General features: G+C 54.2%; 45 protein-coding genes (1 of these 45 cut by a window edge). 17 read left to right on the forward strand and 28 right to left on the reverse strand.

Annotation, left to right across the window (positions count from 1 at the left end):
* Positions 1-669: BapA prefix-like domain-containing protein (locus DFO57_RS22905; RefSeq protein WP_233255866.1), on the reverse strand; the 669-nt coding region annotated here is incomplete at its 3' end.
* A 694-nt stretch (positions 670-1,363) separates the two neighbouring features.
* On the opposite strand from DFO57_RS22905, the gene DFO57_RS14030 reads away from it, so the two are divergent.
* Genes DFO57_RS14030 through rcsB form a run of 3 tightly spaced genes read left to right on the forward strand, consistent with a single transcriptional unit; the run spans position 1,364 to position 5,850 of the window.
* A complete protein-coding gene (locus tag DFO57_RS14030; protein ID WP_014594154.1) occupies positions 1,364-2,518 on the forward strand; it encodes an MFS transporter in 1,155 nt (384 codons plus the stop codon).
* A gap of 19 nt (positions 2,519-2,537) precedes the next feature.
* On the forward strand, positions 2,538-5,198 hold the full coding sequence (rcsD, locus tag DFO57_RS14035; protein WP_110015441.1) for a phosphotransferase RcsD: 2,661 nt from the start codon (positions 2,538-2,540) through the stop codon (positions 5,196-5,198).
* Position 5,199: 1 nt separating this feature from the next.
* Positions 5,200-5,850: a response regulator transcription factor RcsB gene (gene rcsB, locus DFO57_RS14040; RefSeq protein WP_014605387.1), complete on the forward strand. Its 651-nt coding sequence runs from the start codon at positions 5,200-5,202 to the stop codon at positions 5,848-5,850.
* A 39-nt stretch (positions 5,851-5,889) separates the two neighbouring features.
* On the opposite strand, the gene rcsC is transcribed toward rcsB, so the two are convergent.
* Positions 5,890-8,739 (reverse strand): two-component system sensor histidine kinase RcsC, encoded by a 2,850-nt coding sequence (gene rcsC / locus DFO57_RS14045; RefSeq protein ID WP_014605386.1) that lies wholly within the window; start codon positions 8,737-8,739, stop codon positions 5,890-5,892.
* A 217-nt stretch (positions 8,740-8,956) separates the two neighbouring features.
* A complete protein-coding gene (gene gyrA, locus DFO57_RS14050; protein ID WP_019105996.1) occupies positions 8,957-11,599 on the reverse strand; it encodes a DNA topoisomerase (ATP-hydrolyzing) subunit A in 2,643 nt (880 codons plus the stop codon).
* 176 nt (positions 11,600-11,775) lie between these two features.
* Between gyrA and ubiG the strand changes: the two genes are divergently transcribed.
* The 4 genes from ubiG to yfaE all read left to right on the forward strand — a co-directional run bounded on the left by ubiG (position 11,776) and on the right by yfaE (position 16,721).
* A complete protein-coding gene (ubiG, locus tag DFO57_RS14055; protein ID WP_029569021.1) occupies positions 11,776-12,504 on the forward strand; it encodes a bifunctional 2-polyprenyl-6-hydroxyphenol methylase/3-demethylubiquinol 3-O-methyltransferase UbiG in 729 nt (242 codons plus the stop codon).
* Between the two features lie 459 nt (positions 12,505-12,963).
* Entirely contained in the window at positions 12,964-15,249 is a 2,286-nt protein-coding gene (nrdA, locus tag DFO57_RS14060) for a class 1a ribonucleoside-diphosphate reductase subunit alpha (RefSeq protein ID WP_013026495.1), read from the forward strand.
* 78 nt (positions 15,250-15,327) lie between these two features.
* The gene (nrdB, locus tag DFO57_RS14065) at positions 15,328-16,458 is read left to right on the forward strand and encodes a class Ia ribonucleoside-diphosphate reductase subunit beta (RefSeq protein WP_014594159.1); all 1,131 of its coding nucleotides are present in this window, start codon (positions 15,328-15,330) and stop codon (positions 16,456-16,458) included.
* Positions 16,459-16,460: 2 nt separating this feature from the next.
* On the forward strand, positions 16,461-16,721 hold the full coding sequence (yfaE, locus tag DFO57_RS14070) for a class I ribonucleotide reductase maintenance protein YfaE (protein ID WP_014605383.1): 261 nt from the start codon (positions 16,461-16,463) through the stop codon (positions 16,719-16,721).
* A 236-nt stretch (positions 16,722-16,957) separates the two neighbouring features.
* Here yfaE and DFO57_RS14075 read toward each other — a convergent pair whose 3' ends face one another.
* Both DFO57_RS14075 and elaB read right to left on the reverse strand, forming a co-directional pair.
* Complete coding sequence (locus DFO57_RS14075; RefSeq protein ID WP_028715401.1) at positions 16,958-18,154, reverse strand: nicotinamide mononucleotide deamidase-related protein YfaY; 1,197 nt, start codon at positions 18,152-18,154, stop codon at positions 16,958-16,960.
* A 199-nt stretch (positions 18,155-18,353) separates the two neighbouring features.
* Positions 18,354-18,665: a stress response protein ElaB gene (gene elaB / locus DFO57_RS14080; protein ID WP_015699853.1), complete on the reverse strand. Its 312-nt coding sequence runs from the start codon at positions 18,663-18,665 to the stop codon at positions 18,354-18,356.
* Between the two features lie 343 nt (positions 18,666-19,008).
* Between elaB and DFO57_RS14085 the strand changes: the two genes are divergently transcribed.
* On the forward strand, positions 19,009-20,667 hold the full coding sequence (locus DFO57_RS14085; protein ID WP_019105998.1) for a glucan biosynthesis protein D: 1,659 nt from the start codon (positions 19,009-19,011) through the stop codon (positions 20,665-20,667).
* Positions 20,668-20,756: 89 nt separating this feature from the next.
* Here the strand turns inward: DFO57_RS14085 and DFO57_RS14090 are convergent, their stop codons facing one another.
* The 16 genes from DFO57_RS14090 to lrhA all read right to left on the reverse strand — a co-directional run bounded on the left by DFO57_RS14090 (position 20,757) and on the right by lrhA (position 39,101).
* Positions 20,757-21,215, reverse strand: a complete 459-nt coding sequence (locus DFO57_RS14090) for a GNAT family N-acetyltransferase (RefSeq protein ID WP_022623433.1) — start codon at positions 21,213-21,215, stop codon at positions 20,757-20,759.
* Positions 21,216-21,255: 40 nt separating this feature from the next.
* On the reverse strand, positions 21,256-22,179 hold the full coding sequence (locus DFO57_RS14095; protein ID WP_064374125.1) for an alpha/beta hydrolase: 924 nt from the start codon (positions 22,177-22,179) through the stop codon (positions 21,256-21,258).
* 200 nt (positions 22,180-22,379) lie between these two features.
* The gene (gene nuoN, locus DFO57_RS14100; protein ID WP_013026503.1) at positions 22,380-23,837 is read right to left on the reverse strand and encodes an NADH-quinone oxidoreductase subunit NuoN; all 1,458 of its coding nucleotides are present in this window, start codon (positions 23,835-23,837) and stop codon (positions 22,380-22,382) included.
* A 6-nt stretch (positions 23,838-23,843) separates the two neighbouring features.
* Positions 23,844-25,364: an NADH-quinone oxidoreductase subunit M gene (gene nuoM, locus DFO57_RS14105; protein WP_013026504.1), complete on the reverse strand. Its 1,521-nt coding sequence runs from the start codon at positions 25,362-25,364 to the stop codon at positions 23,844-23,846.
* Between the two features lie 204 nt (positions 25,365-25,568).
* Positions 25,569-27,404 carry an NADH-quinone oxidoreductase subunit L gene (gene nuoL, locus DFO57_RS14110; protein ID WP_064374127.1) on the reverse strand — a complete coding sequence of 612 codons (1,836 nt, stop codon included), beginning with the start codon at positions 27,402-27,404 and terminating at the stop codon, positions 25,569-25,571.
* The gene (nuoK, locus tag DFO57_RS14115) at positions 27,401-27,703 is read right to left on the reverse strand and encodes an NADH-quinone oxidoreductase subunit NuoK (RefSeq protein WP_013026506.1); all 303 of its coding nucleotides are present in this window, start codon (positions 27,701-27,703) and stop codon (positions 27,401-27,403) included. Before nuoK ends, nuoL begins: the two co-directional genes overlap by 4 nt.
* Positions 27,700-28,251, reverse strand: coding sequence for an NADH-quinone oxidoreductase subunit J (gene nuoJ, locus DFO57_RS14120; RefSeq protein WP_014605380.1), 552 nt, complete (start codon positions 28,249-28,251; stop codon positions 27,700-27,702). The genes nuoK and nuoJ overlap by 4 nt, the downstream gene beginning before the upstream one ends.
* Positions 28,252-28,261: 10 nt before the next feature.
* Positions 28,262-28,804 (reverse strand): NADH-quinone oxidoreductase subunit NuoI, encoded by a 543-nt coding sequence (nuoI, locus tag DFO57_RS14125; protein ID WP_013026508.1) that lies wholly within the window; start codon positions 28,802-28,804, stop codon positions 28,262-28,264.
* 11 nt (positions 28,805-28,815) lie between these two features.
* Positions 28,816-29,793: an NADH-quinone oxidoreductase subunit NuoH gene (gene nuoH, locus DFO57_RS14130; RefSeq protein ID WP_013026509.1), complete on the reverse strand. Its 978-nt coding sequence runs from the start codon at positions 29,791-29,793 to the stop codon at positions 28,816-28,818.
* Positions 29,790-32,513, reverse strand: coding sequence for an NADH-quinone oxidoreductase subunit NuoG (nuoG, locus tag DFO57_RS14135; RefSeq protein ID WP_019106001.1), 2,724 nt, complete (start codon positions 32,511-32,513; stop codon positions 29,790-29,792). Before nuoG ends, nuoH begins: the two co-directional genes overlap by 4 nt.
* Positions 32,514-32,624: 111 nt before the next feature.
* On the reverse strand, positions 32,625-33,965 hold the full coding sequence (nuoF, locus tag DFO57_RS14140) for an NADH-quinone oxidoreductase subunit NuoF (RefSeq protein WP_026021016.1): 1,341 nt from the start codon (positions 33,963-33,965) through the stop codon (positions 32,625-32,627).
* A gap of 2 nt (positions 33,966-33,967) precedes the next feature.
* Entirely contained in the window at positions 33,968-34,483 is a 516-nt protein-coding gene (gene nuoE / locus DFO57_RS14145; RefSeq protein ID WP_013026512.1) for an NADH-quinone oxidoreductase subunit NuoE, read from the reverse strand.
* Between the two features lie 2 nt (positions 34,484-34,485).
* Positions 34,486-36,285: an NADH-quinone oxidoreductase subunit C/D gene (nuoC, locus tag DFO57_RS14150; RefSeq protein ID WP_013026513.1), complete on the reverse strand. Its 1,800-nt coding sequence runs from the start codon at positions 36,283-36,285 to the stop codon at positions 34,486-34,488.
* Between the two features lie 117 nt (positions 36,286-36,402).
* Positions 36,403-37,080 (reverse strand): NADH-quinone oxidoreductase subunit B family protein, encoded by a 678-nt coding sequence (locus tag DFO57_RS14155; protein ID WP_006120026.1) that lies wholly within the window; start codon positions 37,078-37,080, stop codon positions 36,403-36,405.
* A gap of 15 nt (positions 37,081-37,095) precedes the next feature.
* Complete coding sequence (locus DFO57_RS14160; RefSeq protein WP_013026514.1) at positions 37,096-37,539, reverse strand: NADH-quinone oxidoreductase subunit A; 444 nt, start codon at positions 37,537-37,539, stop codon at positions 37,096-37,098.
* A gap of 638 nt (positions 37,540-38,177) precedes the next feature.
* Entirely contained in the window at positions 38,178-39,101 is a 924-nt protein-coding gene (lrhA, locus tag DFO57_RS14170; protein ID WP_013026515.1) for a transcriptional regulator LrhA, read from the reverse strand.
* Between the two features lie 959 nt (positions 39,102-40,060).
* On the opposite strand from lrhA, the gene DFO57_RS14175 reads away from it, so the two are divergent.
* Together DFO57_RS14175 and yfbR are read left to right on the forward strand one after the other, a co-directional pair.
* Positions 40,061-41,278, forward strand: coding sequence for a pyridoxal phosphate-dependent aminotransferase (locus DFO57_RS14175; RefSeq protein ID WP_014594167.1), 1,218 nt, complete (start codon positions 40,061-40,063; stop codon positions 41,276-41,278).
* A gap of 70 nt (positions 41,279-41,348) precedes the next feature.
* Entirely contained in the window at positions 41,349-41,948 is a 600-nt protein-coding gene (gene yfbR, locus DFO57_RS14180) for a 5'-deoxynucleotidase (protein ID WP_013026517.1), read from the forward strand.
* A gap of 28 nt (positions 41,949-41,976) precedes the next feature.
* On the opposite strand, the gene DFO57_RS14185 is transcribed toward yfbR, so the two are convergent.
* The 3 genes from DFO57_RS14185 to yfbV form a co-directional block, all read right to left on the reverse strand.
* Positions 41,977-42,636 (reverse strand): sugar phosphatase, encoded by a 660-nt coding sequence (locus DFO57_RS14185; RefSeq protein ID WP_013026518.1) that lies wholly within the window; start codon positions 42,634-42,636, stop codon positions 41,977-41,979.
* A 13-nt stretch (positions 42,637-42,649) separates the two neighbouring features.
* On the reverse strand, positions 42,650-43,144 hold the full coding sequence (locus DFO57_RS14190; protein WP_110015460.1) for a YfbU family protein: 495 nt from the start codon (positions 43,142-43,144) through the stop codon (positions 42,650-42,652).
* Positions 43,145-43,287: 143 nt separating this feature from the next.
* Positions 43,288-43,737 (reverse strand): terminus macrodomain insulation protein YfbV, encoded by a 450-nt coding sequence (gene yfbV / locus DFO57_RS14195; RefSeq protein ID WP_014605378.1) that lies wholly within the window; start codon positions 43,735-43,737, stop codon positions 43,288-43,290.
* Positions 43,738-44,070: 333 nt separating this feature from the next.
* On the opposite strand from yfbV, the gene ackA reads away from it, so the two are divergent.
* Positions 44,071-45,273, forward strand: a complete 1,203-nt coding sequence (gene ackA / locus DFO57_RS14200) for an acetate kinase (protein WP_014594170.1) — start codon at positions 44,071-44,073, stop codon at positions 45,271-45,273.
* A gap of 84 nt (positions 45,274-45,357) precedes the next feature.
* Complete coding sequence (pta, locus tag DFO57_RS14205; RefSeq protein WP_014594171.1) at positions 45,358-47,487, forward strand: phosphate acetyltransferase; 2,130 nt, start codon at positions 45,358-45,360, stop codon at positions 47,485-47,487.
* A 51-nt stretch (positions 47,488-47,538) separates the two neighbouring features.
* Here pta and DFO57_RS14210 read toward each other — a convergent pair whose 3' ends face one another.
* Positions 47,539-48,624 (reverse strand): ABC transporter ATP-binding protein, encoded by a 1,086-nt coding sequence (locus tag DFO57_RS14210; RefSeq protein WP_014605376.1) that lies wholly within the window; start codon positions 48,622-48,624, stop codon positions 47,539-47,541.
* Between the two features lie 265 nt (positions 48,625-48,889).
* Entirely contained in the window at positions 48,890-50,383 is a 1,494-nt protein-coding gene (locus tag DFO57_RS14215; protein WP_028715406.1) for a PLP-dependent aminotransferase family protein, read from the reverse strand.
* A 118-nt stretch (positions 50,384-50,501) separates the two neighbouring features.
* Here DFO57_RS14215 and DFO57_RS14220 point away from each other — a divergent pair, with 118 nt between their 5' ends.
* The 4 genes from DFO57_RS14220 to DFO57_RS14235 all read left to right on the forward strand — a co-directional run bounded on the left by DFO57_RS14220 (position 50,502) and on the right by DFO57_RS14235 (position 55,052).
* Positions 50,502-51,764 (forward strand): 4-aminobutyrate--2-oxoglutarate transaminase, encoded by a 1,263-nt coding sequence (locus DFO57_RS14220; RefSeq protein WP_013026526.1) that lies wholly within the window; start codon positions 50,502-50,504, stop codon positions 51,762-51,764.
* A gap of 116 nt (positions 51,765-51,880) precedes the next feature.
* Positions 51,881-52,906: an ABC transporter substrate-binding protein gene (locus DFO57_RS14225; RefSeq protein WP_013026527.1), complete on the forward strand. Its 1,026-nt coding sequence runs from the start codon at positions 51,881-51,883 to the stop codon at positions 52,904-52,906.
* A 45-nt stretch (positions 52,907-52,951) separates the two neighbouring features.
* Positions 52,952-54,217, forward strand: coding sequence for an ABC transporter permease (locus tag DFO57_RS14230; RefSeq protein WP_110015442.1), 1,266 nt, complete (start codon positions 52,952-52,954; stop codon positions 54,215-54,217).
* Positions 54,218-54,227: 10 nt separating this feature from the next.
* A complete protein-coding gene (locus DFO57_RS14235) occupies positions 54,228-55,052 on the forward strand; it encodes an ABC transporter permease (RefSeq protein ID WP_014605373.1) in 825 nt (274 codons plus the stop codon).
* Positions 55,053-55,380: 328 nt separating this feature from the next.
* On the opposite strand, the gene yfcD is transcribed toward DFO57_RS14235, so the two are convergent.
* The gene (gene yfcD, locus DFO57_RS14240; RefSeq protein WP_014594178.1) at positions 55,381-55,905 is read right to left on the reverse strand and encodes an NUDIX hydrolase YfcD; all 525 of its coding nucleotides are present in this window, start codon (positions 55,903-55,905) and stop codon (positions 55,381-55,383) included.
* A 110-nt stretch (positions 55,906-56,015) separates the two neighbouring features.
* Positions 56,016-56,657, reverse strand: coding sequence for a glutathione transferase (yfcF, locus tag DFO57_RS14245; protein ID WP_110015443.1), 642 nt, complete (start codon positions 56,655-56,657; stop codon positions 56,016-56,018).
* A gap of 182 nt (positions 56,658-56,839) precedes the next feature.
* Here yfcF and DFO57_RS14250 point away from each other — a divergent pair, with 182 nt between their 5' ends.
* Positions 56,840-57,671: the 5' portion of a TIGR01777 family oxidoreductase gene (locus tag DFO57_RS14250; protein WP_110015444.1), read on the forward strand. The gene runs 68 nt beyond the window's last position; 832 of the gene's 900 nt are visible here — the first part of the coding sequence; its start codon is at positions 56,840-56,842; the stop codon falls past the right edge of the window.

Consider the following 57,671-nt stretch of genomic DNA (forward strand, 5'->3'; position numbering starts at 1 on the left):
CTGGCCGCCCAGCGTCACGGTGACGGTCTGGCCCGCCTCCACGTTGCTGGTGGTGCCGGAGACCAGCTGATCGCTGGCCTTCTCGCTGTTGTCCAGAACGTTGTCACCGGCAAAGGGATTAACGGTCAGGGTCGGTGTTGCTGGCGTTCCAGGCGTTCCCGGTGCTGCCGGTGTGTCACCGCCTCCGCCTCCGCCGCGACTGGTGCCCAGTGCTAACCCCCCCAGTCCCAACAGGCCAACACCACTCGCCGTCATCAGGCCGGTAGAAATATTGCTGTTATCAGCCAGCAGGAGCGGCTCCACGTTATCCAGTGACTCAAATCCGGGCGTCACGGATGTTGTCGCTAAATCTGTTGCGCCTGCCGTCGTGGGAAAGAGTGCATGCTCTGGTGGGTTCACGCCATCATCAAAGACCAGTTCACTGTGGTCGCCTGCGGCATCGTCGAGGAAGAATTTTTTATAGCGAACGGAGCTTCCGTCACGCATCTGGACGATGAGATCGTCGCCCTGACGTTGGTATTGTACGACAGCCTCACGCGTACCATTAATGCGTACTACGCTCGGTTCATTAAGAGTGATCGTTTGCGTTAAGCCGCCGTCGACCTGAGACGTAAGCGTACCATTTGCACGGGAAATGATATCGACGCGACTTTGAGTGAGTTCTGCCATCTTGACCTTGCTCCACCAGAATATCTAATTAGCTGAAATGAAAACCATAAAAATAAGTTATGATTTTTCATTGACGTTTTTTCATGCTGTGTATCGGAAAACGTTTCAGCCTGGCGGAGGCGGCTTAAGCAAACAGGCGAAGCAAAAGGCAACTCCGCAAGTAGTGACTTTGGTTTTTTAACATTTGTATTAATCGATGCTCACAAATGGCAACATCGTGCAATCAATAGTTAACTGTCTGCGTTTAAAAATCAATCATAAGATGCAGTTTTATTTATGAATTAATAAAAATAACATTAGCAATTTTTGTGGTTTATGGGGGAGGAAAAAGGCGGAATGCATGTTATTTCATGTCAAAATATTGCTAAATATTTCCAGTAAATTGCAAAAGTGCCGGAAATGACTCTATTTTTTTGTTTTCTGGGTTCCTGCCCGATACTGAAATTCAGCTAAGCAATTCACATCACTAAACTGTGATGCAGATCGTTCCTGAAAGAGGGCCGGTGCCGGGTTTACCCGCGGGTTATGCCAGGAAAGTTCTGGAAAAAAAATTTGTCGCGGTAAAAGTCGGTACACTGGCCGCTGACAGGGCTGATAAAAGCGGTCCGGAAAACCTGTTAAACCTGTGTTCTCACAGCGTTTTGCAGCCAATTAATGCTACACTTTTCTGCTTTGCTACTGATGAATTAGGGCCATGACAGCATTGGATGCCGCAAAATCAACTCCCTCTGACCGCCGCCTGAGCGGGGGCACACGCATCATTTTTTTGATCAATGGCCTGGGAATGTCAGCCTGGGCGCCACTGGTGCCCTATGCACGCGATCGCTTGCATTTAGATGGTGCTTCCCTGGGGGCCCTGTTGCTGTGTCTGGGTATCGGTTCATTGCTCGCGATGCCGGTAACCGGCACGTTGGTAGCGCGCTTTGGCTGCCGTACAGTGATGATATTTTCAACGCTACTGGTGTTATGTATGATGCCGCTGCTCGCCACGGTGCAAACGCATCTTTTCATGGCCGCCGCGTTGATGCTGTTTGGTGCCGGACTGGGCATGCTGGACGTCGCCATGAATTATCAGGCCGTTGAAGTGGAAAAAGCGGCTGGCAAGCCGATGATGTCAGGCTTTCATGCTTTTTTTAGCCTGGGCGGTATTCTGGGTGCCGGGGCGGTCAGCCTGCTGTTGAGCCTGGGATTGACGCCACTGCTTTCCGTGCTGATCGTGATGGCCGTGATGATGGTGCTGTTGTTGTGGAGAATCCCCACCTTTATGAATCAGCGTTTGCACCAGCCCGATCAGCCGTGGCTGGTCATTCCACGTGGACGCGTCGCCTTTCTGGGCATGCTGTGTTTTATTCTGTTTTTAGCAGAGGGCGCCGTGCTCGACTGGGGCGCACTCCTGCTGTTGCAAAACCCTGTGATGACGACCGCGCATGCCGGGCTCGGCTACGCGCTGTTTTCCGTTGCCATGACAGTTGGGCGTTTTAGCGGGGATAAAATTATTCATCGCTTCGGCCGTTATCCTGTCATGTTGGTGGGCGCGCTGGCGGCGGCATCAGGAATGGCATTAGCGGTGCTCCTCCCATGGCCCGAAGCTTCATTGCTGGCGTTCTTACTGGTCGGCTTTGGATTATCGAATACCGTGCCGATGTTGTTCAATGCGGCAGGTAACCAGCATGATATGCCGGCTAACCTGGCGATTTCCGCCATGACAACGTTGGGATATGCAGGTATTCTTTCTGGTCCGGCGTTGATCGGGTTCATTTCTCAATGGATTAGCCTTAGCGGTGCGTTTTTACTCATAGCACTGTTATTGTTGGCTGTGGCTGTCAGTGCGCGCAACGTTGCGCGATAATTCAGGTATCTGAGACGCTATGTTGTATAAGTTTCCGCTGACATCCGGCAATGTCACTCGCTTTTTTATCGTATTTAATCTGGTGCTGTTACTGGCGCTAGGCTTTATGGTGCAAAACTCCGTCAATGCCTGGTTGACCGACAAACGTTACGCCATGGCGGATATGGCGCGAGATATTCAGAAACGTATTGATGCCTACCGTTTCGTTACCTGGCAGATTTATGAAAACCTGTCGACCAGTGCTGCCGGTACGCCTCCTGCCAGTAATCTGCAAGAGACGCGCCTGCGTCCGGATGTCTACTATCTGGAAAAAACGCGCCGCAAAACCGAAGCGCTGATTTTCGGGTCCCATGACAGCAGCACGCTGGATATGTCGATGCGAATGTCCAGCTATCTGGACACCTTATGGGGTGCAGAAACGCCGACCTGGTCCATGTACTTTTTAAATGGTCAGGACAACAGCCTGATCATGATCTCCACCCTGCCGCTGAAAGACATGACGACGCGTTACAAAGAGAATGCCATCAGTTCTCTGGTTGAGGCACGACGTGCTGAAATGCTGCAGCAGGCCAATGCGCTGGATGAGCGTGAAAGCTTTTCTCCCCTTCGCCATCTTGCCTTTCAGAACGACCACTATTTTACGTTGCGCACCACGTTTAATCAGCCCGGTCATCTGGCGACCGTGGTGGCATTTGATCTGCCCATCAACGACTTAATTCCCCTGAATATGCCGGTGGATAATTTCCAGCTGCGTCAGGATGCCACGCTGAATAACAACGCCAGCAGCAATCAGGACGATGTTGAAACTACACAGGTAGCCCTGGTCAATCACGATATTGAAATCGCCGCTGCACTACCCAGTACATCGCTACAGCTGGTTTACCGTGTGCCGCTCTTACGCCTGTTGCTCGACAGCGCACATAATTTGATGTGGCCCCTGCTGATTAACCTGGTGCTGTTTTTACTCTCGCTTAGCGGCATGTTGTTGCTACGTCAGCAGTCTCTGCGACCCAGTGAGAATCAAAGCGCCGAGCTGGATTCGCTCCGGGTGCTCAATCAGGAGATTGTGGCCAGTTTGCCCGTTGGCCTGCTGGTCTATGATTTTGCCAGTAACCGCACGCTGTTGAGCAATAAAATCGCTGAGCATCTTTTGCCTCACCTGAATCTGCAGAAAATCATCAATATGTCCGACCAGCATCAGGGCGTACTGCAAGCCACCATCAACAATGAAGTGTATGAGATTCGTCACGCACGAAGCGTGCTGTCTCCGCATACCCAACTGTTCATGATGCGCGATCAGGATCGCGAGCTGCTGGTGAACAAGAAACTGCAAAAAGCGCAACAGGTGTTAGATCGCAACCACCAGATGCGTCAGCAACTTCTGCATCATCTTGGTCACGCGTTAAATCAGCCGCTGGAAAAAATTGTCTCGCAGCTGGTGCACCTGAGCCAGCGAGAGAATGACGAAAGCGTGCTGGATATTCTGGATGAGAGCCAGTCACTGGCACGTCTGGTCGACGATATTGTGCTGCTGAATCGCCTTGAAGCGCACGACTGGTCGCCTGACGCCAGTGTGTTTAATCTGCAGGAACTTCTGGACGAAATCGCGCTGGAAAGCCTGCCACTGCTGCGTCGTAAAGGGTTATCGTTGGTGGTGAATAATCATCAGCCGAACGATGAAGTACGCTTTGGCGATCGCCGTGCCCTGCGCAAAGTGCTGACGACGCTAATGCACTATGCCCTGATCACCACGCGCTGGGGCAAGATTACCCTTGAGGTAAAAACCGCCGAACAGCACCCTGACCGCCTCTATATCGAGCTGGTGGATACGGGAGCTGGACTCACGATCGATGAACTGGCCAATGTCGATTTTCCGTTCCTGGGCGATACCAGCCAGGATCGTTATGGTCAGGCTTCGGGCATGGCCTTTTTCCTGTGCAAACAGCTGTGCAAGCAAATGGGCGGCAGCCTGGAAATCGTTGCTAAGGCGGACATTGGCACCCGATATAACATTCAGCTTCCGCTCACGCTTGAAGAGAAGCACGAAGACGATCAAGAGAAGATTCTCGAAGGGATTACCGCCCTGGTTGAGATTGCCGTTGAAGACGTGCACAAGATCGTCTGTCGCCATCTGGAAAACTGGGGCGCACGCTGCCTGACGCCGGATGAACGTATCTCAGGCCAGGATCACGATGTACAGATTACTGACGATCCCAGCAAACTCAGCGGCTGGGCTTTATTGCTGGCGGAGGATGAACCCGGCCATCATGCTTTAAACGACCAACAGTATCGCGTCAATTTCAATCTCAGCAATGCAATACTTGATGCCTTGCTGGCACTGATTGAGAAGCAATTGTCCCACGATGTGATGGAGGATGACACTGAAGATGACGCCGGCACGGCACTGTTAAGTGGAGGCTATTTCCAGCTGTTTACTGAGACAGTACCGGATGATGTAAAGAGATTGTATACTGAGTCAGCGATATCAGATTATGCCTCGCTTGCTCAGACAGCTCATCGCCTTAAGGGCGTGTTTGCTATGCTCAATTTGACACCGGGCAAACAGCTTTGTGAAGCGTTAGAACACCACATCAAAGTATGTGACGATTCAAACATTAAAAATACCACCAGTAATATTGACGCTTATGTCAATCAACTGCTGCAGCAAGGTAACCAATAAGATGAATAACTTGAATGTAATTATTGCCGATGATCACCCAATTGTTCTTTTCGGTATCCGAAAGTCTCTGGAACAAATTGAGTGGGTTAACGTTGTAGGTGAATTTGAAGATTCAACGGCGCTAATCAACAACCTGTCCAAACTTGATGCGAACGTCCTGATCACCGACCTCTCTATGCCAGGGGAAAAATACGGCGACGGTATTACGCTGATTAAATATATCAAACGTCACTATCCCGATCTGTCCATCATTGTTCTGACAATGAACAATAACCCAGCCATTCTGAGCTCGGTGCTGGATCTGGATATTGAAGGCATTGTCCTGAAACAGGGGGCGCCAACCGATTTGCCAAAAGCGCTGGCGGCACTGCAGAAAGGCAAGAAATATACGCCGGAAAGCGTCGCCAAACTGCTGGAGAAAATCAGCGCGGGCGGCTATGGCGATAAACGTCTGTCACCTAAAGAGAGCGAAGTATTACGCCTCTTTGCTGAAGGTTTCCTGGTGACCGAAATTGCCAAGAAGCTGAACCGCAGTATTAAGACCATCAGTAGCCAGAAAAAATCGGCCATGATGAAGCTGGGCGTGGATAATGATATCGCCCTGCTCAACTACCTGTCGTCCGTCAGTGCGACACAAATCGATAAAGATTAAGTCCTCAGGCGGTGCGTTTCGCACCGCCTCTTTTCCCTGCTACCCTACCCGCGTTTTCCTTACCCGCTCTGCATAAATGCCCAGCGTTGTTTTCAACACGTCTAAGGTCACCGGCTTAGACAAACAGTTGTCCATCCCTGCATCCATGCAGCGCTGTTTTTCTTCTGCCAGCGCGTTGGCGGTGACGCCGACTACCGGGAACACGTGCCCCAGCTGGCGCAGCCGCTGCGTCAGGCGATAGCCATCCATATTCGGCATGTTGACATCGGTAAGCACGATATCGATGTTATTACGACTGAGAACGTTTAACGCATCGACGCCGTCCTGGGCGGTCTTGACCTGATAACCGAGGGTGCCAAGCTGTTCTGACAGCAGCATACGGTTGATAGGATGATCGTCAACGATCAGTACCATAATGTCGTCATTATGAATTTTCTCTTCCACCGGACCGTCTAGCGCCAGGCCATCATTCACCTCCGCGTCAACCGTAATCCGGTAAATGCGCGCCAGCAGCGTGGGTAACTCATGCAGGGTTGCCGTGCTGTGGATCCAGCGTCCCGTCTGAGGCTCACGAGGCATGTCCACGTGCGAACCGTCAAAAGTGATAACCGCCCGCACTGGCGCGTGGATGTCGGGCACGTAATCTGTCAGCACCACATCATCACTGCCCGGCTGGGCCTGATATTCAGCAACCTGGATACCATGCTGCTTTAGCAGCCGTTCAAGGTACTGCGCCAGATATTCATTGCGCATCGCCAGCCAGATTTTCTTATCCTGTAAGCCGTCCAGCAGCGGAATGGAAGGCTGTTTACCGTTGTAGATCGGAATACGGACAATAAACTGGCTTCCCATTCCCGGCTCAGACTCAACCTCAATGTCACCGTCCATCATGTTGATCAGTTTTTCACAGATCGCCAGCCCCAATCCGGTCCCCTGGAAATTACGCTGTACGCCGTTGCCCACCTGGAAAAAGGGATCAAACAGTCGGGTCAACTCTTTAGCCGGAATACCCACACCGGTATCACGCGTGCGGAACGCCAGATAGCCTTGTGTGACATAGGCATGCAGAATAATACAGCCCGTATGGGTGAATTTAATGGCGTTATTCAGCAGGTTAGAAATCACCTGCTGCAGTCGCAGAGGATCACCATCAAGTGCCTGCGGAACATCGTGCTCGATATAGCAGTAAAGCGTCAGGCGCTTCTTCACCACCAGGGAGAGATAGTTTCCGACAATATGGGTGATTACTTCGCGCGGCGAGAAAGGTCGCGGCTCTATTTTCAACTGTTCCGATTCAATTTTGGAGAAGTCGAGAATATCGCTGATGATCTTCAACAGCAGGCTGGAAGAGTTATTCATCGCGGTCACCAGCGAGTCTATACCGCTCGGCAGCTGCCGCGTCTGCAGCAGATCCAGGTTACCAATGATGCCATACAACGGCGTACGAAGTTCGTGACTGACCGTTGCCAGGAACATGGATTTCGACTGGCTGGCCTGCTCTGCCGCGTGGGCCATTTCCTGTAAGGATTGCTCCATGCGCACGCGGGCGGAAACATCCACCAGCACACAGATCGCCACGTTTTCATTGCGGTAGCGGGAATGCACAAAGCTGATTTGCAGGTTAGTATTACTGCCCGTCAGGACATCAACAAAGTTAACCTGCTGCCCGCCGATGATCTCATTTAATCGCTTACGGTCTTCCTGCGTCAGCAGCGTCAGATAGTTGTGTGCCAACTCGTTACTGAGAATATTGGTACCATCGCTGGTGCGTAAAATGCAGATCCCTACCGGCGCTGAAGCGACAATTTTACGGTTAAACTGCTCGTGCTCTTCCAGCCGGTGTGCGTTTTCTTCCGCTGGCAAAAACATGCGTCTCTCAAACAGCCAAGCAAGCGTAAACAGCAGGATGGCGCTCAGGATATTCAGCAACAGGGCATTGATCATCATCAGTTTGAGCTGATCGACCAGCACATCGGTAGAGACCGACCACACCACGTTAAGATTCGACGGTGGCAACGGTTTTTTCAGCACCAGCTGACGGTAACCGTCAAGATAGCCAAACCAGGTTTTATCATCAGGCAATTCATTTAATGAAAAGCCCAAACCGCCTCGGCGCGAGGTCAGGAGCGGAGCGTAATTTTCATCCGTAATCGTTGCCGTGACGGGCAGGCTACCGGGCTGAATAAACGCATCAAGCTGGATATTTTGCTCGACGCCCAGCAGGGCCTGAAGTTTATCCGCCACGTAGATCGGCATGATAACAGAGAAGTTTCCTACGCCTGGCTGGGCGCTGCTGTTTACCCAGTAGACCGGGTTGCGACGCTCCTCTTCCGAACTGTTGCGGTAGCGCTGAAGGTTTTCCTGCAACAGCTTGAGGCTGTTATCGCGGTTAACGTTGTTACCAATAGCAAAATCCGCCAGACACTTGTTATCGCCACCAATGAGGAACACCCGGTTGAGCTCATAAGATGAGGCGAAATGACTCCTCCAGTAATTGATATAGTTGCTGAGTGAGTCCAGTGAGTTGCGCCAGGTCGCGCTCATGGCGGTGCAGTCATCACTGGAAAAAAGGGGGGTAAACTGCGGTTGAATCGTCTTTCCTGCCGTTGACCGATCCGAGGCTTCTCCCCCGGCGCTGGCGCTGGTGAGGTGGTTTTCAGCGATGAACTTAAGCTCGCGCATCTTGCCCGCTGAGAGGCGAACGTACCAGTCAATTGTGCCGTAGTTGCCAGCAAATTCCTGCCGTACCTTGTTCTCTTTATCGTGAAGTACGCTAATGATGTAGAAGGTGGTCAGCACCGCGCCCAGTAGCCAGATTAGCAGCGCCAACGCGCGAAACAGATAGCGCGAAATGCGAAGCGTCGTGCGGAAAGAGACTAGATATTTCAAAGGTAACTCGCAGGTGGCAAGGTTAGTCGCATCGTGGGATTTTTAATGCTCATACACTAGCTTTATCGCAGCAAAAAAGCCAGTCGGTGACGGGCACCCGGCGCAGTTTGGGACTATTTGCCCCTGAGGAAATCATCCTTTGCCAAACCTGCCGCAAAAAAAACGGCAGGTCGGGTGATCCCTGACCTGCCGTTGCTCTTAATGTACGACGCGCTAATTACTCATCGTCGTCCGCTGCGGGTACGTCATCGTCGTCATTGTCGACTTCAGGTACGATATCGTCATCCCCTTCCGCCACGCTGCCGTCGATGGAGTCCAGCTCTTCTTCTTCCACCGGCTCAGCCACGCGTTGCAGTCCAACCACGTTCTCGTCCTCTGCCGTACGAATCAGAATCACACCCTGGGTATTACGGCCCACGATGCTGACTTCAGACACACGGGTTCTCACCAGGGTGCCGGCATCAGTGATCATCATGATCTGATCGCTGTCGACCACCTGCACTGCACCAATCACCGGGCCATTACGCTCGGTCACTTTGATGGAGATCACGCCCTGCGTCGCACGGGATTTGGTTGGATACTCACTGTTCGCGGTACGCTTACCGTAGCCGTTCTGCGTCACGGTGAGAATCGCGCCCTCTTCACGCGGCACAATCAGGGAAACCACACGATCGTTTTGCGCCAGCTTGATACCGCGTACGCCCGAGGCCGTACGGCCCATGGCACGCACGGCAGATTCGGCGAAGCGAACCACTTTACCGGCGGCCGAGAACAGCATCGCCTCGTCGTTACCGTTGGTCAGCGCTACGCCAATCAGCTCGTCATCATCGCGCAGGTTAATGGCGATGATACCGGCGCTGCGTGGACGGCTGAACTCCTGCAGACCGGTTTTCTTCACCGTGCCGCTCGCGGTTGCCATAAAGATATTGAAGCCTTCGGTGTATTCGCGCACAGGTAGAATCGCCGTGATACGTTCATTCGCTTCAAGCGGCAACAGGTTGACGATTGGACGTCCACGTGCCCCACGGCTGGCTTCCGGCAGCTGGTAAACCTTCATCCAGTAGAGTCGGCCACGGCTGGAGAAGCACAGAATCGTATCGTGGGTGTTTGCCACCAACAGACGATCGATAAAATCTTCTTCTTTAATGCGGGCGGCAGACTTGCCTTTGCCACCGCGACGCTGCGCTTCGTAATCGCTCAGCGGCTGATATTTTACATAGCCCTGATGCGACAGCGTGACGACCACATCTTCCTGATTGATCAGGTCCTCGATGTTGATGTCTGCGCTGTTCGCAGTGATTTCCGTGCGGCGCTCATCGCCGAACTGATCGCGCATCAGTTCCAGCTCTTCGCGAATGACTTCCATCAGGCGCTCAGAACTTCCCAGGATGTGGAGCAACTCCGCAATTTGATCCAGAAGCTGTTTGTATTCATCCAGCAGCTTTTCATGCTCAAGCCCGGTCAGTTTCTGTAAACGTAAGTCCAGAATGGCCTGAGCCTGCTGTTCAGTCAGGTAATATTTACCCTCACGAATACCAAACTGCGCTTCCAGCCACTCTGGGCGGGCAGCATCATCACCGGCACGCTCCAGCATGGCAGACACGTTGCCCAGATCCCAGGATTGTGCGATCAGGCCCGCTTTCGCTTCGGCAGGCGTGGGCGCACGGCGGATCAGCTCAATGATCGGATCGATGTTAGCCAGCGCAATCGCCAGGCCTTCAAGGATATGCGCACGATCGCGAGCTTTGCGCAGTTCAAAAATAGTACGACGCGTGACCACTTCACGACGATGGCGAACGAAGGCTTCCAGAATCTCCTTCAGTGCCATAATCTTCGGCTGGCCCTGATGCAGCGCCACCATGTTGATACCGAAAGAGGTTTGCAACTGAGTCAGTGAATAGAGGTTGTTGAGGACGACTTCACCAACCGCATCACGCTTGATTTCAATGACAATACGCATGCCGTCTTTATCAGACTCATCACGCAGCGCACTGATGCCTTCAACGCGTTTTTCTTTCACCAGCTCGGCGATTTTCTCAATCAGGCGCGCTTTGTTCACCTGATACGGCAGTTCGTGAATGATGATGGTTTCACGCCCGGTTTTGGCGTCCACTTCCACTTCACCACGGGCACGGATATACACTTTACCGCGACCGGTGCGATAGGCTTCTTCAATGCCGCGACGACCGTTAATGATGGCCGCTGTCGGGAAGTCAGGCCCCGGAATATGCTCCATCAGCCCTTCGATGCTGATGTTTTCATCTTCGATATAGGCGAGGCAGCCGTTGATCACTTCACGCAGGTTGTGCGGTGGAATGTTGGTTGCCATGCCGACTGCGATACCGGACGAACCGTTTACCAGCAGGTTAGGAATTTTGGTGGGCAGAACTTCAGGGATCTGCTCGGTGCCGTCGTAGTTCGGAACGAAATCAACGGTCTCTTTTTCCAGGTCAGCTAACAGGTCGTGGGCGATTTTGGACATGCGCACTTCGGTATAACGCATCGCCGCAGCGGAGTCGCCGTCGATGGATCCGAAGTTGCCTTGACCGTCCACCAGCATGTAACGCAGGGAGAAAGGCTGGGCCATACGTACAATGGTGTCATAAACGGCAGAATCACCATGGGGGTGATATTTACCGATAACGTCACCGACGACGCGGGCAGATTTTTTATAGGGTTTGTTCCAGTCATTACCCAGTTCGCTCATCGCGTATAGTACGCGGCGATGTACTGGCTTCAGGCCATCACGCACATCGGGTAAAGCTCGGCCAACGATGACCGACATGGCGTAATCGAGGTAAGAATTTTTTAACTCTTCTTCGATATTAACCGGTGTAATTTCTCTCGCAAGGTCGCTCATGGAGCCGCTATCCCTCTACTAATCCCGGATTTTAAAGGTGCGAAAGTATATCACAGAGCAATTCGCTGGTGAACGTTAACCACCTTATTAAGGTGCTTTTCCTCAAGTTGATAAGGTGCGTCAGAGTCAGTTAAGCGTTTATACTGATGTCACGTTTTGTCAGGAGTCACGATTCAATGAATGCACAACCACAGAATCATCAGCACAATGTCGATGCACAGGAAATTGCCAAGTTTGAGGCCGTTGCCTCGCGCTGGTGGGATCTGGAGGGCGAATTTAAACCGCTGCACCGTATTAACCCTCTGCGGCTGGGCTATATTGCGCAACACAGCAACGGGCTGTTCGGCAAGAAAGTCCTGGATGTTGGCTGTGGCGGCGGCATCCTGGCCGAAAGCATGGCGCGGGAAGGCGCGGTGGTCACCGGGCTGGATATGGGTGCCGAACCGCTGGAAGTGGCGCGTCTGCATGCCCTGGAGAGCGGCGTCACGCTCAGCTATGTGCAACAGACGGTTGAAGAGCACGCCAGCGCGCATGCGGGCGAATACGATGTGGTGACCTGCATGGAGATGCTGGAACATGTGCCCGATCCGCGTTCGGTGGTGCATGCCTGCGCGCAGTTGGTGAAACCCGGCGGTGAGGTGTTCTTTTCTACCATTAACCGTAATCCCAAAGCCTGGCTGATGGCCATTTTTGGTGCTGAGTATGTGCTGCGCATGGTGCCGCGCGGCACGCATGATGTGAAAAAATTTATCCGCCCTTCCGAACTGCTGGGCTGGGTCGATGAAACACCGCTTCGTGAGCGCAATATGATTGGCCTGCACTACAACCCCATCACCGATAAGTTTCGTCTGGGTAACGGTGTGGATGTGAACTACATGATACACACGCATCACGGCGACGCCTGATAAACCTGCAGCGTGCGGCTGTGCCCTGCCCACGCTGCTGTCATCCTGTTGTCATCTGCGCAGGTTAGCGTTTCAGAGGGGCGGATCCAGGCCATTGGCTGAGACAGTATCTGCACGTTTTGCTCTCCCGCGCTGAGGTGTTGGAAAAGTTAGCGCAATGTTTGAAAAATCAGCGGTCGATCATAAATTGCAATATTTTCTCTGAATGGTTGACACGACCTGCGGCCTTACGAGACGCGGCTTAAGAAAACCCTCAGAAAATACAACCCCCGCAGACATCATTTTTTCCTCTTGTTAAGCGCCAGCAAAATACTAGAATAAGCCTCCATATTGTTATGCATATCGTCAACAACCCCAAGATGTAGTGTTTATCCACAACATTATTCACAATGAATATGCTGTGTATAAATCGGGATTTCTTTTAATTATTGGATACTCACGCAAAGGTAAAAACGCGACATGAACCAAAGTCTGCTCGTTACTAAACGCGATGGCCGCCAGGAGCGCATTGATCTCGACAAAATTCACCGTGTCCTCGACTGGGCGGCCGAAGGGCTGAACAATGTGTCGGTTTCACAGGTAGAGCTGCGTTCCCACATTCAGTTTTATGATGGCATCAAAACGTCTGACATCCATGAAACGATCATCAAGGCCGCTGCAGACCTTATTTCTCGCGATGCCCCTGACTATCAATACCTTGCTGCCCGACTGGCAATCTTCCACCTGCGTAAAAAAGCTTACGGTCAGTTTGAACCGCCCGCGCTGTACGATCAGGTTGTTAAGATGGTCGATCTGGGCAAGTACGATCGCCATCTGCTGGAAGACTACAGCCGTGAAGAGTTCGAGCAGATGGATGGCTTTCTCGACCACTGGCGCGATATGAATTTCTCCTACGCGGCCGTGAAGCAGTTAGAAGGCAAATACCTGGTTCAGAACCGCGTTTCCGGTGAGATCTACGAAAGTGCCCAGTTCCTGTATATCCTGGTCGCCGCCTGCCTGTTCTCAGGTTATCCGCGCGATACGCGTATGGATTACATCAAGCGTTTCTACGATGCGATCTCGACCTTCAAAATCTCGCTGCCAACGCCCATCATGTCGGGAGTGCGTACGCCTACTCGTCAGTTCAGCTCCTGCGTGCTGATTGAGTGCGGCGACAGCCTGGATTCGATCAATGCCACCTCCAGCGCCATTGTGAAATACGTTTCTCAGCGCGCGGGCATTGGTATCAACGCCGGACGTATCCGCGCGCTGGGCAGCCCTATCCGTGGTGGCGAAGCATTCCACACGGGCTGTATCCCGTTCTATAAGCACTTCCAGACTGCGGTGAAATCCTGTTCGCAGGGCGGCGTTCGTGGCGGCGCAGCCACGCTGTTCTACCCAATGTGGCACCTGGAAGTCGAAAGCCTGTTAGTGCTGAAAAACAACCGTGGCGTTGAAGGCAACCGCGTGCGTCATATGGACTATGGCGTGCAGCTCAACAAAATGATGTATCAGCGTCTGCTTAAAGGCGAAGACATCACGCTGTTCAGCCCGTCAGACGTGCCTGGCCTGTACGATGCCTTCTTTGCCGATCAGGATGAGTTTGAGCGCCTCTACACCAAATATGAAAAAGACAGCAGCATTCGCAAGCAGCGAGTGAAAGCCGTGGATCTGTTCTCGCTGATGATGCAGGAACGCGCCTCAACGGGCCGTATCTACATCCAGAACGTCGATCACTGCAACACACACAGCCCGTTTGACGCCAGCATCGCGCCGGTTCGCCAGTCTAACCTGTGTCTGGAAATTGCGCTGCCGACCAAGCCGCTGAGCGACGTCAACGACGAGAACGGTGAAATCGCGCTGTGTACGCTTTCAGCGTTCAACCTGGGCGCCATTGACAGCCTGGACGATCTGGAAGAGCTGGCGACCCTGGCGGTACGTGCGCTGGATGCCCTGCTCGATTATCAGGATTACCCGATTCCTGCCGCACAACGCGGTGCGATGGGCCGTCGCACGCTGGGTATTGGCGTGATTAATTTTGCTTACTACCTGGCGAAGCACGGCGTGCGTTACTCCGACGGCAGCGCCAACGGCCTGACGCACAAAACCTTTGAAGCCATTCAGTATTACCTGCTGAAAGCCTCAAACGAGCTGGCGAAAGAGCAAGGTGCCTGCCCGTGGTTTAATGAAACCACCTATGCGCAGGGCGTACTGCCGATCGACACCTACAAGAAAGATCTGGATGCGATTTGCAATGAGCCGCTGCACCTGGACTGGGAAACCCTGCGTGAGCAGATTAAAACCCACGGTCTGCGTAACTCAACGCTTTCTGCGCTGATGCCGTCTGAAACCTCATCGCAGATTTCAAACGCCACCAATGGTATTGAGCCGCCGCGTGGTCATATCAGCATCAAGGCATCCAAAGACGGTATTCTGCGTCAGGTGGTGCCGGAGTATGAGCGTCTTAAAGATCAGTACGAACTGCTGTGGGATATGCCCTCCAACGACGGTTACCTGCAGCTGGTTGGCGTGATGCAGAAATTTATCGATCAGGCGATTTCGTCTAACACCAACTACGATCCGTCACGCTTCCCGAATGGCAAAGTGCCGATGAAGCAGTTACTGAAAGATCTGCTGACCGCCTATAAGTTCGGCGTGAAGACGCTCTATTATCAAAACACCCGTGATGGTGCGGAAGATGCGCAGGATGATCTGGCACCTTCTATTCAGGATGATGGCTGCGAAAGCGGCGCCTGTAAGATCTGACGGTCGGGCGGGAGCCATTCCCGCCCACATTTTCCCGCGAGGCCGGTGCTGAGCCTCGTCTACATTGGACAGTTTTTTATGGCTTACTCCACTTTTTCTCAGAATAAAAATGACCAGTTGAAAGAGCCGATGTTTTTCGGTCAGTCCGTTAACGTGGCCCGTTTTGACCAGCAGAAATACGATATCTTTGAAAAGCTGATCGAAAAGCAGCTTTCGTTCTTCTGGCGTCCTGAAGAGGTCGATGTTTCACGCGATCGTATCGATTACCAGGCCCTGCCCGATCACGAAAAACACATTTTTATCAGCAACCTGAAATATCAGACGCTGCTGGACTCCATTCAGGGACGCAGCCCGAACGTGGCGCTGCTGCCGCTGATCTCCATTCCTGAGCTGGAAACCTGGATCGAAACCTGGGCATTCTCAGAGACGATCCACTCACGCTCCTACACCCACATCATTCGTAACATCGTAAACGACCCGGCGGTGGTGTTTGACGATATCGTGACCAACCAGCAGATTCTGGCACGTGCTCAGGATATCTCGCAGTACTACGATGATCTGATTGAGATGACCAGCTACTGGCATCTGTTAGGTGAAGGCACCCATCAGGTTAACGGTAAGTCCGTCACCGTCAGCCTGCGTGCCCTGAAAAAGCAGTTGTACATCTGTCTGATGAGCGTCAACGCGCTGGAAGCCATCCGTTTCTATGTCAGCTTTGCCTGCTCGTTTGCGTTTGCCGAGCGTGAGCTGATGGAAGGCAATGCGAAAATCATCAAGCTGATTGCCCGCGACGAAGCCTTACATCTGACCGGTACTCAGCACATGCTAAACCTGCTGCGCACTGGCGAAGACGATCCTGAGATGAAAGAGATCGCCGCCGAATGTCGTGAAGAGTGTTTTGAACTGTTCAAAAAAGCGGCACTGCAGGAAAAAGAGTGGGCGGAATACCTGTTCAGCGGCGGTTCGATGATCGGCCTGAACAAAGATATCCTGTGTCAGTATATTGAATACATTACCAATATTCGTATGCAGGCGGTTGGCCTCGATCTGCCTTTCGAAACGCGTTCTAACCCGATTCCCTGGATCAACGCCTGGCTGGTGTCGGACAACGTTCAGGTGGCACCGCAGGAAGTGGAAGTCAGCTCCTATCTGGTCGGTCAGATTGACTCCGAAGTGGGCGAAAACGACTTCGACGATTTCCAGTTGTAATGATGAGCCGTTCCGTTGTTATTCTGCGCAGTTCCGGTACCCGACTGGAGGGCGCAGACGATCACCCTAACCTGCTGACGATGCTGGAAGCCAACAACCTGTGTGTTGAATTCCAGTGCCGTGAGGGCTATTGCGGCTCCTGCCGGATGCGGCTACTGAGCGGCGAAGTCGACTACGCGGAAAAGCCGCTGGCGTTTATTGAGCAGGGCGAGATCCTGCCCTGCTGCTGTAAGGCGAAGGGCGAGATCGAGCTTGAACTCTAGGCTCGCATCTCAGGCAGTTAAAAAACCGTCATTCCAACCGAATGGCGGTTTTTTTTCTGGCGCTGGCTCAGGGAATACGGGCAATCACCTTGATTTCAAAATCGAAGCCTGCCAGCCAGGTGAGATCAACAACGCCACGTCCGCAGCATAAAACCGTCAGCGCGCGCCGCTTAACGGTTTGTCGGCGCTGTCATAAGACAGGCTGGGCGACGCCAGCCCCTTACGTACGCTCAGGCTTAGTGCTTCACCGTTTCGATCACATCGATCCAGCCGTGCCCTGTGCTTACCTCACTGCCGTGTAGCCAACGGCGCAGCATATTCATCGCCATCATCGCCACCACTTTTTGCCGGGTTTCCAGATTATGACGACCGTGGTTAAACTTCACGCGTTGTCCCCAGGTCGCCTCCGGCGTGTGTAGCGCAACGGAAATCTCGCCTTCGCTCAGGTTGCCGACCGACAGGGCCAACGGCGTCTGCAGCCTCGCCGCCAGCGCCTGCGTGCGCATCACCTGTACCTCAAGGCTTTCGTCCTGCTGCGGCAGAATTTCGGTGGCGCTCAGGGGAACCTCAGCCGAAGCCAACTGCCAGTTGAGTAACCCCGCCGTGTACTGCTCGCTGATTGCGAGACGCAGGTTACGTTGATTCAGTTCTCGCGCCAACAGCGCAGGCAGCCCCTCCAACCCTTCAAAAATCGTGCATTCCGCCAGCAATAAACGCACCTGCTGCCAGACCTGCTCCATCGCCACGCGCTGTGAGGCAGGCCCGGTGAGCTTAATTTCGATAATGGGCATTGATGAACGGTAGCCCATCAACACGTTTTCCGGCAGCGCCAGCGGCTCCAGTTCATTAGCAATATCGCTTTCACCCCGACCAAAGGTCGTCAGCCGCAGGCACAGCGGCGGCTCTGGCAGGTCAAATTTATTTTTCAGGCGGGGGATGATTTGTTGTTCAACCATCACTTTAAATTCAGAGGGTACGCCGGGGGTAAAAAACAGCCAGCAACGGTTGAGCTGCAGGGCAAATCCACAGGCGGTGCCGACCGGATTATCGAGCATTTCGGCATTGGCAGGAATTTCGGCCTGTTTGCGATTGCTGTCGGCCATCACACGTCCACGACTGGCGAACCAGGCTTCCATAGTTTCAAGCCAGGCTTCCTGCATCACCAGTTCAACGCCACTCGCCATCGCAGCCGCCTGGGCGCTAAGGTCATCAGATGTGGGCCCCAGGCCGCCGTTAACGATGAGCACATCCGCTTCAAGACTACGTGCCTGTAAGGTCTCAACCAGGGACGACAGGGAATCACCTACTGTTGTACGGCTGGTCATCGGCATTCCGTGCTGAAACAACACATCAGCCAGCCAGGCCGCGTTGGTATCGACGATTTGACCGTGTAACACTTCATCGCCCGTGGACAGCATTTCGACTCTAATCACGTTCTTTCTCCTTGTGCCATTAGGTTCACTTTAGAAAGCCCCTGCGTAAAACACAATCTGTAAGGGAGATTTAGCGTCGAATAAGGCCGCGTCTGGCGAGAGGATAAGGAGGAGAGAAGAAGCAGGCAAGGGATGTTGATAAAGCGCAAACGGACAGGAGTGAGCCTGCCCGTTGTACGTATTGCACTACGCGTTTAGCTTAACGGCGAGCCAGCAGCAGGCCTAAAACCAGCCCTGCCGTTGCACCAATACCGATGCCCTTCCACGGTTTCTCATGAACGTAATCGTCGGCACGGTAAGCAACCTGTTTAGCACGATAGTAGTAGCTATCGGACGCCTGACTAACACGTGACTTTACATCTTCCAGCGCTCGTTCAGCTTTGGTTTTCAGTTCGATGTATTTCTGGTCGGCCGGATCCCCTGATGACTTCAGCACTTCTTCCAGCGTTTCGGTCAGCAGTGCGATATCGTCGTCATAGCCTGTTTCAAAAGATTCAGTCTGTTTTACCATCATTTCCTCCATGTGAATTGCAAAGCACCTGGTTAACTATAGTCACAAAACAGGGCTTTGCGTGGAACTCCGCCAGGAATTGCCTGAAAATCAGCGTGAGTAAACAAAACGGCAGTGAATCTGTGTCACGCTGGGCGCTACGCAAAGAAGTGTAAGAGATGGCCCGCTGGCAGCGATTTCGCTTCGCTTATTTGATTTATCTGATAAATTTTCAACGAAATGAATTTTTATCTACGCCGACTGTCGTACCCAGCTGTTGCCTGTAATAATCAGGCCATGTGCATATCAATGCGCTGACACGACAGTCACAGCAAACTCGAACAGCTAAGGAATGATCTCTGGCATGAATCGCAGAATGTTTATGAAAGCGTCAATGGCCTTTTCCGCCGTAAGCGGTATGACAGGCTTATCAACGCTGTTCGCGCAATCCGCCTGGGCAGATGATGGCATTGCTGACGGAACCGCAGTACGCTTCGATTTCGATGAGTTGAAGAAGAATGCGGCCGCGCTGGCTAAAAAACCCTGGGGCGGCGCACCCGGCCCCCTTCCCCCCACGTTGGCAACCCTGACACCACAGGCATACAACGATATTCAGTATGATGCCAACCACTCTCTGTGGAACAATATTCCCAATCGCGAACTGGATGTGCAGTTCTTCCACGTAGGCATGGGATTTAAACGCCGCATCCGCATGTTCTCTGTGGACAGCGCCAGTCGTGAAGCACGCGAAATTCATTTTCGTCCTGAGTTGTTTAACTACAACGATGCCAAAGTCGATACCAAACAACTGCAGGGTAAAACGGATCTTGGCTTTGCCGGTTTCCGCGCCTTCAAAAAACCTGAGCTGGCCCGCCGCGACATTGTCTCGTTTCTGGGTGCCAGCTATTTCCGCGCGGTCGATGACACTTATCAGTACGGCCTGTCCGCGCGTGGCGTGGCCATCAACACCTTCAGCAACGGTCAGGAAGAGTTTCCAGACTTTACGGCCTTCTGGTTTGAAACGCCGAAAGCGGAAGACACCACCTTTACCTGCTATGCCTTACTGGACGGTGCCAGCATCACCGGGGCCTATAAGTTTGTCATTCACTGCGAAGCAGAACGCGTGGTCATGGAGATTGAGAATCATCTCTTTGCCCGCAAGGATATTCGTCAGTTAGGCATCTCGCCGATGACCAGCATGTTCAGCTGCGGCACCAACGAACGCCGGATGTGTAACACCTATCATCCGCAGATTCATGACTCCGATCGCCTGGCGATGTGGAGCGGCAAAGGTGAATGGATTGCCCGGCCGTTAAATAATCCTCAGCGCCTGCAGTTCAACGCCTACGAAGACGAAAATCCGCGCGGCTTTGGCCTGCTCCAGCTTGACCATGACTTTGAGAACTATCAGGACGTGATTGGCTGGTATAACAAACGCCCAAGCCTGTGGGTGGAACCGGTAGGCAAATGGGGCAAAGGCGCCATTAACCTGATGGAAATTCCAACCACCGGCGAAACGCTTGATAACATCGTCTGCTTCTGGCAGCCCGCAGAGCCGATCAAAGCCGGTAGCGAATACAATTTTGCCTACAAGCTTTACTGGAGCGCCCTGCCGCCCGTTCAGAGCGATCTGGCCCGCGTAGATGCGACCCGCACCGGCATTGGTGGTTTCCCCGAAGGCTGGGCGCCGGGCGAGCACTTCCCGGATGTCTGGTGCCGCCGTTTCGCTGTGGACTTTATCGGCGGCGACTTGCAGGCAGCCGCACCGAAAGGCATTGAACCGGTGATTACGGTTTCCTCAGGCACCTTTAAACAGGTAGAGATCCTGTATGTCGAACCGATAAAAGGTTACCGCATCCTGTTCGACTGGTATCCCAACAGCGACAGCGTACAGCCCGTCGAGATGCGCCTGTTCCTGCGCACCAAAGACGAAACCCTGAGTGAGACCTGGCTCTATCAGTATGTGCCACCGCCGCCGGACCAGCGTAAATACGTTGACGATCGCCAGATGACCGTAAGCTAACGCTTCTCTCTCACGTGAAATGCATCTCAGGCCAACCGCCGGGATGCATTTTTTTTGCCCCACAGGGCATCTGAGCCGTGAGCGGCGCTTTACTGCCCTGCTCTGCGCATATCGATATGGGGAATACCGTCCTCAAGATAGCTGTCGCTGACCGTGATAAAGTCATGTCGCTGATAGAACGCCTCAAGATGCGCCTGAGCAGAGAGAAACTGTGAATGCCCCGGCCAGTGCTGCTCACAACTGGCGATTGCCTGTGTCATCAGCTGGTTGCCTAAGTTCAGGCCACGAGCCTTACTGGATATGAGCACGCGTCCGATTTTCACCTCTGCGCCCGCGCGATCGGGTGACAATATGCGCGCGTAGGCCAGCAGATCCCCCTGCGCCATGCCGAGAATGTGACGATTCTCGCCCTGCAAATCCAGGCCATCGACGTCCAGATAGGCGCACTGCTGCTCCACTACGAATACCTCACAGCGTAAAGCCAGCGCCGCGTAGAGCTGCGGAACGCTTAAGGCTTGATGCTGAAGATCCAGCCAACTGATATGCATGTCTTATCCTTACTAAAATGGGCCGCCTGCCCGGGAGGCATCACATCACTTTACCGCGCCGGCCTTTCTGCAGCCAGTGAAGATAATGTTGAGGCCAGGCCATGGTCGGCGTGCCGGGTTTTCCCATACCAAAGCCATGCCCGCCCGTGAGATAGCGCACCAGCTCGACGTCAACCTGATGCTGTTGGCAGGCGCTGGCCATGATCAGGGTGTTATGGGGATCGGAAACCGGATCGTCTTCGGCCTGGACCAGAAAAAAGGGAGGCGATGTCGATGACACGTAATTCTGAACCGACCAGGCTGCGTCCTCTGCCGCCGTCGCATGCGTTCCCACCAACATACGGTGCGTTGCGGTGTGCGTATAGGGCGCCTCCAGAGTGATCACCGGATAGATCAGCGCCGCCCCGTCAGCATAAGCTGGCGCACTGTCCAACGCATCAAGGGCTGCATAGCTTTGAAAGTCATGGCGCGTCACAGCCATTCCGAGTAAGTGCCCACCCGCGGAAAAACCCAGCACCGAGAGCCGCTTTGCCTGCGGCCGTAACAGCCGCAGCGCGCGCTGGGCATCCTGCAGCGCGACTATGTTGCCCGCTGCCCAGCCCTCGCCGGGAAGCCGATAGCGCAGAATCGCCGCCGTATAGCCGCGTGCCGTTAACCAGCGTGCCGCAGGCCAGGCTTCTTTCGCCATTTCTATCCGTTTGTACCCCCCGCCGCCGGCTATCAGAACAACATGGCCGTTGGGCATGTTCGGTTTGATCACTGTCAGCGTCGGCACCGCGATATTGCGCTGTGCGCCCGAAGATGAGGTCTTAACGGCACCGACAGGGCCGCCGCCGCCGGGTGGCGTGCCAGGCCAGAGCGGAATCACCGTGTGTGAGATTTCCGGCTGGGATGCCCGCGACAGCGTGCTCTTTGCGACTATCAGCACAGCGGTGAAGCCTAATAAAAAATGACGGCGCTCCATAGGCCATGCTCCTGTAACAAGCCAGAGGACATTGCAGCAGAAAAATAGGGAGACAGAATGAAGATGACGCATTTTTTTAGGGCAGCAGCAACCCTTGCGTCGTCACCGGTCGTGCGGTTAAGTCGCTGCATGGTGCAGTAGGCAGATTTCAGACAAAAAAAATCAGGCCCTAGGGCCTGATTCAGTATGACAATCGACGATTACATCAGGGGCTGAGCCATCTGTACCAGTCTGATTAACGGCTGCGGATAAACACCTAACAGCAGTACCAGAATCGCTGAAATCAGTACCACCACGCCGCCCGCGGTGAAGGCCCAGTTATCAGGCGTATCGCGGTTGAGCAGTTCTGGTGGGCTCAGGTACAGGCTCACGGTCACGCGCAGATAGTAGTACAGGCCGATAGCACTCCCCACCACCACCGCACCGGTCAACCACCACAGGTGCGCACTCACGCCAGAGGCAATCACGTAGAACTTACCGATAAAGCCCAGCGTCATTGGAATACCGGCCAGCGACAGCATCATCACCGTCATCACCGCAGACAGAACCGGACGACGCCAGAACAGACCGCGATACGAGTAAAGTGAATCCGCATCCGGACCGCGATAAGGGCTCGACATCAGGCTCACGACACCAAAGGCACCCAGGCTGCTGAACAGGTAACCGGCCAGGTAAACCCCAGAGGTTTCCAGCGACAGCTGATGATCTTTCACCGCAATCAGCGCCACCAGCAAATAACCCAGATGCGCGATGGAGGAGTAACCCAACAGGCGCTTAATGTTGCTCTGCGAGATCGCCATCAGGTTACCGAACAGGATGGAAACGAAGGCGATGATACCCAATACCGTTCGCACCGCTTCGCTGTCGGTCACCGGCGCATACATGAACAAGCGCATGACGACACCGAAGATGGCGATTTTACTGGCCGTGGCCAGGAACGTTGATACCGGAGCCGGTGCCCCCTGATACACGTCTGGCGTCCACAGGTGGAACGGCACCAGCGACAGCTTAAAGCCCAGACCAATAATCAGCATTCCCAGGCCCACCAGCAACAGTGGCGCCTGAATCATGCTGTCAGTCAGGCTTTTGCCCAGGCTGACGAAGCCCAGGTTGCCAGAGTCAGCGTAAATCAGCGCAATACCAAACAGCAGGAAGGACGATGCCGCCGCCGACAGGATAGTGTATTTCAGGGCCGCTTCCAGCGAACGTTTCTGGCGGAACGCGTAACCAATCAAACCAAACAGCGGCAGTGACAGCAGTTCAATTCCGATAAACAGCGATGCCAGGTGGTTAGACGCTGACAGCACGATACCGCCCAGTGCGGCAATCAGGACCAACAGATAAAACTCGTCCTTGTTATCCGGGAAAGTCGCCAGCCATGGATAGGCAAACGTACAGGTTGCCAGGCTGGCCAGCATCACCAGTGCGGTATAAAACATCGAGTAAGCATCAACGCGCAGCAGCGGCGTGACGTCCATCGCCCCGACCTGGCCCACAAAATACAGCGACAGCAGAGCCAGGTTCAGGCCAACCACTGTTAGCGTGGCGTTAACAAAGTGATTGCGTCGCCAGGCAATGGACAGCATCACAACCACCACCGTCAATCCGACGATTAACAGCGGCAGCAACGCGATCAATTGTTGAGGAGTTATTGTCATGGCGAATTACGGCCTTGTAGTTGAAATTGAAGCGGTAAACCACTGCTGAATATTGCTCATTGCAGCATGTGAGGTATCCAGAATCGGCTGGGGATAAATACCCAACAGCACCAGCAGAACCACGAGCACGCCAATGGTCAGGAATTCACGTGCCGACATTCCCGGCAGTGGATCTTTAGATTTCGCTTCGCCGTAGTAGGCACGCTGCATCATGACCAGCGAATAAACCGAAGCGAAAACCAGACCAAAGGTCGCAATCACAATAATGACAGGAACGACCTGGAAGCTGCCGGTGAGGATCATAAACTCACCCACGAAGTTACCGGTGCCCGGCATCCCCAGGTTGGCGACAGCAAAGAACAGTGATAAACCCGGAATCCATTTGATGCGCGACCACAGACCGCCCATCTGACGCATATCACGCGTGTGCAGGCGCTCATACAGCTGACCACACAGGATAAACAGGGCCGCCGCAGACAGGCCGTGCGCAATCATCTGTATCACCGCGCCCTGAATGGCCAACTGGCTGCCGGTGTAAATCGCAATCAGCACAAAGCCCATGTGGGAAATCGAGGTGTAGGCAATCAGGCGTTTAATATCCGTCTGTGAGAAGGCCATCCAGGCGCCGTAGAAGATACCGATGATACCTAACCACATCGCGATAGGGGCAAACTCAGCGGATGCATTAGGGAACAGCGGCAGGCTGAAACGCAGCAAACCATAGGCCGCAGTTTTCAGCAAAATACCCGCCAGGTCCACTGAACCGGCCGTTGGCGCCTGACTGTGCGCATCGGGTAACCAGCCGTGAAGCGGCACCACCGGCATTTTCACCGCAAACGCGATAAAGAAGCCCAGCATCAGCAGATATTCGACGGTGTGCGACATGGGCGTTTTCAACAACTGCTCGTAGTTGAACGTCCAGACGCCGGTCGCGTTGTAGTGGACAAACACCAGCGCCAGAATCGCAATTAACATCACCAGACCTGATGCCTGGGTATAGATAAAGAATTTGGTGGCCGCGGTGATACGGGTTTTCCCGTCCGAGGCTTTATGTCCCCACAGTGCGATGAGGAAGTACATCGGCACCAGCATCATTTCCCAGAAGAAGAAGAACAGGAACATGTCGATGGCAAGGAACACACCGATAACGCCGCCCAGAATCCACATCAGGTTAAGATGGAAGAATCCCTGATACTTCTCGATCTCGTTCCACGAACACAGCACGGCCATCAAACCGAGCAGCCCGGTCAGCACCACCATTAATAGCGAAAGGCCATCAAGCGCTAAATGGAAATTAATGCCGAAACGGGGGATCCAGGGTACTGAGAAGCTCGATTGCCACTGCGGAATACCCGCTGCCTGCGTCAGTGAATAGCCTCCCTGCAACCACAGCTGCAGTGAAAGCGCCAACGTCAGCCCCATGGTGATCAGTGCAATCCAGCGTGGCACTTTCGCGCCGAAGCGCTCGGCGAGCCAGCAGATAAAACCACCGAAGAAGGGTATGAAAATTAGCCAAGGTAATAACACGGCATACTTCCCTTTTATGGCCTTTTATGAGCTATCTTACTTACCATTTTCATTCCCGGCAGTGCTCGCAATCCTCACGTACTTCAGTACGCTCCGGTTGCTGTGCGCTGGCGGTAATGAAACTGGCTGCGACGATTGCGCTCATTACTCGGTTATTTGGACATTCTTAACTGGGGTAAGCGAACTCACCCCGCTCATCAATCTTTAAATTACCAGCAACAGGGCCAGAACCACGACGGCACCCACGCTCATCGACGCCACGTACCAGCGCAGATAACCGTTTTCACTGACCACCAGACCTTTATTGGCGATACGTGAAAGCAACGCAGGGAGGTTCATCAGGCCGTTGAGCGGATCGCGTTTTAACAGCCACGCAATGCCCAGGTACGGTTTGACAAACACCTTGTCGTAGAGCCAGTCGAAGCCCCAGGCGGCGAACCACCAGGTGCCGAAGAAGCGGCCCGGTGCGCTGTTGGCAATACGGGTCACCAGCTGACGTTTGCCCAGCCAAAGTGCGGCTGCAATCACGATGCCGGAAACCGCGACCAGACCCGATGCAATCTCCAGCGTCACTTTACCGTTTTCACCAAACTCATTCGCCGGCAAAACGCCCGCCAGTGGTGGGGTAATCAGTGCGCCAACGAAGGTGGAGAGCACCAGCAGCACCAGCAGCGGCAGATGATGGGTAATGCCTTTACCCGCATGAGCATGAATCTTCTCTTCACCGTGGAACACGATGAAGATCATGCGGAAGGTATAAATTGAGGTCAGGAATGCACCCACCAGGCCCGCTACCATCAGGTTAAGATGACCGTTCGCCAGCGCACCAAACAGGATTTCATCTTTACTGTAGAAACCGGCGGTAATCAGTGGCAGTGCCGCCAGCGCGGCGCCGCCCACCAGGAAGCAGGTGTAAACCAGCGGGATGCTCTTACGCAGTCCGCCCATCTTAAAGATGTTCTGCTCGTGGTGGCAGGCCAGAATAACCGAACCTGAGGACAGGAACAGCAGGGCTTTAAAGAAGGCGTGGGTCATCAGGTGGAAAATCGCGGCATCCCACGCCTGTACGCCCAGCGCCAGGAACATGTAGCCAATCTGGCTCATGGTGGAGTAAGCGAGGACGCGTTTGATGTCCGTCTGAACCAGGGCAGCAAAGCCTGCCAGCACCAGGGTAATGGCACCGATAATGCCGACCAGATGCAGCACCTCAGGCGTCAGCAGGAACAGGCCATGCGTGCGCGCAATCAGGTAAACCCCTGCCGTTACCATGGTCGCGGCGTGAATCAGTGCCGATACCGGTGTCGGGCCTGCCATTGCATCGGCCAGCCAGGTCTGTAAGGGCAACTGGGCCGATTTACCGACCGCACCGCCTAACAGCATCAGGGTAGCCCACTGCAGCATGTGATTGTCCGCCGCAAAGTGTGCCGGTGCCAGCTCAACCATCTCGCGGAAGTTGAGCGTACCCAGTTCGTTGTAAAGGATGAACAGCGCAAAGGCCAGAAACACATCGCCGACGCGGGTGATGATAAAGGCTTTCATCGCCGCTTTGCCGTTTTCCGGATTGCTGTAGTAGAAGCCGATCAGGAGGTAAGAACACAGCCCTACCCCTTCCCAGCCCAGATACATCAGCATCAGGTTATCCGCCAGCACCAGAACCACCATGCTGGCGATAAACAGGTTGGTATAAGCGAAGAAGCGTGAATAGCCCTCTTCTCCGCGCATATACCAGGAGGCGAACATATGGATCAGGAAACCGACGCCGGTAACCACCGACAGCATGGTAAGCGAGAGGCCATCCAGAGTCAGATTGACCTGAATGTTAAAATTGCCCACGTGAATCCAGGTCCACAGCGCTTGGGTGAATGCCTGCTGCCCGTTAGCAAAGAAGTCAACGCCAACATACAGGGTAGTCAGTGCGGCTAACCCCACCGATCCCATTCCGACCGTCGCCGACAGATTCTCTGACCAGCGACCACGGGAAAACGCTAACAGCAAAAAGCCGATCAGCGGAAACAAGACAGTTAAATAGAGAAGGTTCATCCGCGCATCTCGCTCACAATATCAATGTTCAGCGTCTGACGACGACGATAGAGCTGAAGCAGCAGGGCCAGACCGATACTGGCTTCCGCTGCGGCGAGGCTGATTGCCAGAATATACATCACCTGACCATCGGCCTGTCCCCAGTAGCTGCCCGCGACGACCAGCGCCAGCGCCGCGGCGTTGATCATAATTTCAAGGCTGATCAGCATAAACAGCAGGTTGCGGCGCAGTACCAGCGAGGTCAGGCCAAGAACGAACAGCACCGCGGCCAAAATCAATCCATGTTGTAACGGGATCATGCTTGCTCCTTATTCGCCTGCGCGGCATCGTTTGAACGGTTGCTCAGGACTTCACCCTGGCGCTCTTCACGTCCCAGATGGAAGGCAACAACCAGACCGGCCAACAGCAGCATTGATGCCAGTTCAACCGCCAGGACATACGGGCCAAACAGGCTAATACCGACCGCTTTCGCGTCGATGATTTTACCGTCAATGCCCTGATCCTGTGCCGTCATGATGGCGTAAATCATGACCGCCAGTAGCAGAAAGGACACCAGACCGGGACCGATCCACAGGGACGGGCTGAGCCATTCGCGTTCCTGTTTCTCCGTGGCCTTGCCCAGGTTGAGCATCATCACGACGAACACGAACAGCACCATGATGGCACCGGCATACACGATGATTTCCAGCGCACCGGCAAAGTAGGCACCCAGGGAGAAAAAGACACCCGCCACCGATAACAGCGAAACGATCAGGTACAGCAACGCATGTACCGGATTAGTGTGGGTAATGACGCGTAACGTCGTCACCACCGCCACCAGTCCGCAAAGATAAAACGCAAATTCCATGCCTTGCTCCTTAAGGTAATAAGCCTTTGACGTCGATGGGTTTCGCTTCATTTTCAGCGTCACCTTTATCTTTACCGTCAATCGCCATACCTGCCATGCGGTAGAAGTTGTACTCCGGATATTTACCCGGCCCCGAGATCAACAGATCGTCTTTTTCATACACCAGATCCTGACGCTTGAACTCGCCCAGCTCGAAATCCGGCGTCAGCTGGATAGCGGTGGTTGGGCAGGCCTCTTCGCACAGGCCGCAGAAAATGCAGCGTGAGAAGTTAATACGGAAGAACTCTGGATACCAGCGACCGTCTTTGGTTTCGGCCTTTTGCAGTGAAATACAGCCTACCGGACAGGCTACTGCACACAGGTTACAGGCAACGCAACGCTCTGCCCCATCGGGATCGCGCGTCAAAACGATACGACCACGATAGCGCGGTGGCAGGTAGACTGGCTCTTCCGGATACATCTGGGTTTCGCGTTTCGCGAAGGCGTGCATGCCTATCATCCAGATACTGCGAACTGTCGTGCCGAAGCCTACGACAATATCTTTTAATGTCATTTGTTTACCCCTTACTGCGCTGTGTACAGAATCACTGCGGCGGTCGCCAGCAGGTTCAACAGCGTCAACGGCAGACACACTTTCCAGCCGAACGACAGCACCTGGTCATAGCGTGGACGCGGAAGCGCAGCACGAATCAGGATGAACATCATCATAAAGAACGCCGTTTTCAGGGCGAACCAGATGAAAGGCGGCAGGAAAGGCCCGTGCCAGCCCCCGAAGAACAGCGTCACAATCAGTGCTGAGACGGTGGTAATCGCGACGTATTCGCCCACAAAGAACAGGCCGAATTTCATCCCGGCATATTCAATGTGGTAACCGTCGGCCAGCTCTTGCTCAGCTTCTGGCTGGTCAAAAGGATGACGGTGACAGACCGCGACGCCCGCAATACAGAAGGTCAGAAAACCGAAGAACTGCGGGATGATGTTCCACAGGTGCGTCTGGCTGTTGACGATATCGGTCATGTTGAACGATCCCGCCTGCGCCACTACGCCCATTAGCGACAGTCCCAGAAACACTTCGTAACTCAGCGTCTGCGCAGAGGCGCGCATGGCACCTAAAAGCGAGTATTTGTTATTACTCGCCCAGCCGGCAAACAGTACGGCATAGACCGCCAGGCCCGCCATCATCAGGAAGAACAGCAGCCCGATGTTCAGGTCGGTGACGACCCAGGTCGGCGAAACCGGCACGATGGCAAATGCCAGCAGCAGTGACACAAAGGCGATGACCGGCGCCAGGGTAAAGATAAAGCGGTCGGTGAACGGGGGAACCCAGTCCTCTTTAAAGAACATCTTGATCATGTCAGCAACCAGCTGCAAGGATCCGCCCCAGCCCACGCGGTTCGGTCCATAGCGGTTCTGGAACAGGCCGAGCAGACGACGCTCGGCGAAGCTCATAAACGCACCGCAGCCCACCACGACCAGCAGAATCACCAGCGCTTTACCCACGGCGATCAGAATGTCGATAACACCTGGAGTTAACCAGCTCATTGCGCCGCCTCCTGCAGAGAATCAATTTTTGCATTCGCCAGGAATGGCGGTACGCCCGGCAGACCGAGTGGAAGCCCCACCTGCCCTGCCTGCAGCGACGCGGAGAAACGCACAGGCAAGCGTACGGTTTCACCGGCACAGGTTAATTCCACAGACGCGCCACTGTTCACGCCCAGCTTAGCCGCATCCTCCGGGTTCAGGACCAGAGTGGGTGCCGACATACGCTGTTGGATAACCGGCGCGCGCTGCGTCATCTCTTCACTACCGAATAGCTGATAGTAAGGCGCGACGCGGAACTGACCGTTAGTGGTATACGCGCCAGGTACGCTGCTGAACCAGGCTAACTGTGCGTCGCTGGCTTCGAACAGACGCACGCCGGGATCGCCGTGACGCAGTTTACCGCCCACTTCATCCTGGAATTTGTTCCATGCCTGAGGTGAGTTCCAGCCTGGCGCCCAGGCAAAGGGGATCTGCGAACGCGGTGCGTTCGGCTGGTTGTTCCCTTCCATTGAGAAGGCAAACATCGTGTCCTGATCCTGCGGCTGACGCGGCTCGTGCACGCTGATGTTGGCGCGCGCGGCGGTACGGCCACTGGCACGATGCGGTGAACGCGCCAGTTTCTGACCACGGATACGGAAGCTGGCATCCGGTGCCGCCTCTTTAATGCCCTTCAGCTGTGGCAGACTGGCAACCACGGCATCAATGACGTGATCCAGCTGCGTCCAGTCAACGTGGCGGCTTTCCAGCGCGCTGTGCAGCGAATGCAACCAGCGCCAGCTTTCCAGCATCACGATGCTGTTGTCATAATAGGCAGGATCGTACACCTGGAAGAAACGCTGTGCGCGCCCTTCGTGGTTGATTGAGGTGCCGTCGCTTTCCGCGAAGCTGGCCGCGGACAAAACCAGTCCGGCTTTCTCCAGCGTGGCGGTGCGTTGATGATCAACGACGATCACGTTAGCGGCTTGATTCAGCGCCGCATCCACCTGCGCTTTTGGCGCATGGCGATAGAGATCGTTTTCCAGTACCACGACCGCATCGGCTTCGCCGCTTTGCAGTTGTTCTAGCGCCTGGTCCAGGGTGTTTCCGCCCATCAGGCCCAGCCCCATGCTGTTCGCATGGCCTGCCAGTAAGGTGATACCGACGTCTGCGCCGCGCGCTTTCAGCGCTTTCGCCACGTTCGCGGCCGCTTCAATCATGGCAGTGCTGCCTGAGTGAACACCGGAAACGATCAGCGGTTTTTTAGCGCCGGCCAGCGCTTGCACGACGACATCCAGCTTGCCGTTCAGCGCAGCGTCGAAATCGCTTACGGCCGGGGCGGTTTCGTCCAGCGCATTGGCGATGGCAAATCCAAGACGCGCCTGATCTTCCACTGGGGCACGATAGCTCCACGCGGCAATATCATCGAGACGCGTTTCATCGACGTTGGTGACAAAGAGCGGATGCTTAGCGTGCTGACCGATATTCATGATGGCCGCGATTTGCCAGTCTGCGACTTTCTGCGCAGCGGCCATTTCACGGGCCTTACCTTTCACAGCCTGGCGCACAGACAGGGCCACGCGCGCGCCAACCTGGGTCAAATCTTCCCCCAGCACCAGCACTGCATCGTAGCTTTCAATTTCACGCAGCGATGGCGTATAAATTCCGCCGTCACGCAGCACTTTTAACAACAGTTCAAGGCGTTCCTGCTCACCGGCAGGCATACCGGTAGAGAAGTTTTCGGCCCCGACCAGTTCACGCAGCGCAAAGTTGCTCTCGACGCTGGCACGTGGCGAGCCGATACCAATCACGCGTTTCGCCTGGCGCAGCACGTCTGCCCCGACGTTCACCGCCTGCTCCGCATTCAGCGTCACGCGATCGCTGCCGCGCAGCTGTACCGGATGGTGAGGGCGGTCCTTCAGGTTGACGTAACCGTAACCAAAGCGACCACGGTCACACAGGAAGTAGTGGTTAACGCTGCCATTGTAACGGTTTTCGATGCGGCGCAGCTCGCCATAGCGCTCACCCGGACTGGTGTTACAGCCCACGCTGCACTGCTGACAGATGCTGGGCGCGAACTGCATATCCCATTTACGGTTATAGCGTTCAGAGTGGGTTTTATCGGTAAATACGCCGGTTGGGCAGATTTCAACCAGGTTGCCGGAAAACTCGCTTTCCAGCGTGCCGTCTTCCGGGCGGCCGAAGTAAACGTTGTCATGCGCGCCATAAACGCCCAAATCGGTACCGTCAGCATAATCTTTGTAATACCGCACACAGCGGTAGCAGGCGATACAGCGGTTCATCTCATGCGAAATGAACGGGCCAAGGTCCTGATTACGGTGGGTGCGTTTGGTGAAGCGATAGCGGCGGAAGCTGTGGCCGGTCATTACCGTCATATCTTGCAGATGACAGTTACCGCCCTCTTCGCATACCGGACAGTCGTGCGGGTGGTTGGTCATTAACCACTCAACCACGCTTTCACGGAACTCTTTCGCTTCGCCATCATCAATAGAGATGAAGGTGCCGTCAGACGCCGGCGTCATACAGGACATGACAAGGCGGCCGCGGGTATCTTCAGCGTTCTGGAATTGCTTTACCGCACACTGGCGGCAGGCACCCACGCTTCCCAGCGCCGGATGCCAGCAAAAATAAGGAATATCAAGGCCCAGAGACAGACATGCCTGTAGCAGGTTGTCCGCTCCGTTCACATCATATTCTTTACCGTCTACATGGATTGTAGCCATAGTGACATGCTTCCGTAAGGCTCGTCATAGACGAGCGTTAATCAAATTCTTGTTCCTGCACACTGCAGCAGGAACGGCGGCACAGGGCCAGCTCCCGTGGATAACGGCGAATTACCAGCGCGCTTTCAGCAGGTTTGGCTGAATACCACCGATCGATCGGGTATTACCAAACACCTGCGGCGCGATACCGGCTTCAAACTCTTCACGGAAATATTTAATGGCGCTTTGCAGCGGTTCGACTGCACCGGGTGCGTGGGCGCAGAACGTCTTGCCCGGGCCGAGCTGGCGGCAAAGCTGCTCCAGGGTTTCGATATCCCCCGGCTGGCCTTTTTTCTGCTCCAGCGCGCGCAGGATCTTCACGCTCCACGGCAAACCATCGCGGCATGGCGTACACCAGCCGCAGGATTCACGGGCAAAGAACTCTTCGAGATTGCGTACCAGTGAAACCATATTGATTTCATGGTCCACGGCCATGGCCAGCGCCGTACCCAGACGGCTGCCCGCTTTACCGATGCTGGCGAACTCCATCGGCAGATCCAGATGCTGTTCCGTCAGGAAGTCCGTTCCCGCCCCGCCCGGCTGCCACGCTTTAAAGCGCAGACCATCGCGCATGCCGCCGGCATAGTCTTCCAGGATTTCACGGGCCGTGATACCGAACGGCAGTTCCCAGACGCCAGGGTTTTTCACCCGACCCGAGAAGCCCATCAGCTTGGTACCCGCATCGTCGCTCTTAGACAGGCCCTGATACCACTCAACGCCGTTTGCCAAAATAGCCGGCACGTTTGACAGCGTTTCAACGTTGTTCACGCAGGTCGGCTTACCCCAAACGCCCGCGCTCGCCGGGAAAGGCGGCTTAGAACGTGGGTTAGCACGGCGTCCTTCCAGCGAGTTAATCAGTGCGGTTTCTTCACCGCAAATATAGCGGCCTGCGCCGGTGTGGACGATGAGTTCGAAATCGAACCCTGAGCCCAGGATATTTTTACCCAGTAACCCGGCTTCGGTCGCTTCAGCGATGGCACGGCGCAGATGCACCGCCGCTTCAATGTATTCGCCACGCAGGAAGATGTAGCCACGGTAGGCTTTAAGGGCAAACGCACTGATCAGCATGCCTTCAACCAACTGATGCGGCATCTGCTCCATCAACAGGCGGTCTTTATAGGTGCCCGGCTCCATTTCATCGGCGTTACACAGCAGGTAACGGATGTTCATGGATTCGTCTTTCGGCATTAGGCTCCACTTCAAACCGGTAGAGAAGCCTGCACCACCGCGTCCCTTCAGGCCGGAATCTTTCACCAGCGCCACGATCTCGTCGGGTGCCATGCCCTTCAGTGCTTTTTCCGCACCAGCGTAGCCGTTTTTGCTGCGGTACTCATCCAGCCATACCGGCTGCTGATCGTCGCGCATGCGCCACGTCAGTGGATGGGTTTCGGCAGTACGAATGATCTGTTTAATTGTCATTGATACTGCTCCAGCAAAGAGGCGATGCCTTCCGGCGTCAGATGAACGTGCGTATCTTCATCCACCATCATGGTTGGGCCTTTATCGCAGTTACCCAGACAGCAGGTCGGCAGCAACGTAAAGCGGCCGTCGGTCGTGGTCTGGCCGGGCTTGATATTGAGGTTTTCTTCCAGAGCGGCCTGAATGCCCTGAAAACCGGTAATGTGACAGACCACGCTGTCGCAGTAGCGGATCACGTGGCGGCCAACCGGCTGGCGGAAAATCTGGCTGTAGAACGTTGCCACACCTTCTACGTCGCTGGCGGGAATGCCCAGAACGTCGGCAATCGCATGAATCGCGCCGTCTGGTACCCAGCCACGTTGTTTCTGTACGATTTTCAGCGCTTCAATTGACGCGGCGCGTGCATCTTCGTAATGGTGTTTTTCGTGCTCAATCGCATGGTGCTCTTCCGCACTCAGCACGAAGACCTCGTTAGGGTCGATCGTTTTAATAGCAATGTGTTGATCGTGCATAATTAGCGGTCCACGTCTGACATAACAAAGTCGATACTACCGAGGTACACGATTAAATCGGATACCAGGCTGCCACGGATTACCGAAGGAATCTGCTGCAGGTGCGGGAAGCTCGGCGTACGCACACGTGTGCGATAACTCATCGTGCTGCCATCACTGGTCAGGTAGTAACTGTTAATCCCTTTGGTCGCCTCAATCATCTGGAAGGATTCATTGGCCGGCATAACCGGGCCCCATGACACCTGCAGGAAGTGAGTGATCAGGGTTTCAATGTGCTGCAGCGTGCGCTCTTTTGGCGGCGGGGTTGTCAGCGGATGATCGGCTTTAAACGGCCCTTCCGGCATGTTGTTCAGGCACTGTTCCAGAATACGCAGCGACTGCCACATCTCTTCCATTTTCAGCTGTACGCGCGTGTAGGCATCGCTGATACCGGCACCCACGGGCACTTCGAAGTCGAAGTTTTCATAGCCTGAATAGGGACGCCATTTACGCACGTCAAAATCGAGACCGGTGGCGCGCAGGGCTGCACCTGTGGTGCCCCAGGCGAGCGCTTCTTCCATATTGTAGGCTGCCACACCTTGCGAACGGCCCATCAGAACGGTGTTGCGCAGCGCCGCTTTGTCATACTCTTTCAGGCGCTTCGGCATCCAGTCCAGGAAGTCACGCAGCAGGCGCTCCCAGCCTTTCGGCAGGTCGTGTGCCACACCGCCAATACGGAACCAGGCCGGGTGCATGCGGAAACCGGTAATCGCCTCAACCACATCATAAATTTTCTGACGATCGGTAAAGGCAAAGAACACCGGCGTCATTGCACCAACGTCCTGAATAAAGGTCGAGATGTACAGCAGGTGACTGTTGATGCGGAACAGCTCAGAGAGCATGACGCGAATAACATTCACGCGGTCAGGCACCACGATACCAGCCAGTTTCTCAACGGCCAGTACGTAAGGCATTTCGTTAACGCAGCCACCAAGGTACTCAATACGGTCGGTGTAAGGAATGTAGCTGTGCCAGGACTGACGTTCGCCCATTTTCTCTGCGCCACGGTGGTGATAACCAATATCCGGGACGCAATCGACGATCTCTTCCCCATCCAGCTGCAAAATGATGCGGAAAGCACCGTGCGCTGACGGGTGGTTTGGACCGAGGTTGAGGAACATGAAATCTTCGTTGGCGGTGCTGCGTTTCATGCCCCAGTCTTCCGGCTTGAACGTCAGCGCTTCCATTTCCAGATCTTCTTTCTGCTTCGTCAGCGTGAAAGGATCGAATTCGGTCGCACGCGCAGGATAGTCCTTGCGCAGCGGATGCCCTTCCCAGGTCTGCGGCATCATAATGCGCGTCAGATGCGGGTGACCATCAAAGGTGATACCAAACATCTCCCAGGTTTCGCGCTCATACCAGTTGGCATTGGCGAAAATATTGGTGATGGTCGGCACATGCATATCGTTTTCAGATAAAGCCACCTTGAGCATGATGTCGCGATTGCGTTCAATCGAGAGCAGGTGGTAGAAAACGGAAAAATCCGCGGCAGGTAAACCGGCGCGGTGGGTACGTAAGCGTTCGTCCATGCCATGCAGGTCATACAGCATGACGTACGGCTTAGGAAGTTTTCGCAGGAATGTAATGATTTCCAGCAGCTGTTCACGCTTTACCCAAACAACCGGTATACCGGTGCGGGTCGCCTGAACGGTAAAGGCATCCGGCCCAAAACGATTACGCAGCTCGCCGATCACCGGGTCATCCAGGTGATCCCGGGTTTGCCATAGCGGCTGAGCGAGATCTTGCGTGGTCAAATCTGTCATACGTTACTCACCATTCCGGCCTGATAACAGGCGCTCAAATGAAGGCGTCAGGATGGTGCCATGCATTAATTTGTGGTGTTGTCTGCTGCAGGCACTGATTCCATCCATACGGTTAACTTAAACTTCGTCTGGTGTACGCAGGTTGGTTACTGCAATACGTTCGCCACGCTTACGTTCACGCTCAGACTGCATATTGGCACGGTAAACGCCCTGGTCTCCGACCACCCACGAAAGGGGACGGCGCTCTTTGCCAATGGATTCCTGCAGCAGCAGCAGTGCCTGCATGTAAGCTTCAGGGCGCGGCGGGCAACCCGGGATATACACGTCAACCGGCAGAAACTTATCAACGCCCTGCACGACAGAATAGATATCGTACATGCCGCCTGAGTTGGCACAGGCACCCATGGAAATCACCCATTTCGGCTCCAGCATCTGATCGTACAAACGCTGAATCACCGGGGCCATTTTGGTAAACGGCGTACCGGCAATGACCATGAAGTCGGCCTGACGTGGCGATGCACGCATAACCTCTGCACCGAAACGCGCGACGTCGTGCACGGCGGTGAAGGAGGTGGTCATCTCAACGTAGCAGCATGAAAGACCAAAGTTGTAAGGCCACAGGGAGTTTTTACGTCCCCAGTTCACCATGTCGTGCAGGGCGTGTTCGAGCTTGCCCATGTAGACGCTGCGATGAACGTGCTGCTCCAGCGGATCGCTGACGATTTCCTGCTTTTGCAGAGGGTAACGGTCGTTCTCACCACCGTTTGGGTCTATGCGGGTGAGCGTATAGTCCATCTTATTGCCTCTCTTTTACTGCTTATGAGGATTGGTGTGACTTACCGTGGGCGTTTTAACCACGATTCGCCGGCGTGCAGGCGTCCAGTCCAACGCGCCAATGCGCACCAGATAAACCAGGCCCGCCAGGAGCACCAAAATGAAAATTGCGGCTTCCACAAAGCCGACCCAGCCGCTTTCACGAATAGAGGTCGCCCATGCGTATAAAAAGAGAGCTTCTACGTCGAAGATAACGAAGAACATCGCTACCAGGTAGAATTTTGCTGATAAGCGGAGGTGAGTGTCACCGACGGATTCAATGCCGGACTCAAAAGGTGTGTCTTTGTAACGGGCACGCGCTCTGCCGCCAAGCAGCCAGCCTCCGGTTAACATGAACGCACAGAGGCCAAAAGCGATGACGATAAATACGACGAATGCCCAATGCTGAGCGATGATTTCGGTGGTAGTTGACATACTCATTGCTTACTCATCAAAAGTGGCGCGGGCATCCTGCTCGGGTTCTGGCAGCAAACTCACCACATCGATTCAAAGGGAAGGATAAAAACCTTACAAATTTTGCTGTTACTCTGCAATAAGCAGCAATTTTATGGGGTTTTTTACTCCTTTCTATAACCTTTTGTCAACTTTGACAAAAGTATCCAAACTTTATTTTACACCTGCATCATATTATTAACATATGATGCGCGTGTTTCCAGCTAAATCGCTTCAGTCTGTAAGGGTAATTTTAGTGTAGCGGGTATTTGCGCGCATGGATCGTGCAATTAACCCTCATATTTTGACAGGATTTCGGGGGTTTTCCTTCCCTTGGGAATGGCTATTTTGTTGATCCAGAACACAGAATTATCTTTTTTGTGTTAAATTTCAGCAGTTATCAGACTGATTCGAATCAAATATTTTACATTTTGCCTCTTGCCCGCCATTTACATCGCCCTGAAATGCTTGCGGGCAGGCGATAAACTCAGCGTCTCCGGGCGGGTTTTTATTTCGCAGGAAAAAGGTCAAAAAAAAGCCTCCTGTTCTTTTTACAGAACAAGAGGCCTGTTTACAGCCATTATCTTACCGGTAAATGACGTTTTTTTTGCGACAGCGTGAAAATGTTACTCTTCGTCATCCAGCAACAGCGTGCCGTCAGCGTTGGCCACCATGTTGTACGGATCGTGCGTGGACTGCATAGCATTAAAGATTGCCAGCGCCAGCTCGTTGTCGCTGTCGGCATTACGGCACAGCAGATACTGTGTATCCGGTAAAACCGGCAAGCCTTCCGCTGCGCCCATCACGCGCAGTTCCGGGCTCATCATTTCTACCGGACGCGCCGTTACACCCAATCCTGCTTTGACTGCCGCACGAACGGCCGCCAGGGTTGATGCAACGTAAGAGATACGCCACGGGATTCCGGCTTCGTTGAGATGATCAATCGCCATATCACGATACGGACTGGGTTCATCAAGCAGTACCAGTGGAATAGCTTCTCCACGCTGGAACACATAATCCGCCGCGCAATACCACAGGGTCGGAGAGGTACGCAGAACCTGATGGGTAAAGTTACCCGGGCTTGACGTCGTGACGACTAAGTCAACTTCGCCCTGATTCAGCATTTCCATCATGAACGGATTGCGTTTCACGCGAACATCAATCGCCAGTTTTGGATAGACAGAGGTCACGCGGTTTAACAGGAACGGCAGAATGGTATCTGAGGTATCGTCAGAAGCGCCAATCGTCAGTACACCCTGGATGTTGCTGTACATCAGTGAAGTACAGGCTTCATCGTTAAAACGCAGGATTTTCCTGGCATAGCCCAGAAGCTGAATGCCGTGTTCAGTTAACAACTTGTTGCGGCCATGTCTGGCAAACAACTCTTTACCGACCAGTTGTTCCAGACGTTGCATCTGCTGACTCACTGCCGATTGCGTTCTGCACACCGCAGCAGCCGCGGCTGCAAAGGTGTTCAGGTCAGCTACAGCAACAAAAGTCCGGAGCAGATCGAGATCGAGATTGAGTATCGGACGATTTGCATTAGTCATGTTTTTTCTTCACTTATTAGATTTTTAAGAACTACTATCCTGGTGTTATTACAAGCTTATCAAAGCGATAAGCGGTAATGATGCTTCATGGCGTCCCGGCAAAGGGCCGACATAAAATTTACTTACGGAGGAAGACGGTACTTCCCTGCAAAACAGGGAAACCGGGTCCTGAAGACAGAGACAACTTCTGTACCGAAGGCACTGGATGCAAAAATGCGGGAAGCTGTGTAGTTGTCTTTTCCTACCCCCAAAGTGCCCTCAGGCAGGGGTAAACGGGTCTGTAATACGCTAACGGTACGCAGCGTTTAATCTCATCAAATAGTAAATTATACTTAATCATTTTTGACCGCAAAATGGAAATGTTTTTGTGAAAAGCATTGCATATTTTGATCAAATAGCATCTTACATCCCTTCGAGAATGTCCTGAGCGGTCGTAACCTGCCTGAAAACAGGAAATACGACTTTTCAGCGATGAAACATGCATTGATGATGCTCCCGGTTGTCTCTCCCGGCCCTGAAAATCTTATAAAAAACCTTTGATATAAGATAGTTAACATTATGCACCATCGTTTTTTTTCAGGTTACTCTGAGTTGAGGCCGCTTTTTGCGTGCAAATTTTATGCATCAATAAAGCATAATTAAACTATTTCACTCATGACGCATCACAGATTCTCAGATTGTTTTACGGCCTTCAGGTTCATTATCGGCAAAATAAAAGCAGACATTACCCAGCGCTCAATTTTTAATCGCAGCATAATAAACTAATAAAACTCAAAAAAACAAACGTTACAACCGACCTGCTTGATAACCAATACGCATTCCATCGTCTGGCTGGAGACAAAGATGCTGAACACGCCAAAACCGCGCCCTGCCCTTCTTTTGTCGGCCTGAGGAGAGTACATTGTGCAGGTTTGTTTTCAGCGGCAGGCACAAGGATTCTGCACATTAAGGCGGCCACAATGACTTTTCAAATTGATAAATCCGGCAAACTGGACAATGTCTGTTACGACATTCGTGGACCGGTTTTAAAAGAGGCTAAACGCCTTGAAGAAGAAGGTAATAAAGTTCTTAAGTTGAACATCGGCAATCCGGCCCCCTTTGGCTTCGAAGCGCCGGACGAGATTCTGGTTGATGTCATCCGTAACCTTCCCAGCGCACAGGGATACTGTGACTCCAAAGGATTGTATTCTGCTCGTAAAGCCATCATGCAGCATTACCAGGCGCGTGACATGCGCGACGTCACGGTAGAAGACATCTATATCGGCAACGGTGTTTCTGAACTCATCGTCCAGGCCATGCAGGCGCTGCTGAACAGCGGTGATGAAATGCTGGTGCCGGCACCTGACTACCCGCTGTGGACCGCGGCCGTGTCGCTCTCAAGCGGCAAAGCCGTGCACTACCTGTGTGATGAGTCCGCAGGCTGGTTCCCGGATCTGGATGATATCCGCAGTAAAATTACGCCACGCACGCGCGGCATCGTGATTATCAATCCCAATAATCCAACCGGTGCGGTTTACAGCAAAGCACTGTTGATGGAAGTCGTTGAGATTGCCCGCCAGCATAACCTGATTATTTTCGCTGACGAGATCTACGATAAAATTCTGTACGACGACGCACAGCATCACTCTATTGCTGCACTGGCGCCGGACTTGCTGACCGTAACCTTTAACGGCCTGTCTAAAACCTATCGCGTAGCGGGTTTCCGCCAGGGCTGGATGGTGCTAAACGGCCCCAAAAAGCATGCTAAAGGTTATATCGAAGGGCTGGAGATGCTGGCCTCCATGCGTCTGTGTGCCAACGTCCCCGCGCAGCATGCCATTCAGACTGCGTTGGGCGGCTATCAGAGCATTAGTGAATTTATTGTGCCTGGCGGGCGGCTCTATGAACAGCGTCAGCGCGCATGGGAACTGATCAACGATATTCCAGGCGTGAGTTGTGTGAAGCCGCAGGGCGCGCTTTATATGTTCCCGCGTATTGATGCCAAAAAATTCAATATCCACGACGATCAGAAAATGGTGCTGGATTTCCTGCTACAGGAGAAAGTGCTACTGGTTCAGGGAACGGCGTTTAACTGGCCGTGGCCCGATCATCTGCGCATCGTGACGCTGCCGCGCGTCGACGATCTGGAAATGGCGATCAATAAGTTTGGCCGTTTTCTGCAAGGCTACCGCCAGTAGTCCGGATGCGCCTATACTGATGTGATTTCGGGGAGAGCAGGCCTCTCCCCTGTCGCAAACAGGAATTACCATGACTCAGAGCCATTTCTTCGCCCACCTTTCCCGTCTCAAACTCATCAACCGCTGGCCGCTGATGCGCAACGTGCGCACCGAGAACGTCTCTGAACACAGTTTGCAGGTCGCGATGGTTGCCCACGCGCTGGCCATCATTAAAAATAAGAAGTTTAACGGCAACCTTAATGCCGAGCGCATCGCCATGATGGCGCTGTATCACGACGCCAGTGAAGTGCTGACCGGAGACTTACCCACGCCGGTGAAGTACTACAACGCGCAGATCGCCCACGAATACAAAAAGATTGAGAAAATCGCGCAGCAGAAGTTGATTGAGATGCTGCCGGACGAGTTGCAGGATGTTTACCGTCCGCTGATTGATGAGCATCTGCACAGTGAGGAAGAAAAAGCCGTCGTGAAACAAGCCGATGCGATCTGTGCCTACGTAAAATGCCTGGAAGAGCTGTCGGCCGGGAATAATGAGTTTTTGTTAGCAAAAGCGCGGCTGGAAAAAACCCTGAATCAGCGTCGTTCGCCCGAAATGAGCTATTTCGTGGAGGTATTCATTCCCAGCTTTAGCCTGTCTCTGGACGAAATCTCGCAGGACACGCCGCTCTGACAATGGCGGCTTCACGCCGCCCTTTTACCTAGCCTTGATGGTGAAACGCAAACTTGCCCGTCGATCGTTTGGTGACCACCAGCGATTCCAGTGAAGTCAGGCGCAGCGCCACTTCGTCAATGCGTGGCGTATCATCAGGCGCATTCGCGGCGATCACGGCACAGCCCGCAGCTAACCCGGCGATCACGCCGGCCGGCGCATCTTCTACCACTACGCAGTCGGCTGGCGACAGCTTTAACCTTTCTGCACCCAGTAAGTAAGGATCGGGTTCTGGCTTGCCCTTCGCCACCTGTTCGGCCGTAATAAACACGGCAGGCTGAGGTAAACCTGCTGCTTTGTGACGCGCATGCGCCACCGGCACGGAGCCGGAGGTGACAATCGCCCAGGGGATTTGCAACGCATTCAGCTGCGTGAGCAACGCTTTTGCGCCTGGCAGCGCCCGCACGCCGTCCGTGTCTTCTGCTTCCGTTTTTTCCAGCGCCAGAAACTCGGCCTGGATTGCCGCTTCTGACTGGCCCGCCATAAAGTGGCGCAGTGAAGTAATCGCCTGCTTTCCGTGAATGAAGTCCAGAATCTCATCAGCCGCAATGCCATGACGTGCACCCCAGTTGCTCCAGGCGCGTTCAACCGCGGGTAGCGAATCCACTAAGGTGCCATCTAAATCAAATAAAAAACCACTGTACTCCACGCGTCACTCCTCATCAGGCGTTAATGATTTGCGCAATCTCGTTTACGCTTAAATGGTATTGGCGAGGACAAGTCTGCCACAAAGCCAGCATACGTTGATACTTTTCCCACATCGGCGTTTGCGCATTAAAGCCATGCGTTCCCGCATCAAAATGGGTATAGCGCCCTTCGATGTTCACCATAAACCGCACATAACCGAGATAGCGGGATTCTGTGGCGGCATCAAACCCCAGAAACGCCAGACGTCGTGGGTCGATATCGCCTTGGGTCTTGAGATTAGCCCAGGAGACCTGCAGCGCGTGGTGCATTTCCATCATGTCGATAAGCGTCCGGCAGGTCTCTTCGGGAAGCTTGCCAAACTCTTTGTCCAGCTCCCGCATTTGCAGGCCATAGCCACGCTCAATGATAGTCTGGTAGCGACGAAAACGTTCGGCGCTCTCCGGTTCCAGCATTGCCATGATTTTGTACTGGTTAGTCAGGATCAAACGTTGCGCGTGGGTCATTTCCATCATCTTGTCCTCCAGCCCGCGGGCTGTTCAGGTTTTATACGATGGAAAGATAATTACACAGGGAAAGCGATGCGGGCGTAGCCACATCGCTTTTCATTGATTTAACCGCAGGTTTGCGTGCAATAATTTCTGCGCGGTGCGGATTAAAGATCGTCCAGAAAGGTGCGGTCCAACTGTTTAAAGGCGCGCTTAAGCAGATCGGCCAGTGCCTGGTAAGTTGGTTTGCCTTCAACCGGTGCGATCGCCTGGCCTGCGGCTTCCAGCTTCGTGCGCACTTCATGGAACCAGCGCAGCAGCGTGGGCGGCAATGGGGTGACGGATCGCTTACCCAGCCACCATAATCCCTGCATAGGCAAACTACAGGCAAAGAGAGCCGTTGCTACTGCCGGGCCCAATTGCCCACCCATCGCGATCTGCCATGTGAGCGTAAAGACCGCCAGCGGCGGCATAAAGCGAATCGCAAAGCGCGTAGCCGTCGATACACGGTTCTCAGGAAAGACCGGTGCCAGGCGTTTATCGTTGGGCCAGGTCTTCATATAATGCTGTCCGCGTTGAAACATCCGGAACCAGCCTGTGTGAGATTCATTCGCCATGGCTCGCCTCAACTAATACTGTATTTTTTGAAAAATAATTATAACCACACAACTTTACGTAACATCCTTCAAATATTTTTGTCTTTAAAGGTGACTCCGGCTATTCTGACGCCGTTTTAACAGCGTCACTGCCGCAACTTCCCTTGTAACAGAGACGACAAGGCCCGTTTTAAGCGAAATTTCAAATTTATGCGTAAAGACTCAATTTTTTTTGCATAAAACGCACTATTTTGACCTGGGTATGACTTCTGTCATTAATCTGGCTGCGTCGATGGGCTACGCTGTAAGTCTGATTGCGTTATTTTTAGCCACTTTTAACAAATAGGTACTTCCATGTCGAGTAAGTTAGTACTGGTTCTGAATTGCGGCAGCTCTTCTCTCAAGTTTGCCATCCTTAATCCCACCAGCGGTGAAGAATTCCTCTCGGGTCTGGCTGAATGCTTCCACCTGCCCGAAGCACGGATCAAATGGAAACTTGATGGTCAGAAGCAGGAAGCACCTTTAGGTGCTGGCGCAGCCCACAGCGAAGCGCTGAATTTCATTGTTAAAACAATTCTGGCACAAAAACCAGAGCTTTCAGCACAAATCGCTGCAATAGGTCACCGTATTGTTCACGGCGGCGAAAAACTTACGCAGTCAGTGGTCATTTCTCAGTCTGTTGTGCAGGGTATCAAAGATGCATCATCTTTTGCACCACTGCATAACCCAGCAGGCCTGATTGGCATTGATGAAGCCATGAAAAACTTCCCGCACTTATCTGACAAGAATGTGGCGGTTTTTGACACCGCTTTCCATCAGACAATGCCGGAAGAGTCCTACCTTTATGCGCTGCCGTATGCCCTGTATAAAGAGCACGGCGTGCGCCGCTACGGTGCGCACGGTACCAGCCACTACTATGTTACCCACGAAGCGGCAAAAATGCTGAATAAGCCGCTAGAAACGCTGAACATCATTACCTGTCATCTCGGTAACGGCGGGTCTGTTTCTGCTATCCGTAACGGTGAGTGTGTGGATACGTCTATGGGCCTGACCCCGCTGGAAGGCCTGGTCATGGGCACCCGCAGCGGCGATATCGATCCGGCCATTATCTTCTTCCTGCACGACACGCTGGGCATGAGCGTCGATGCCATCAACAAGATGCTGACGAAAGAGTCGGGTCTGTTAGGGCTGACCGAAGTCACCAGCGACTGCCGATATGTTGAAGACAACTACGCCACCAAAGAAGATGCTAAACGCGCAATGGATGTCTTCTGCCACCGTCTGGCCAAATACATTGGCAGCTATACCGCGCTGATGGACGGTCGTCTCGACGGCGTGGTCTTCACCGGCGGTATCGGTGAAAATGCGGCGATGGTGCGTGAGCTGACCCTGGACAAGCTGGCGCTGCTGGGCTTTGACATTGACCACGAGCGCAACCTGGCGGCTCGCTTTGGCAAGTCAGGTTTTATCAACAAAGAAGGCACTCGCCCGGCAGTGGTGATCCCCACTAACGAAGAGTTAGTGATTGCCCGCGATGCCGCTCGCCTTACCGCCTGATCTCCTTTCGTCGTCAGCTCCGGCTGACGGCGTTGTTTTGACACCCAGTGAAATCTGAGAGGTTCAATCGTGTCACGTACAATTATGCTCATTCCGACCGGCACCAGCGTCGGTCTGACCAGCGTTAGCCTTGGCGTTATTCGCGCCATGGAACGTAAAGGCGTTCGACTGAGCGTTTTCAAACCCATTGCACAACCGCGTGCGGGCGGCAATGCACCTGACCAGACCACCAGCATTGTGCGCAAGAGTTCAGGCATCCCGGCCGCAGAGCCGCTGCCGATGTCCCGTGTGGAATCGCTGCTGGGCTCTAATCAGCAAGACGTGCTGATGGAAGAAATTATTGCCCGCTACCACGCCAATGCGCAGGATGCTGAAGTGGTTCTGGTTGAAGGCCTGGTGCCTACGCGTAAGCACCAGTTTGCCAGCGCGCTGAACTATGAAATCGCCAAAACGTTAAACGCTGAAATCGTCTTCGTGACCGCGCTGGGTAACGATTCTCCCGCACAGCTCAAAGAGCGTATTGAACTGACACAAAGCAGCTTTGGCGGTTCGAAGAATAAAAGCATCACCGGTGTGATCATCAACAAGCTGAACGCGCCCGTTGATGAGCAGGGCCGTACGCGCCCTGACCTGTCTGAAATTTTCGATGACTCATCGAAGGCCAGCATCGCGAATATCAATCCTGACCAGCTGTTTGCCAACAGTCCCTTGCCCATTTTGGGTTGTGTGCCGTGGAGCTTCGACCTGATTGCAACCCGCGCCATTGATATGTGCCGCCACCTGAACGCCCGGATTATTAACGAAGGTGAAATTCAGACCCGCCGTGTCAAATCAGTGACCTTCTGCGCACGCAGCATCCCGCACATGCTTGAGCATTTCCGCCCGGGCTCGCTGCTGGTCACCTCGGCTGACCGCCCTGACGTGCTGGTTGCCGCCTGTCTGGCCGCGATGAACGGTATTGAGATCGGTGCCATTCTTTTAACCGGTAACTATGAAATTGACGAGCGCATCGCCAAACTGTGCGATCGCGCCTTCCAGACTGGCCTGCCGGTCTTCATGGTCAAAACCAATACCTGGCAGACCTCGCTCAGCCTGCAAAGCTTTAACCTCGAAGTACCGGTTGATGACACGCAGCGCATTGAAAAAGTCCAGGAATACGTCGCAAGTTACATTAACGCGGACTGGATCGAGTCGCTGACCGCCACGTCTGAGCGCAGTCGCCGCCTGTCGCCGCCGGCTTTCCGCTATCAGTTAACCGAACTGGCTCGCAAGGCTGGCAAGCGCATTGTTCTGCCGGAAGGGGATGAACCCCGTACCGTTAAAGCCGCAGCAATCTGTGCCGACCGCGGCATTGCGACCTGTGTCCTGCTGGGCAATCCGGATGAAATCCAGCGCGTTGCGGCAGCCCAGGGCGTTGAGCTGGGTAAAGGCATTGAGATAGTCGATCCTGAAGTGGTGCGTCAGAACTATGTTCCGCGTCTGGTCGAGCTGCGCAAAAGCAAAGGCATGACCGAGGTGGTTGCGCAGGAACAGCTGGAAGATAACGTGGTGCTGGGCACCATGATGCTGGAAAGCGGGGAAGTTGACGGGTTGGTCTCGGGCGCGGTACATACCACGGCCAACACCATTCGTCCGCCGTTACAGCTGATCAAAACCGCGCCCAACAGCTCACTGGTGTCATCCGTGTTCTTTATGCTGCTGCCGGAGCAGGTGCTGGTCTACGGCGACTGCGCGATCAACCCCGATCCAACGGCTGAACAGCTGGCAGAAATTGCCATTCAGTCTGCCGATTCAGCGAAAGCCTTCGGCATCGATCCACGCGTCGCCATGATTTCCTACTCAACCGGTAATTCAGGTGCCGGTAGCGACGTGGAGAAAGTGCGTGAAGCCACGCGCCTTGCGCAGGAAAAACGCCCGGATCTGGTGATTGATGGGCCGTTGCAGTACGACGCGGCGATTATGGAAGACGTGGCAAAATCCAAGGCGCCCAACTCGCAGGTTGCCGGACGCGCAACGGTCTTTATTTTCCCGGATCTCAACACCGGTAACACCACCTACAAAGCGGTGCAGCGTTCCGCTGACCTGATTTCAATCGGGCCAATGCTGCAGGGCATGCGTAAGCCGGTCAACGACCTCTCACGCGGCGCACTGGTAGACGATATCGTCTACACCATCGCCCTGACGGCGATTCAGTCGCAGCAGGCTGAAGGTTAATCCCTTCCCGTTGAACAAGAGCATGCAGACTGCATGCTCTTTTTTTTATGCCTATTGCAGCGTAACGTCGAGCGCGCGCAGGTGCTGAGGTTGCCAGGACAACGTCACTTCACTGCCCGCCGTCCAGCCGGGTGAGACCTCCGATGAGGCCATTTTCACCATAAAGTTTCCCTGACCAGCAACTTCCGTCAGCATTCTCACGTGGTCACCCAGATAGATAAACTGCTGGATTCGGGCCTGGACCGACTGATCGCCCGGTTTGGCTGCATTTACGTTGATGCGTTCAGGCCGGATACTGAGCTGTATTTTCTTGCCCGGAGAACTGGGCCGCACCTTCAGCGCATCCAGCTGGATACCGTTATCCAGCGTCACCTGATAGTAATCACCCTGCTGCCCTGACTGGGTTGCCAGCAGGCTGTTATTCTCGCCAATAAACTGCGCCACGAAGGCGTTGTCGGGCTGTTCATAAAGCTTATTCGGGCTGTCCATTTGCTGAATCATGCCGTCGTTAAAGACCGCCACCCGGTCAGACATGGTCATGGCTTCGCTCTGATCGTGAGTCACGTAAACAATGGTCAGCCCGAGCATGTTATGCAGCTGCTTAATTTCCATCTGCATGTGTTCACGCAGCTGTTTATCCAGCGCCCCCAGCGGCTCGTCCATCAGGATCAGTTTAGGTTCAAATACCAGCGCACGCGCCAGGGCCACCCGCTGCTGCTGGCCGCCAGACATCTGTGCGGGATAACGGTCTGCCAGCGAAGTGAGTTTAATCATATCCAGCACCCGTTTAACTCGCTGGGCAATATCGGCCTTGCTCAAACGGCGAATCGACAAAGGAAACGCCAGGTTTTCGGCCACCGTCATGTGGGGAAAAAGCGCGTAGTTCTGGAATACCATACCGATATCACGCTGATGCGGCGGCAACGTGTGCAAAGGTTTATCACGCAGCAGTATCTCGCCATCGGTGGGCGTTTCAAATCCTGCCAGCATCATGAGGCTGGTCGTTTTCCCGGAGCCTGACGGCCCTAACAGGGTCAAAAACTCGCCTTCTGCCACATCCAGATTGAGGTTGCGCACCACCAGCTTGTCGCCGTCGTAGCTCTTTTTGATATTCCGAAAACTGACAAAATTTCTCATGGCGTAATCTCGTAAACAGGATGAAAAAGGGTTTCGGCACGATTCATGCATCATCCTTTTGACGTGCGAATCCTGTCGGGCCTTTTTTTAGCACTACCACAACGCATTTGATTTGCACAAGCAGAATTTGACAATCTAAAAAGAAATGGCTTACAAATTTACTTTGCAGGCCATTGTATTTTATTGTCTTTTTAAATTTAACATTAAATTAACGTGACAGTTATCACAGAATCAGGCAATACCAGGGATGCGCACTGATGGTGCATCACGGCGAGACAGACGCCACCTGCAGGTGATGTTGCAACCGGGTCAGGATAGGCGCGAACGCGGCGGGAATGGCGGCTTCGTCAACACAGGCATAACCCAGCAGCAATCCGCGCTGCGGCGTACCCCGAAGATAATAGGACGACAGGGGACGTGTTAATACACCGCACTGTTCCAGCTCTGCGCTAAAGGCCACATCGTCAATGCTGTCCGGCAGCCTGAGAACCAGATGCAACCCCGCATTGCTGTGATGCACTATCCAGTCGGCACCCAGTGATGTGCTAATCACCTCCACCAGCGCAGCACGACGGCGGCTGTAAATCTGCCGCATGCGTCGTACGTGGGCCGCATAGTGCCCTTCCCGAATAAACTCCGCCAGCGTGAGTTGTACTAACCCGTAGCCGCCGCGATACAGCTCGGAGTGCGCCATTTTCATCCGTGCCGCCAGGGATTTAGGCACCACCATGTAGCTGAGCCGGATGCCGGGATACAAGGTTTTACTGAAGGTGCCCAGATAAATCACTGGGGCATCCGCCGCCAGGCCCTGTAGCGCAGGAATGGGACTTCCGGTAAAGCGGAACTCGCCATCGTAGTCATCTTCCACCACCCAACTGCCGCTGCTTTTTGCGCGCTCCAGTAATTCATGGCGCCGCTGCAGGCTCATGACCGCCCCGAGAGGATACTGGTGAGAAGGCGTCACACAGATCAGGCGAGGCACCGGGCTGTCTGGCTGCTCGGGCGGCAAAACCAGCCCCTGATCGTCAACCTGCGTGGGGATCAGCGTGACGCCGTTCACCGCCAGCACATTGCGGATCCCCCAGTATCCCGGCTCTTCGACGATAGCCCTGTCTCCCGGATCGCAAAGCATTTTCGCCAGCAGATCCAGCGACTGATGGGTTCCGGCGGTGATCAGTACCTGTTCGGGGGTGCAATTCACCGAACGGATCACCCGCAGGTAATCCGCCAGCGCCTGTTGTAACTCAACACAGCCGCCGTGGCTGGCATAGCTCAGGTTCTCAACCGGCAGCCGTCGGCTCAGGCGGAGCTGAATTTTGCGCCAGATGTCGTGCGGCATATGGCTGACGTCCGGCACACCGGGCATAAATGCCCCCCACTGATGGCTCCCGGCACCGCTGCTCGCCAGCAGGCGTGAACCCCGTCGCGACAGTCTGACGGGTTTCATCGGCGGCGTGACGGGCCTGTTCAGCGGCTCACCCGGCACCTGTTCCGGCAGCACGGTACTGACGAAGGTGCCGCTTCCGGTGCGGGTTTGTACATAGCCCTCAGACTGAAGCTGTTCATAGACTGCCAGCACGGTATTACGTGAGACAGAAAGTTCGCGAGCAAGGTCGCGGCTGGCGGGCAGTCGCGTCGCGGTGGCAATGGATCCGTCCTGAATCGCTGCCTGCAAGACATCATACAATCGCTTATTCAGCGTACCGCCGGAAAGCGAGGCCAGACGTTGTGCAAGCAGGTCACCGAGTAAGCTTCGCAAAATTGGTACCTCAAAATAAAAAAAACTGGCTCTGGATTATAAAACCCTGAAAACGCTAAAAAGCAAGGAGGCAGATTCCACTGTAACAATATGGCAACAAACACCATGAGGTCGCGTTATGAGTAACAGTGAAGTGCAGGTCCGTCGTCTCAATGCTACGCCGCGCGGCGTGGGCGTGATGTGCGATTTCTATGCGGTGAAAGCAGAAAACGCTACGTTATGGGATCACCAGGGCCGTGAAATTATCGATTTCAGCGCAGGCATTGCCGTGCTGAATACCGGACATCGCCATCCCAAAGTGATCGCCGCCATCAAAGAACAGCTCGATCATTTTACCCACACCGCGTTTCAGGTTGTGCCTTACGAAAATTATATTGCCCTGGCGGAAAAACTGAATGCGCTGGTGCCGGTAAGCGGCCCCGCCAAGACCACTTTTTTCTCCACCGGCGCAGAAGCCGTTGAGAACGCGGTCAAAATTGCCCGCGCGGCAACCGGCCGTCCCGGCGTCATCGCCTTTACGGGGGCCTTTCACGGCCGCACCAACATGACGATGTCGCTGACGGGCAAAGTGGTCCCCTACAAAACCGGTTTCGGCCCCTTTGCCAGCTCAGTATTTCACGCCCGCTACCCGAATGCACTGCATGGCTGTAGCGTCGATGACGCGCTGGAGAGTTTACAAACCATTTTCCGCTGCGATATCAGCCCGCAACAGGTTGCGGCCATTATCTATGAACCCATTCAAGGTGAAGGCGGCTTCAATGTCGCGCCGCCAGCGTTTGTGACCGCCCTGCGCACGCTGTGCGATCAACATGGCATTCTGCTGATCGCCGATGAAATCCAAAGTGGTTTTGCCCGCACCGGCAAGCTGTTTGCCAGTGAATACTATCCTGACGTGCAGCCAGACCTGATCACCATGGCAAAAAGCCTGGCGGGCGGTATGCCGCTATCGGCGGTTTCAGGACGGGCTGACGTAATGGATGCGCCCCTGCCCGGCGGCCTGGGTGGCACCTATGCAGGAAGCCCACCGGCCATTGCCGCTGCGCTGGCCGTGCTGGAGGTCATTCGCGATGAAAACCTGTGCGAGCGCGCCCTGCTGTTAGGCGGGCAACTGACGGAAACGCTGCAGGGCGCAGGCTGTAGTGCGCTGGCAGAGGTGCGCGGTCGCGGTTCTATGATCGCGGCTGAATTCACCAACAGCGAAGGCCAACCCAGCGCAGACATCGCCAAAGCTATTCAGCAAGAGGCGCTGGACGAAGGGTTGCTGCTGCTCACCTGCGGCGTACACGGCAACGTTATTCGTTTCCTCTACCCTCTCACCATTCCGGACGCGCAGTTCCGCACAGCACTGAATCTGCTGAACCGTATCCTGGGCAAGTATTAGGTTTCGCGGGCTGACGCGCCGCACGTTCCGCTGCGGGTCAGCCCCTGGCATCATGATTGCAAGGCAAACACCGGGCAGAGGAATCTGCCTGAACATAATAATTCAGGAGTTCGGGGATGATGAAAAACATAGCGGCACTGGTTCTGGCAGCGGTGGCCATCCAGGCACAGGCCGAAAATCTTACGGTGGTGTCCTTTGGGGGCACCAACAAGGACGCACAGGATAAAGCGTTTTATAAGCCTTTCATGGCCTCGGGGAAGGACAGCATTGAAGCCGGTGAATATAACGGCGAAATGGCACGCATCCGCGCAATGGTTGAAACCAAACAGGTCGGCTGGGATGTTGTAGAACTGGAAACCCCGGAACTGGAGCGGGGCTGTGAAGAAGGGCTGTTTGAAACCCTGGACTGGAGCAAGTTAGGCAACAAAGCCGACTTTGCCAAGGGGAGCGTGAGCGAATGTGGTGCGGGCTTCTTCGTCTGGTCTACCGTACTGACCTACGATGGCAACAAGCTCAAAACCGCCCCCACCAGTTGGGCAGATTTTTGGGATGTGAAAAAATTCCCCGGCAAACGCGCCCTGCGTAAGAGCGCGAAATACACGCTGGAAATCGCGCTGATGGCGGACGGCGTGAAGCGCGAAGACGTTTACAAGGTGCTGGCAACCCCGGCGGGCGTCGATCGTGCCTTCAGGAAACTGGATGAGCTAAAGCCGAATATTCAGTGGTGGGAATCGGGCGCGCAGCCCCTGCAGTGGCTGGTTTCAGGCGACGTGACGCTGGCATCGGCCTATAACGGCCGCATCGGCACCGCTCAGGCAGAAGGTCATAATTTCAAAATCGTCTGGGACGGTAACCTGTACGACTTCGATAACTGGGCGATTGTGAAAGGCTCAAAGCACAAAGCGCTGGCAGAGAAATTTATCGCCTTCTCGCTGCAGCCCGAGAACCAAAAAGTGTATGCCGAAAATATTCCTTATGGCCCCGCCAATATCAAGGCAGGCAAACTGCTGACGGCCGATCGTCTGGCTCAGTTGCCAACGGCGCCGGAAAACATGGCCAAAGCCGTTCAGGTTAACGCCACATTCTGGCTGGAACATGGCGAAGAGCTGGAACAGCGTTTTAACGCCTGGGCCGCGAAATAACCCGCTGCCGGACCCGCTCCGGCAGCCCCCTTTCAGGAGATCGGCATGAGTCAAAACCCCGTGATGAATTCAGCGCCCGTCAGACGTACGGAAGGCGCGTTCAGTCTGCGCCAGCAATTTAACCGGGCAGGTTGGTTAAAAACACAACGCTCCCTGTTTTTAGTTGCCCCGTTACTGATTTTCGTCGTGGTGTGCTTTTTGTTCCCCATCGGCTCTATCCTCAGTATGAGCGTCAATAACCCTGAGCTTCACGACGCACTTCCGCAAACCAGCCAGGTCCTGGCTAAATGGAACGGCAAGGCGCTGCCGGATGAAAGCCTGTTTGCCACGCTGGCGAAGGAAGTCAGCGCGGCGCGCGAGCAGGGCCAGATCTCTGGCATTGCGAAGCGATTGAGTTATGAAGACAATGCGTTTCGTCGCCTGATCCTGGCCGTGCCCCGCCAGGCCCCCGAGGATGGGGTTAACGTCAAAGCCACCCTCATTGATAAGCAGCCCCTGTGGGGCGAGCTGTCTACCTGGCAAACCCTCAAGCGCGTAGCCAAACCCTATACCAGCTATTACCTGCTGTCAGTGTTTGACCACAAGGTTGATGCAAAGACCAGCGACATCGTCGCGCAGTCCCCCGATCAGGCGCTTTATGTGAACGTTCTGCTACGTACGCTGTGGATGGCGACCGTGGTCACCTTGCTGTGCGTGGGCCTGGGCTATCCGCTGGCCTACTGGCTGGCAAAGCAGCCGTCCAACCGCGCCAACCTGCTAATGATTATGGTGCTGTTGCCCTTCTGGACCTCATTGATCGTGCGTACCGCCAGCTGGATTGTCCTGCTGCAGTCAGGAGGATTAATTAACCGGACGCTGATGGCGACAGGGCTCATCGACAGTCCGCTCACGCTGGTGTTCAACCGGGTCGGCGTGTACATCTCTATGACGCATATCCTGCTGCCCTTCATCGTGCTGCCCTTGTATGCCGTCATGAAAGGGATTTCTCCCAGCTATGTCCGGGCGGCCGTGTCGCTGGGTGCGCATCCCTTTGTGGCCTTCTGGCGCGTCTATGTCCCGCAGACCTATGCCGGGATTACCGCAGGCGCGCTGCTGGTGTTCATGATGGCGATTGGCTATTACGTTACGCCAGCGCTGTTGGGCGGGCCGGACGATCAAATGGTCAGCTACTTTGTCGCCTTTTTTACCAACAGCACCATGAACTGGGGCATGGCCGCCGCCCTGGGGAGCCAGTTGCTGATTATCGTGACGTTGCTGTATGTGGTGTATTCACGTGTCACCCGGACGTCATCCGAGGCGGCAGTACGTTAAGGAGCAAATGATGAAACAACAAGGTTCGACGTTGCTGCGGGTCTGGCGTTACCTGTTTAATTTTTACGGCGCAGCGGCACTGCTGTTTTTGATTGTGCCTGTTCTGGTCATTGTGCCGCTGTCGTTTAACGAAAGTTCGTTTCTGAGCTATCCGCTAAGTGGCTTTTCGCTGCGCTGGTACGAGGCCTTTTTTCACTCGAAGGAGTGGATAGGTGCGTTAATGAACAGCCTGCTGGTTGCGCCGCTAGCCACGCTACTGGCTAGCGTACTGGGCGTGCTGGCCGCCATGGGCCTGGTGCGCGGCGAGTTTCGCGGCAAAGGTCTGGTGATGGCAATCATTATCTCTCCCATGGTGGCACCCGTCGTGATCATCGCCGTTGGCATGTTTTTCTTCTTTGCCAAACTGTCACTGCTGAACAGCTACCTCGGGCTGGTGTTAGCCCATGCCCTGTTGGGCGTTCCTTTTGTGGTGATCACGGTGGTCGCCGTACTGAAAAGCTACGACACCAATCTGACGCGGGCCGCTGCCAGCCTCGGTGCCTCTCCGCTGCTGGCGTTTCGAAAAGTCACCCTGCCGCTGATTGCACCGGGCGTTTTTTCCGGGGCACTGTTCGCGTTTGCCACCTCATTTGATGAAGTTGTCGTGACGCTGTTTCTTGCCAGCCCAACGCAGCGGACGCTGCCGATTCAGATGTTTGCCGGTATTCGTGAAAACCTCGATCCCACTATCGCGGCCGCCGCCACAATCATGATTGCGGCTTCGCTCCTGTTACTGATCGTCATGGAAGTCCTGCGGCGGCGCGGGGAAAAGATGCGCCAGCCACAGCCGGTTTAGATAACAGTCAGCAAACCGGTTCAGGTTGTTAAACCGCCCACATTGTTAACGTGTGGGCGGTTGTCTGATCTGGATAGTGCGCACCCAGCCTCTGTCAGCCTGGTCATGGGCAAAATCACGTCAGGCGCTGAACGGGCGGTACCACCACAGTTTGTTGAAACGGGCCAGCATGCTGTGCCGCATGTTCTACGGCACGCGCCACGTCGTTGAGCGCAAACGGCGTTCCACTAAAAGCGGGAAGTTGATCATCAGGCGAATGAGGCGGCGATCAACGCCGCGTGCCCGCTTTGCGAACGGCCACGACCGCCCGCAAAGCTAACAGAAGGTATCAGTGACTGTTTTCGTTGTTGCGGCTCAGCCACAGGGATAAGGCTTTGAGTGAATCATCGGTAAACTCATCACAGCGGGCGGTGATTTCATCCGGGGTCATCCAGAAAATTTCATCCACTTCTTCTTCCTGCATAGCAAAAGGGCCGTGCGACACACAGCTGAATAATCCTCCCCAGACGCGGCAATGCTCATCTTCAAAATAGAATTTGCCATGTTCTGCAAAAGGCACATCCGCAATGCCCAGCTCCTCTTCGGCTTCACGCCGCGCCGATTCAAGCATGTCTTCGCCACTCTGCACTACGCCGCCAGCCGTCGCATCCAGTTTGCCTGGCATAAAATCTTTGATTTCAGTACGGCGCTGAACCAGTATTTTCCCCATACCGTCATGAACCACGATATAGGTCGCGCGGTGACGTAAGCATTGCGCGCGCATCTGCGCACGCGTGGCCTGTGCAACGACTTCATTCTCTTCGCTTACGATATCGACCCATTCGATTTCGCCACCAGCAGTTTGATCCACCATCCGTAACCCTTTCCTGTTTAGCGTGTCTTTATGCACGCGCTGTTTGCCACACCTATATCATAGTGTGTCGTAAGGTAATCACTTATGACAACTTGAGCAAGCGCCGATCGCTAGCGATTTTTGCCGCTTTCCGTTAGCCATAACTGTACTGATGCCCGCTGCCATTGAAACTCAGCATAGTGCTGCAAACGTGCAGGCAAGGTATCGCCATGCAGCGCCAGTCGATTAAGCATGACAGCCAAATCGGTATCTGCAATGCACCACTCACCAAATAAATTTTGCTGACGTTCTGGCAACAGGCGCTGAACAGCGGCAATCAGTTTTTCGGCGGCCTCAACGGCTGCAGGCGACAAGGGCGCAAAGCGCTCACCGGCAAATAACACCTCGGTAGGGCGCTCCTGGCGAATGAGCATCAGATCGCTGCGCAGCCAGGCCTGAATTTGCCGGGCGCGGGCGCGTTTCTCGCGATCTTTGGGATAGAGGCGTTCAAATTCAGGGGCAGCAAAACGCTCTTCGAGGTATTCGCAGATGGCCGATGATTCACTCAGCATAAAGTCATCGACCTGTAAGGTCGGGACGCGGCAGGTTAACGACAGATCGCGATAGGTCTCAGCACGCTGCTGGTTTTGCGATAAATCGATACGCTTTACGCTAAAAGGCACCCCTTTTTCGCTGAGCGCAACATAAGCCGACATGACATAAGGACTAAAGAAAGATGAATCTGACCACAGGGTGATGGAGGGGTAATTCATCTGCTACCTCAAATAGCTGACAGGGGTGCATCATCTTTACCGATTTTTATTTCTGAAAACAACCAGGCGCTGGTCCGATGTTTGCGCTCAACTGACTAAATTACGAAGCGGCTCACGCCACACGGGTACGACTCTTCTATGATGAAGTAAGCAAAAAATAAAAATTCAGACGGAGCCGCACTATGCATATCTTAATTACCGGTGGAACCGGGCTTATTGGCCGCCATCTTATTCCACGTCTGCAACTGCGTGGCGACACGGTCAGCGTGGTCACGCGCGACGTTGCCGCTGCACGAGACATGCTGGGGGAAGATATCGCGCTCTGGTCAGGCCTGGCGCAACAGCACTCGCTGGATGGCGTGGATGCCGTTATCAACCTGGCCGGTGAACCCATCGCGGATAAACGCTGGACAGAGGCCCACAAACGGCAACTGTGCGAGAGCCGCTGGCAGATAACGGAGCGCATTGCCTCCCTGATTAACGCCAGTACCACGCCACCGCGCGTCTTGATTTCGGGATCGGCAACGGGCTTTTATGGCAACACGGGCGACGTGGTATTAACCGAGGACGATCCCGGACAGAACGAGTTTACCCACGAACTTTGCGCCCGTTGGGAACAGCTGGCGCTGACCGCGCAGAGTGAGCGCACCCGCGTCTGCCTGCTGCGTACCGGCGTGGTGCTGACGCGAGAAGGCGGCGCGTTGAGTAAAATGAAGCTGCCGTTTAAGCTGGGAATTGGTGGCCCGATTGGCAGCGGCAAACAGTATATGCCGTGGATCCACATTGATGACATGGTCAGCGGCATTCTGTGGCTGCTCGACGATGATGCCTGTCGCGGCCCTTTTAACATGGTTGCGCCCTACGCCGTGCGCAATGAGCAGTTTGCCGCTACCCTGGGTGAGGTGATGCACCGCCCGGCTTTCATGCGCACGCCCGCCAGTGCCATCAAGCTGATGATGGGAGAATCGTCTGTACTGGTGCTGGGTGGGCAACATGTGCTGCCAAAACGGCTGG

Origin of the sequence: Pantoea sp. AG702, assembly GCF_003182295.1 — a bacterium.
GTDB lineage: Bacteria > Pseudomonadota > Gammaproteobacteria > Enterobacterales > Enterobacteriaceae > Pantoea > Pantoea ananatis.

Coding starts and splice junctions, on each gene's coding strand:
- DFO57_RS14190 (WP_110015460.1), bottom strand. CDS start 43,144: ATGGAAATGACCCACGCGCAACGTTTGATCCTGACTAACCAGTACAAA.
- gyrA (WP_019105996.1), bottom strand. CDS start 11,599: ATGAGCGACCTTGCGAGAGAAATTACACCGGTTAATATCGAAGAAGAG.
- DFO57_RS14085 (WP_019105998.1), top strand. CDS start 19,009: ATGAATCGCAGAATGTTTATGAAAGCGTCAATGGCCTTTTCCGCCGTA.
- nuoH (WP_013026509.1), bottom strand. CDS start 29,793: ATGAGCTGGTTAACTCCAGGTGTTATCGACATTCTGATCGCCGTGGGT.
- yfcF (WP_110015443.1), bottom strand. CDS start 56,657: ATGAATTACCCCTCCATCACCCTGTGGTCAGATTCATCTTTCTTTAGT.
- DFO57_RS14095 (WP_064374125.1), bottom strand. CDS start 22,179: ATGGAGCGCCGTCATTTTTTATTAGGCTTCACCGCTGTGCTGATAGTC.
- nuoE (WP_013026512.1), bottom strand. CDS start 34,483: ATGCACGATCAACACATTGCTATTAAAACGATCGACCCTAACGAGGTC.
- nrdA (WP_013026495.1), top strand. CDS start 12,964: ATGAACCAAAGTCTGCTCGTTACTAAACGCGATGGCCGCCAGGAGCGC.
- nuoI (WP_013026508.1), bottom strand. CDS start 28,804: ATGACATTAAAAGATATTGTCGTAGGCTTCGGCACGACAGTTCGCAGT.
- DFO57_RS14155 (WP_006120026.1), bottom strand. CDS start 37,080: ATGGACTATACGCTCACCCGCATAGACCCAAACGGTGGTGAGAACGAC.
- lrhA (WP_013026515.1), bottom strand. CDS start 39,101: ATGACTAATGCAAATCGTCCGATACTCAATCTCGATCTCGATCTGCTC.
- yfbR (WP_013026517.1), top strand. CDS start 41,349: ATGACTCAGAGCCATTTCTTCGCCCACCTTTCCCGTCTCAAACTCATC.
- nrdB (WP_014594159.1), top strand. CDS start 15,328: ATGGCTTACTCCACTTTTTCTCAGAATAAAAATGACCAGTTGAAAGAG.
- nuoL (WP_064374127.1), bottom strand. CDS start 27,404: ATGAACCTTCTCTATTTAACTGTCTTGTTTCCGCTGATCGGCTTTTTG.
- DFO57_RS14175 (WP_014594167.1), top strand. CDS start 40,061: ATGACTTTTCAAATTGATAAATCCGGCAAACTGGACAATGTCTGTTAC.
- DFO57_RS14090 (WP_022623433.1), bottom strand. CDS start 21,215: ATGCATATCAGTTGGCTGGATCTTCAGCATCAAGCCTTAAGCGTTCCG.
- nuoC (WP_013026513.1), bottom strand. CDS start 36,285: ATGACAGATTTGACCACGCAAGATCTCGCTCAGCCGCTATGGCAAACC.
- DFO57_RS14220 (WP_013026526.1), top strand. CDS start 50,502: ATGAGTAACAGTGAAGTGCAGGTCCGTCGTCTCAATGCTACGCCGCGC.
- ubiG (WP_029569021.1), top strand. CDS start 11,776: ATGAATGCACAACCACAGAATCATCAGCACAATGTCGATGCACAGGAA.
- yfcD (WP_014594178.1), bottom strand. CDS start 55,905: ATGGTGGATCAAACTGCTGGTGGCGAAATCGAATGGGTCGATATCGTA.
- rcsD (WP_110015441.1), top strand. CDS start 2,538: ATGTTGTATAAGTTTCCGCTGACATCCGGCAATGTCACTCGCTTTTTT.
- nuoK (WP_013026506.1), bottom strand. CDS start 27,703: ATGATCCCGTTACAACATGGATTGATTTTGGCCGCGGTGCTGTTCGTT.
- yfaE (WP_014605383.1), top strand. CDS start 16,461: ATGAGCCGTTCCGTTGTTATTCTGCGCAGTTCCGGTACCCGACTGGAG.
- nuoJ (WP_014605380.1), bottom strand. CDS start 28,251: ATGGAATTTGCGTTTTATCTTTGCGGACTGGTGGCGGTGGTGACGACG.
- DFO57_RS14225 (WP_013026527.1), top strand. CDS start 51,881: ATGATGAAAAACATAGCGGCACTGGTTCTGGCAGCGGTGGCCATCCAG.
- DFO57_RS14160 (WP_013026514.1), bottom strand. CDS start 37,539: ATGAGTATGTCAACTACCACCGAAATCATCGCTCAGCATTGGGCATTC.
- DFO57_RS14235 (WP_014605373.1), top strand. CDS start 54,228: ATGAAACAACAAGGTTCGACGTTGCTGCGGGTCTGGCGTTACCTGTTT.
- yfbV (WP_014605378.1), bottom strand. CDS start 43,737: ATGGCGAATGAATCTCACACAGGCTGGTTCCGGATGTTTCAACGCGGA.
- ackA (WP_014594170.1), top strand. CDS start 44,071: ATGTCGAGTAAGTTAGTACTGGTTCTGAATTGCGGCAGCTCTTCTCTC.
- DFO57_RS14030 (WP_014594154.1), top strand. CDS start 1,364: ATGACAGCATTGGATGCCGCAAAATCAACTCCCTCTGACCGCCGCCTG.
- pta (WP_014594171.1), top strand. CDS start 45,358: ATGCTCATTCCGACCGGCACCAGCGTCGGTCTGACCAGCGTTAGCCTT.
- elaB (WP_015699853.1), bottom strand. CDS start 18,665: ATGGTAAAACAGACTGAATCTTTTGAAACAGGCTATGACGACGATATC.
- rcsB (WP_014605387.1), top strand. CDS start 5,200: ATGAATAACTTGAATGTAATTATTGCCGATGATCACCCAATTGTTCTT.
- DFO57_RS14210 (WP_014605376.1), bottom strand. CDS start 48,624: ATGAGAAATTTTGTCAGTTTTCGGAATATCAAAAAGAGCTACGACGGC.
- DFO57_RS14230 (WP_110015442.1), top strand. CDS start 52,952: ATGAGTCAAAACCCCGTGATGAATTCAGCGCCCGTCAGACGTACGGAA.
- nuoN (WP_013026503.1), bottom strand. CDS start 23,837: ATGACAATAACTCCTCAACAATTGATCGCGTTGCTGCCGCTGTTAATC.
- nuoG (WP_019106001.1), bottom strand. CDS start 32,513: ATGGCTACAATCCATGTAGACGGTAAAGAATATGATGTGAACGGAGCG.